This is a genomic window from Psychroserpens sp. NJDZ02 (assembly GCF_004843725.1).
Classification (GTDB): Bacteria; Bacteroidota; Bacteroidia; order Flavobacteriales; family Flavobacteriaceae; genus Olleya.
The window spans coordinates 3,705,761-3,763,431 of record NZ_CP039451.1 but is presented as its reverse complement, the minus strand read 5'-3'; the positions used below and the strand labels follow the sequence as shown (position 1 = coordinate 3,763,431).

Annotated in this window: 34 protein-coding genes (2 of these 34 running past the window's edge); 22 read left to right on the top strand and 12 right to left on the bottom strand. The window is 33.2% G+C overall.

The features are described from left to right. Positions 1 to 278: the end of a HesA/MoeB/ThiF family protein gene (gene moeB / locus E9099_RS16580; RefSeq protein ID WP_136584629.1), read on the top strand. The gene continues 778 nt to the left of window position 1, outside the view; the window shows 278 of its 1,056 coding nt (coding positions 779-1,056); its start codon lies beyond the left edge, outside the window; the stop codon is at positions 276 to 278. Positions 279 to 648: 370 nt separating this feature from the next. Further along, a complete protein-coding gene (locus E9099_RS19560) occupies positions 649 to 2,838 on the top strand; it encodes a collagen-binding domain-containing protein (RefSeq protein ID WP_136584628.1) in 2,190 nt (729 codons plus the stop codon). 360 nt (positions 2,839 to 3,198) lie between these two features. Here E9099_RS19560 and E9099_RS16570 read toward each other — a convergent pair whose 3' ends face one another. Further along, positions 3,199 to 4,143 carry a hypothetical protein gene (locus E9099_RS16570; RefSeq protein WP_136584627.1) on the bottom strand — a complete coding sequence of 315 codons (945 nt, stop codon included), beginning with the start codon at positions 4,141 to 4,143 and terminating at the stop codon, positions 3,199 to 3,201. A 549-nt stretch (positions 4,144 to 4,692) separates the two neighbouring features. Between E9099_RS16570 and E9099_RS16565 the strand changes: the two genes are divergently transcribed. Next, the gene (locus tag E9099_RS16565) at positions 4,693 to 5,553 is read left to right on the top strand and encodes an outer membrane beta-barrel protein (RefSeq protein WP_136584626.1); all 861 of its coding nucleotides are present in this window, start codon (positions 4,693 to 4,695) and stop codon (positions 5,551 to 5,553) included. 427 nt (positions 5,554 to 5,980) lie between these two features. On the opposite strand, the gene E9099_RS16560 is transcribed toward E9099_RS16565, so the two are convergent. Continuing rightward, positions 5,981 to 6,988, bottom strand: a complete 1,008-nt coding sequence (locus E9099_RS16560; RefSeq protein WP_136584625.1) for an LLM class flavin-dependent oxidoreductase — start codon at positions 6,986 to 6,988, stop codon at positions 5,981 to 5,983. Positions 6,989 to 8,202: 1,214 nt separating this feature from the next. Between E9099_RS16560 and E9099_RS16555 the strand changes: the two genes are divergently transcribed. From E9099_RS16555 to E9099_RS19305, 15 genes are all read left to right on the top strand, one after another. Further along, on the top strand, positions 8,203 to 8,655 hold the full coding sequence (locus tag E9099_RS16555) for a hypothetical protein (RefSeq protein ID WP_136584624.1): 453 nt from the start codon (positions 8,203 to 8,205) through the stop codon (positions 8,653 to 8,655). Positions 8,656 to 8,856: 201 nt separating this feature from the next. Next, complete coding sequence (locus E9099_RS16550; protein WP_136584623.1) at positions 8,857 to 10,155, top strand: hypothetical protein; 1,299 nt, start codon at positions 8,857 to 8,859, stop codon at positions 10,153 to 10,155. A gap of 131 nt (positions 10,156 to 10,286) precedes the next feature. Continuing rightward, positions 10,287 to 11,678: a gliding motility-associated C-terminal domain-containing protein gene (locus tag E9099_RS16545; protein ID WP_240788915.1), complete on the top strand. Its 1,392-nt coding sequence runs from the start codon at positions 10,287 to 10,289 to the stop codon at positions 11,676 to 11,678. A 1-nt stretch (position 11,679) separates the two neighbouring features. Then, positions 11,680 to 14,586 (top strand): PorP/SprF family type IX secretion system membrane protein, encoded by a 2,907-nt coding sequence (locus E9099_RS16540; RefSeq protein ID WP_136584621.1) that lies wholly within the window; start codon positions 11,680 to 11,682, stop codon positions 14,584 to 14,586. 67 nt (positions 14,587 to 14,653) lie between these two features. Beyond that, positions 14,654 to 28,534 (top strand): T9SS type B sorting domain-containing protein, encoded by a 13,881-nt coding sequence (locus E9099_RS16535; protein ID WP_136584620.1) that lies wholly within the window; start codon positions 14,654 to 14,656, stop codon positions 28,532 to 28,534. A 22-nt stretch (positions 28,535 to 28,556) separates the two neighbouring features. Continuing rightward, positions 28,557 to 29,549 (top strand): type IX secretion system membrane protein PorP/SprF, encoded by a 993-nt coding sequence (locus E9099_RS16530; RefSeq protein WP_136584619.1) that lies wholly within the window; start codon positions 28,557 to 28,559, stop codon positions 29,547 to 29,549. A gap of 233 nt (positions 29,550 to 29,782) precedes the next feature. Continuing rightward, positions 29,783 to 30,217, top strand: coding sequence for a TlpA family protein disulfide reductase (locus E9099_RS16525; RefSeq protein WP_136584618.1), 435 nt, complete (start codon positions 29,783 to 29,785; stop codon positions 30,215 to 30,217). Between the two features lie 37 nt (positions 30,218 to 30,254). Beyond that, complete coding sequence (locus tag E9099_RS16520) at positions 30,255 to 30,899, top strand: thiamine phosphate synthase (RefSeq protein WP_136584617.1); 645 nt, start codon at positions 30,255 to 30,257, stop codon at positions 30,897 to 30,899. A gap of 81 nt (positions 30,900 to 30,980) precedes the next feature. Continuing rightward, positions 30,981 to 31,394, top strand: a complete 414-nt coding sequence (locus E9099_RS16515) for an HYC_CC_PP family protein (RefSeq protein WP_136584616.1) — start codon at positions 30,981 to 30,983, stop codon at positions 31,392 to 31,394. 117 nt (positions 31,395 to 31,511) lie between these two features. After that, positions 31,512 to 35,282 (top strand): efflux RND transporter permease subunit, encoded by a 3,771-nt coding sequence (locus tag E9099_RS16510; protein WP_136584615.1) that lies wholly within the window; start codon positions 31,512 to 31,514, stop codon positions 35,280 to 35,282. A gap of 89 nt (positions 35,283 to 35,371) precedes the next feature. Continuing rightward, on the top strand, positions 35,372 to 35,725 hold the full coding sequence (locus E9099_RS16505; protein WP_136584614.1) for a four helix bundle protein: 354 nt from the start codon (positions 35,372 to 35,374) through the stop codon (positions 35,723 to 35,725). Then, positions 35,725 to 36,963 (top strand): TolC family protein, encoded by a 1,239-nt coding sequence (locus E9099_RS16500; RefSeq protein WP_136584613.1) that lies wholly within the window; start codon positions 35,725 to 35,727, stop codon positions 36,961 to 36,963. The genes E9099_RS16505 and E9099_RS16500 overlap by 1 nt, the downstream gene beginning before the upstream one ends. Positions 36,964 to 36,965: 2 nt before the next feature. Then, complete coding sequence (locus E9099_RS16495) at positions 36,966 to 39,473, top strand: heavy metal translocating P-type ATPase (RefSeq protein ID WP_136584612.1); 2,508 nt, start codon at positions 36,966 to 36,968, stop codon at positions 39,471 to 39,473. A gap of 4 nt (positions 39,474 to 39,477) precedes the next feature. After that, on the top strand, positions 39,478 to 41,184 hold the full coding sequence (locus tag E9099_RS16490; RefSeq protein ID WP_136584611.1) for an efflux RND transporter periplasmic adaptor subunit: 1,707 nt from the start codon (positions 39,478 to 39,480) through the stop codon (positions 41,182 to 41,184). Positions 41,185 to 41,205: 21 nt separating this feature from the next. Continuing rightward, the gene (locus E9099_RS19305) at positions 41,206 to 41,361 is read left to right on the top strand and encodes a hypothetical protein (RefSeq protein WP_168800770.1); all 156 of its coding nucleotides are present in this window, start codon (positions 41,206 to 41,208) and stop codon (positions 41,359 to 41,361) included. Positions 41,362 to 41,437: 76 nt separating this feature from the next. On the opposite strand, the gene E9099_RS16485 is transcribed toward E9099_RS19305, so the two are convergent. Both E9099_RS16485 and E9099_RS16480 read right to left on the bottom strand, forming a co-directional pair. Then, complete coding sequence (locus E9099_RS16485; protein ID WP_136584610.1) at positions 41,438 to 42,013, bottom strand: porin family protein; 576 nt, start codon at positions 42,011 to 42,013, stop codon at positions 41,438 to 41,440. Positions 42,014 to 42,274: 261 nt separating this feature from the next. Beyond that, positions 42,275 to 44,131: an OmpA family protein gene (locus E9099_RS16480; RefSeq protein ID WP_136584609.1), complete on the bottom strand. Its 1,857-nt coding sequence runs from the start codon at positions 44,129 to 44,131 to the stop codon at positions 42,275 to 42,277. Between the two features lie 442 nt (positions 44,132 to 44,573). Between E9099_RS16480 and E9099_RS16475 the strand changes: the two genes are divergently transcribed. Further along, entirely contained in the window at positions 44,574 to 45,476 is a 903-nt protein-coding gene (locus E9099_RS16475; protein ID WP_136584608.1) for an EamA family transporter, read from the top strand. A gap of 88 nt (positions 45,477 to 45,564) precedes the next feature. On the opposite strand, the gene E9099_RS16470 is transcribed toward E9099_RS16475, so the two are convergent. Next, positions 45,565 to 46,449 carry an AraC family transcriptional regulator gene (locus E9099_RS16470; protein WP_136584607.1) on the bottom strand — a complete coding sequence of 295 codons (885 nt, stop codon included), beginning with the start codon at positions 46,447 to 46,449 and terminating at the stop codon, positions 45,565 to 45,567. A 199-nt stretch (positions 46,450 to 46,648) separates the two neighbouring features. Between E9099_RS16470 and E9099_RS16465 the strand changes: the two genes are divergently transcribed. Next, positions 46,649 to 47,047, top strand: coding sequence for a DUF983 domain-containing protein (locus E9099_RS16465; protein ID WP_136584606.1), 399 nt, complete (start codon positions 46,649 to 46,651; stop codon positions 47,045 to 47,047). 96 nt (positions 47,048 to 47,143) lie between these two features. Here E9099_RS16465 and E9099_RS16460 read toward each other — a convergent pair whose 3' ends face one another. Both E9099_RS16460 and E9099_RS16455 read right to left on the bottom strand, forming a co-directional pair. Continuing rightward, a complete protein-coding gene (locus E9099_RS16460) occupies positions 47,144 to 48,679 on the bottom strand; it encodes an SDR family NAD(P)-dependent oxidoreductase (RefSeq protein ID WP_136584605.1) in 1,536 nt (511 codons plus the stop codon). 119 nt (positions 48,680 to 48,798) lie between these two features. After that, positions 48,799 to 48,990: a cold-shock protein gene (locus E9099_RS16455; RefSeq protein WP_028282170.1), complete on the bottom strand. Its 192-nt coding sequence runs from the start codon at positions 48,988 to 48,990 to the stop codon at positions 48,799 to 48,801. Positions 48,991 to 49,377: 387 nt separating this feature from the next. Here E9099_RS16455 and E9099_RS16450 point away from each other — a divergent pair, with 387 nt between their 5' ends. Further along, positions 49,378 to 50,010: a hypothetical protein gene (locus tag E9099_RS16450; protein ID WP_136584604.1), complete on the top strand. Its 633-nt coding sequence runs from the start codon at positions 49,378 to 49,380 to the stop codon at positions 50,008 to 50,010. A gap of 380 nt (positions 50,011 to 50,390) precedes the next feature. Here the strand turns inward: E9099_RS16450 and E9099_RS16445 are convergent, their stop codons facing one another. Next, positions 50,391 to 51,014, bottom strand: coding sequence for a MarC family protein (locus tag E9099_RS16445; protein ID WP_101018636.1), 624 nt, complete (start codon positions 51,012 to 51,014; stop codon positions 50,391 to 50,393). 432 nt (positions 51,015 to 51,446) lie between these two features. Here E9099_RS16445 and E9099_RS16440 point away from each other — a divergent pair, with 432 nt between their 5' ends. Then, the gene (locus tag E9099_RS16440; protein ID WP_136584603.1) at positions 51,447 to 52,424 is read left to right on the top strand and encodes a sterol desaturase family protein; all 978 of its coding nucleotides are present in this window, start codon (positions 51,447 to 51,449) and stop codon (positions 52,422 to 52,424) included. A gap of 128 nt (positions 52,425 to 52,552) precedes the next feature. On the opposite strand, the gene E9099_RS16435 is transcribed toward E9099_RS16440, so the two are convergent. The 4 genes from E9099_RS16435 to E9099_RS16420 form a co-directional block, all read right to left on the bottom strand. Next, positions 52,553 to 54,148 carry a bifunctional aspartate transaminase/aspartate 4-decarboxylase gene (locus E9099_RS16435; protein ID WP_136584602.1) on the bottom strand — a complete coding sequence of 532 codons (1,596 nt, stop codon included), beginning with the start codon at positions 54,146 to 54,148 and terminating at the stop codon, positions 52,553 to 52,555. A gap of 18 nt (positions 54,149 to 54,166) precedes the next feature. Next, entirely contained in the window at positions 54,167 to 55,864 is a 1,698-nt protein-coding gene (aspT, locus tag E9099_RS16430) for an aspartate-alanine antiporter (RefSeq protein ID WP_136584601.1), read from the bottom strand. 36 nt (positions 55,865 to 55,900) lie between these two features. Further along, positions 55,901 to 57,157: a DcaP family trimeric outer membrane transporter gene (locus E9099_RS16425; RefSeq protein WP_136584600.1), complete on the bottom strand. Its 1,257-nt coding sequence runs from the start codon at positions 57,155 to 57,157 to the stop codon at positions 55,901 to 55,903. Between the two features lie 289 nt (positions 57,158 to 57,446). Further along, a protein-coding gene (locus E9099_RS16420; RefSeq protein ID WP_136584599.1) for an aldehyde dehydrogenase family protein crosses the window boundary here: on the bottom strand, positions 57,447 to 57,671 show its final stretch. It continues 1,266 nt past the right edge of the window; the window shows 225 of its 1,491 coding nt (coding positions 1,267-1,491); its start codon lies beyond the right edge, outside the window — the gene reads right to left on this strand; the stop codon is at positions 57,447 to 57,449.

Below are 57,671 nucleotides of genomic sequence, written 5' to 3'. Positions count from 1 at the left end.
CCACAAATCATTTAAAAATCACAATAGATCAATTAAATAAGGATTCAGAAAAGTATAATTTACTAGATGTCCGTGAACATGATGAAAGAGCATTGTATCATATCGGAGGACAACATATTCCGTTAGCAGAGTTAGTAAAAAGAACACATGAAGTATTTACAAATAAAGATTTGGTTGTGTATTGTAAATCAGGTCTTCGCAGTCAAAAAGCGATTCAAATTTTAAAAGAAAAAAAATTGGTTATAAATATATTGCAGTTAGAGTCATTAAAGATGTAATGTATTTAACTTCTTTTCCATCTATTCTTAAAATTTAAAACTTTAATCTGCTCACATAGGGGGAATTTTAAAAATGCGCTTGTTAAAATAACTACTAACACTTTGTCCCTGTGTGACGCTTCAACCTAAGTGTTTTGAGACATCTGACTAGAATAGTAGTGGCAAACCGAATGAAAACACATTCGGTAAATAAAATAATCGCATTCTATTATTGGGTGTAAACACAACACACTGAAAATCCTTCAACTATCTTAGAAATCCATAAAAATAGAAAAACATTCAATATTCTTAAAATTTGAAAATAATCTTGCTATGTATCTCTAATAAAGTTCCTATTTTTGCAAGAAATTAATCACAAATAAACCCTTGAATGAAAACAAAAGATTTACAATTTAATCGATTAAAAAACAAACTTTTTAAAGTCAGTTTGGTTTTAGCATGCACGACTGTTAGTGTAGTAGCACAAAATCAAGCTATTAGCCCTACAGAAGCTGCAAATAATTTTACTGTATTTACTTCTGGTGATGCTATCGCAATGGGTACAGAATCTGAAGGGTCTTGGGCAGTAGGTGGAAATCTAACCATAGACGGAACGTTTAATATCTTTGGAGGAGTAAACTATTTTAATAATGACCCCCAACCAACCGCTTTAATTGTAAATCAACAGGTAAATTATGTCGCTGGTGGATTACATATTTTAGAAAACAATTATATCAAAATAGGAGATTTATCTACAAGTTCTATTTTCAATTTAGATAATAACAACACACCTATAAATACTAGAATTACATACACAGGTGGTAACTTTAACAGTAATCCTAAAATAGAATTGTCAACAAATCAAGCGACGACTTCTATCTCTGCAGACCCACAAATAGATTTTGTTGAAGCATTTAGTCAATTCACGTCTATTTCAAATGTTATAGGTAGTCAAGACACAAACGTAACTTGGAATGAAAATGAGTTCAGTACTGGTAAACTATGGATTGATTTAATTCCAAATCAAACAAATGTTATTAATTTAACCGTTGCTGAGTTTAATGGATTGAATGAAATCAAATTTATTACAGAAGTACCATCAACAACAACCCCTTTTATTATAAATATTACTGACAGTAGTGATACCCCTGAGTTGGTTACAATTAATAGCTGGCCTAATATTGTGGGTAGTCCTTTAGACTATGCAGCTTATATCTTGTATAACTTTCCAAATGTAAACTCTACTATTGATTATACAGGTGGTGCACAAATTTACGGTACGATATACGCACCAAGCGCTCGTTTTAATAACAGAAGCAATTCCAATATTGACGGGCAAATTATTGCTGAAGTATTAGAGCAAAACTCAGGTGAAATTCACGCTTACCCATTTGATGCAATAATAGACATCGAAGACCCATTGCCTTCTGAAGAAATTTGCGACGGAGTAGATAACGATAACGACGGTCTTATCGATGAAGGTTTTGAAGATACTGACCAAGATGGTGTTGCAGATTGTATTGACAACTGTCCTTTAATTGCTAATCCAGATCAAGCAGATGCTGATGGTAATGGTATTGGTGATGTATGTGATTCAGACTTTTCTGAAGAAATTTGTGATGGCATTGATAACGATAACGACGGACTTATAGATGAAGGCTTCGCTGACACTGACCAAGATGGTGTTGCAGATTGTATTGACAATTGCCCTTTAATTGCTAATCCAGATCAAGCAGATTCTGATGGTAATGGCATTGGTGATGTATGTGATCCAGACTTTTCTGAAGAAATTTGCGATGGCATTGATAACGATAACGACGGACTTATAGATGAAGGCTTCGCTGACACTGACCAAGATGGTGTTGCAGATTGTATTGACAATTGCCCTTTAATTGCTAATCCAGATCAAGCAGATTCTGATGGTAATGGCATTGGTGATGTATGTGATCCAGACTTTTCTGAAGAAATTTGCGATGGCATTGATAACGATAACGACGGACTTATAGATGAAGGCTTCGCTGACACTGACCAAGATGGTGTTGCAGATTGTATTGACAATTGCCCTTTAATTGCTAATCCAGATCAAGCAGATTCTGATGGTAATGGCATTGGTGATGCTTGTGAACCAGCAAGTGATGAAGAAATTTGCGATGGCATTGATAATGATAACGACGGTCTTATCGATGAAGGTTTTGAGGATACTGATGAAGATGGTGTTGCAGATTGTATTGACAACTGTCCTTATATTCCAAATCCAGATCAACTAGATACTGATGGAGATGGATATGGTGATGCTTGCAATGTTAATCTAGCTAGGATAGCTTTAATAACACTAGATGCTTATCCTGTACCCTTCCATGGTGTTATTAATATAAAATATTCAACACCGTTTGACACTACTGGCAAAATAGAAATATTTGATGTTAGAGGAACCTTGATAAAAAGTGTTTCTAACTTAGTAAGTAAAGCATCTCAAAGTAAAACTATACAAGTAGATTTATCCGGTCTAGAAAATCAAATGTTATTTATAAGTTTAACAACTAGTAATGGAACAATTGTTAAACAAATAATATCTAATTAAAACGACAAAGTATTTTAATTAGACTAATAATAGCAAAAGCCAGTTTGAATGATTTCAAACTGGCTTTTTTGTTCTAACATTAGAATAAATAAATGATGTTATAAATTATTTATTTTAATTATTGTTTTATGCTTGCCTACTAATTTAGTTTGTAATAAAATACCTTAACAGAAAAAATTACACAATGGAAGCTATTTTAATAGTTTCTTCATAATTTCAATATTCCGTAATAGGATACGTTTATTTTCAAATACGCGATTCTCGTGCAACGCCAATTTTAGGAAAAACAAGACAGAATTCTTTTCAATTTAATATTTGCTAATAAAAAATTGAGAAGACGTCATATCAATAACGACATATTTATTCCAATACAATCACCTCATTCTTTAAAATCCATTTCCCATCTACTTGTTGACTATGCGACACTGTAATTTTATTAGGACCTGTCTTTTTAAAAACATCTATAAGGCTTAAGTTTTTATGGACAGTAGTGTTTATTACAATTGGTCCGCTTATCAGTTTATTATTAGCCGCGTCAAAAACATATAGACTCTTAGTCGTGGGTTTTATATCCCAAAAACCAATCTCATCCGCTCCGTCACTATTTAAGTCTTTAAGGTTTTCTAATTCCGATTGGTACGCTCCTTTTACTATTATGTCTTTTAAATCCGTATTACTAAAGGAGACTATACTATGACATACATCTTCACATTTTATGGTGGATGCAGATTTTTTCAATCCATCAAAAGACACTTCTGGAGAGATAACATAAGCATAGTCTGATAGATTATCTCCGTTAAAATCACCATATAATTTCCGTTTTTTAGAAAGATCCTCAAAGTTTTTACGGGCATTAGGAAAAATTGGAGCCTCAAGATTATTGTCCTTTTTAGTGACGCCTTCTCTTAATATTTTAAAAATATTGTTTTTATAGATTACGGACAGATACGAGTTGTAATCCGCTTCAATTCCGTTATAATTTACACGTTTTGTAAAAGTCACCAAATAGTTACCAGCCTCCTTAATGATGTCAACTTGATTATTTAAAATACGTTGCGTGTAATCTGGAAATTGATCAAAAAGTAAATTTTTATCTTCTTGCACCTGAGTTCTTGTAAATTCATTTCCATAATAAGTAACTACGTCCATATAATCTCGCTCTAGATAGGCGACCTTCAATGGTGTATGTGATGCATTCCATTGTTTAACAAAGTTACGCACCTCACTTTCATTATCAGACTTTTTCTCGTTACAACCAAATAAAATAAAAATAAGCAGGCTAGACAATAGTGAGAAATACTTCATAAATATAATAGGCTTTTTTTATCCAAAAATGAAAGGTGAAGATACATGAAATTTTTATTACATAAGCTTCAATATACTTTTAAAGACTTCACATACAATATGCGGAAGGCTTTCACTTTTAACCAGTACATTACTTTTTCTTTTGTTAAAAATAAAATTTGATTAATTAATTGTATACGCTTTATAATAGTATTTTTTGTTGTCACAATAGATTTAGTCGCAAATACAATCAAAAAAATGGTTCATATTAAAATGAAACAATTATTGATAAGTCAAAAAATAAAAACAGAATATTTCAAGTTTTTAACATGTATGCGCCATTAAAATTAAAACTTTTATTCTTTTCTTATAAATAACGCAAAACTAAACCAAGCTAATCCCATAAACACAAGTATATTTAATACCTTAGATTAATACTTTAACATAAGTATTCAAATAAATAGTAAATTAAATTCGCTAAAAAAAGTACATTTACGTTCATTTTATAGTTGTAAGTACAAAATTATACTATAAACATTTTTCTAAAATTAAAAATTCAAATTAAAAATTATGAAACAATTATTTATTGTGTTTGCAGCTTCTTTACTAAGTGCAACATCTTATGCTCAGTTTGAGGTTTCGGTAAGTACTGGATATGCTGTTAGTAGCGCCGGAATGAAATTAGGTGAATCAACTAATTCTGTTGAAACTGAAAATTCTTATGGTAGTTATGGAGAGGGTGCTAATGTACAAATTAGAGGGACTTATTTTTTTAACGAATCTGTCGGTGTAGATTTAGGTTTTGGTTATTTATATGGTACCGATCAAACCGTATCTGAAATTGATACACCTTCTAACACTGTTGATGCAGTAGCAAGAGCGCGTGCTTTTGGAGCATCTACAACTATAGTGTATAAGTTTACAAATAATTTTTATGGTCGCTTTGGTGCGTTATTAAAATTGGGAGGTAAAACTGAAGCTGTAGTATCTAGTAAATCTGTATTTACAGAAGACCAAGCTAATGCATTTGGTGTGCCTCAAGGATCTTATACGCAAACTAATTATGTAGAAGATTTTCATGGCCATTTCCCTTTAGGATTTGTAGGAGCTTTAGGATATAAATTTAATTTAAATGATAATTTAAATCTTTTTGTTGAAGCTGAATATTACGGTATCAGTTTAAAACGTAAAGATTCTGAAATCACAGAATTTAATACAGATATTGTTTTACCAGATGGTACTGTTGCTGTCAGTGGTTTTTACGATATAGATAATTTAGCCCCAGGGTATAATAAAAAAACAACTTACGTTGATAATTTAGCCCATAATGAAACAGATGAATCTAAAAAATTATCACAAAAAGTACCTTATTCATCTTTTGGAATTAACTTTGGTATAACTTACAAGTTTAAGAGTTCTTCTAAAAATTAAGACATGTAAAACTAGTTAATCTGGAAGCTTAATTATATCCAAAACAACTAAAACTTACATTTTAAAAGCCTATTAAAACAACTGTTTTTAATAGGCTTTTATTTTTTTAGTAAAGCATGACATTCTATTTTATAAAATTGGTTCGTAACAATCATATTATACGCTCCATTAATTTAACTTTCTAGAAATAGTGTAATTGCTTTAACGGTTTCCCTCTCCGTTTCACCAATATCATATATAATATCAGAAGTAAATTTTGTCCAATTTATATAACTGACCAAGGAGTAATTAGCTATTTAAAAGTCCGATTGCCAATTGTAGCGATTCGGTTATATTCAATTATACCTAAAGATATTAAGTGGTTTAAATTAGTTACACTTCTTCCTGTAAAAAATAACCGTGATAATTTTATTAGAAAAAACCTCCTTTACTGTAATTCTTTCATAATTTCAGCAAATAACTGATAGGATTTAATACGATCATCAATACCGTATATATTGTTAACTGCAATAAGTTCGTCTACTTTAGTTTTATCCAAAAATTCTTTAACCTGAGCTTTAACAGTGGCTTTGCTTCCAATAAAAGAATATTTAAGCATTTGATGTATCTGCGGGTTTTGCAAAATATCTCTAAACTCGTTAGTCATGCCTGTTGGCGGTTGCACAAAATCACGCTTTCCTGTAAAGATGCCGACAATCATTTTAATTAACGAAGTTGATAGTCGTTCTGCTTCCTCATCAGTATCAGCAATAATTATATTACATCCCACTATGGTGTATGGTTTCTGTAATACGTCTGACGGCTTAAATTCTTCGCGATAAATAGCCAAAGCCTCCCATAAATGGGTTGTAGCAAAATGACTAGCAAATGCATAAGGCAATCCTTTTTTAGCAGCTAAATGAGCACTATCTGTACTAGAACCCAAAATATAAATGGGCACATCAACACCCTCTGCAACAGTTGCACGTACTTTAGCTTTTGAATTTTCTGTAGAAAAATAGGTTTGTATTTTATCTAATTCATTAGGAAAAGAATGTGCCGCCTGCATAAAATCTGACCGAATAGCTTCTGCTGTTTCACGATCTGTACCTGGCGCCCTACCTAAACCTAAATCAATTCGGTGTGGATACAAAGCCCCCAAAGTTCCAAACTGTTCGGCTACTATTAATGGCGAATGGTTTGGCAGCATAATACCTCCAGAGCCAATACGTAAAGTTTGTGTCCCTTGAGCAACATAGCCAATTAATACTGACGTTGCACTACTACCAATATTTGATGAGTTATGGTGCTCTGCTAACCAATACCGGGTATAACCAAAAGCCTCTGCATTTTGTGCTAGTTTTAAAGCGTTATTATAAGTTTGTTTTAAAGTATGACCTTCTGAGACCAATGCAAGGTCTAAAATGGAATATAGAGTGTTATGTTGTGTTTTCATAAATAATATTAAGTAATTCTAATAATAGTATTGACATAGTCGCTATTATGTAAACAAAGTGACAAAAGCGATATACAGCCCTAATGCTAATTGTAATCTTTTAGCATAAAAGCTTAAACGTTATTTTTTCGAAAAGGTAATTAACTAGATCAAGGGGGCAGTCGTACATATATTAGTTACTCATCCCAACTAGATAAGTGATCGACTTATTTCTAAACCCTTCGACTGCCTTGTAATTTCCAAATAAATATAAAATTAAATCTTATATTTCACTTGGAAAATATTTTAACACCCAATTAAGGCCAGATTATAAAATTATTAACAAAAGATATCAGAGTACACATTACTTATATGGACTTACAATTGGTAATAATAAAATTAGAGTTACTATTTTTTTAATCCTTATTGCTAGTTATACATTTTGTATTTTCTTTAAATAGGAAGCTAAATTCTAGTATAACGTTATGTTTATCAATTATAGCGCATGCTTTTGTATCAAAGTCAAAAGAAACTTTTGAATGGCATACATTATCATTGATTGATGCGGGCCAATTGCAAATGTTTGCACGCTGTCATAAACACAATGATTATCAACGATTAGAACTTATTTAAGACTATTTACACACCATCCCCTAATAAACAAATTAACTATAATGTTTAATATTCCGTTTTTTTTAACCTTAATCTAAAAGATCGGTATAATAAGGTCGACCTCTACTGTATTATATTAATTTAAATTCTCTTAGTACTACTTTATAACGAGCACTTTATTGTTCTTATTAATTTTTGGCACGCTTATTGAAAACTACATAATAACAAATCATAAACAGCTAATATTTATAAAATTAAATGGTGCTTATTTATATGCGATGTTACAAATTAATATAAGAAATAAAGAATTATTGTTTAAGGGCCGAAACATAAAATTTTAAAGTTCCACATATTATATAACTAACACACTTATTTTAAACGACTAGCGTTTTTAGCAAAATCGTTCTATTTTAAAGAAAATTACTTTATTTTTGTCATTAATTAAAAAATAACAAAAAAGTAATTCATCGTAAAAATACGCTTTTAACCCAATGAATACGCCGTTTAACGGATAAATATACATTACATAGAGTAAATTAACATCAAAAAAAAATAAAATTGAGTTGTTTATTTTAATAATTTATATAGATTTGTTTTAATATTACACTAAAAACACTTTAAAAATGAAGACAAAGACTACTATTTTAACCCTATTTCTTTTAATGATATTTAGTATCAGTTTCGCTCAAACTAAAGACACAACACCGAGACTAATTACTGGAAAAGTAAGTATTAGGAAATACCACAATTTGGACGAACTAAATAAAATGCCAAAAGGGGAATTGTTAGACTTATATATACAACGAATCGAAGTTCTTGTAAATATACTTCCCAATATTGCTTTTGCAACTAAAACGAATGTTACTATGAAAACTTTAGGTATTCCTGTAACTAAGGAAAACAAAAAGACACTAGAAGCAAATCAAAAGGCATCTGTTGAATATTTTGATAGTACAGTAGATTTTCAAAGATCAATATTACCATACTCGGATACTGGAGATTTAATTGCTGCTATTTTGTTTTATGAGCAGACATTAAAATCACTATTCACTTATGATGACTTTAAAGTTGATTAGCACATCTCGTCAATTATTTGACGAAAAAGTTTTAAACAAAATAATTAATTTTAACCAATGCAGAAGTTTTTACACGGTAAACAGTAAGATCTCCGACTAAAAATAACACTTTATCGATATTATTTGCATTTCATATGAAATTTGTTTAGTTTTGTTCTATACATTATTTTTAATAATCTATTTCAATTAAATTTAACCCTCATGAAAAAATTTACTCACATCACTTTGTTAATATTGTTTTCGTTAAGCACTAGTTTTGCTCAACAGGAAAAAGGTGTCACAGGATATGACAACTGGTTAAACCCTTGGACTGATTTTAAACCGAATAAAACGCAATACGGTAAACCGACTCAAATACTCAGCGGTAATATTGATACAGACAAAAAACTAAACAAAAGAGATATCTATCTTTTAGTTGGTGACGTATTTGTCACAGATAGCACAACCTTAACAATAGAGCCTGGTACTATAATTGTAGGTGATTATAAATCTAAAGGATCACTAACCATCACTAATGGTTCTACTATTATAGCTGAAGGAGAAAATACCGATCCTATTATATTTACATCTAGCAGGGCCGTTAAACAACCTGGAGATTGGGGAGGGCTTTTCATTTTAGGTGATGCTCCAACTAATAGTATTAAAAACACCTCTTTACTAAATTACGGATTAGACGCTTCGGAAACTAAAAACATTACATACGGTGGAGAGAATATAGAAAGTAATTCAGGTGTTCTAAAATTTGTAAGAATTGAATACGCTGGTAAAAGAACTAAATCACATGGCTACTTTAGCGCACTTACTTTAGCTGGTGTCGGTACTGAAACGTTACTTGAAAATATAATGGTAAGTTTTTGCGACGGTGACTCTTTCAATGTTTTAGGTGGAGCAGTAAGTTTAGATAAATTTGTATCATATAAATCAAGTAGTAACGATTATAAATTAAATTATGGTGCACAATGTCATATAACTAATTCTTTAGCCATAAAGTCACCTTATGTTTCTGGTCCTGCACCTTCAAGATGTATGTATGCTTTAAATAATGATGATCAAGGTAATTCAGTAAGTGATAGACAAACATTAGTTCAAGCAAACAATCTGACCCTAATTAATTTAAGTAGAGATTTGGATTATGATATTGAGATTGGTTTAGTTAATGAAGCTATTTTTATAGGTAACGACGTGTCTTTTAAAATTAATGAAAGTGTAATATCTGGTTTTAAGCCTGCTGTAATCTTAGATGAAGCTATTAAAATTAATAGTGAAAACTTAGATAAAATAGAATTCACTAGTACTTATTTTAATAACTGTATTGGAAATATTTTTATTAAGGACAATATTAATAATGAAGATCTAGAAAATTGGTATGGTAGTAGAGCATTTAATAACGTATACTCTAAAGGCCCTGATTCGGAAACTTTTATAGATGCGTCTAGTACAACCCGTCCTGATTTTAGATTAATTATTAACAAAATTGCAGCTTCTAAAAGTCAAGACTAGTTTTAAAAAAAAAATAATTTTTCACCGCAATTTATAGCATAGAAGACTACACCAACCAGATGCAAACCAAAAAACAAAAATGCACACTAAGTATCTTAGTCTGTCTACTGCTTTTTACTGCCCTACAAACAGTGAATGCTCAGATAGTTATAGGTGCTCCAAATTTAGGTTTTACACAAGCCTGTGCTAACGAAAACTTTAATGAATACACTGTTTCTTTTCTTTTTAATCCAGAGAATGAATTAGAGGCTTCAAATGTGTTTTCTTTACAATTATCTGATGCTGATGGTGATTTTACAAATCCTATACCTTTAAATTTGCTTAGCTCAGGTGCAGCAACATCTTCACCTGCCACTTTAACTTTTGCTTTTCCGACTACACTTGCCGGAGAAAATTATAGAATTCGTGTAAAAAGTTCTGCACCTGCAGCAACCAGCGGTAGATCCGCTCCTTTTGCTGCTTATTATAAATTACAAGATGCGCCATTTACTATTAATAATTTAATAGAAACAGGAGTGTTTTGCTCTGGTGGTAGTTATTTATTAACAATAGATAATCCTGGGTCTGGAGATAACGACTCTCCCCTAGCCTACCCATCTCTTACATACAATTGGTACCGCGTCACAGGATTAACTACGTCAGAATTTGTCGCTACAGGTAATTCTCTTATGGTTACCGAAGCAGGTACTTATTTTGTCGAAACAGATTATGGGACCTGTACCTCTGATTCTTTTTCTAATCGTGTCACTATTTCTGAAGTAGGTGCTGGAGGTGCAGATGCTGGTATATCGGCAAGCCTAGGGACTTTATTTTGTCCTGACCAAGGTCCTAATGTCCTAAGTACTATTTCGGGAGATAGCTACCAATGGTTTGAAAACGGAAATAGTATCAGTGGCGCTACAACGCAAATGTATGAGACTACAGAATCTGGAACTTATAGTGTTCAAGTTGATTTGGGTGGTTGTGTTGCATCTGGAGAAATTACTATAGTCAGTCAGACTTTTGAGGCTTCAATCAATGTAGAAGATACCAATACGATAGAAGACGGTGAATCTTTATCGGTAGTGATCACTAACACTGCTATTTCACCGGAGTTTGAATGGTATTTGGATGACGTTTTAATATCTACTGCTACCACAGATAGTTTTGAAGCTACAGATTACGGAAATTACACCGTTATTGTTACACAAAATACAGGTTGTGAAGCGACTAAAATATTTTCATTTGAAGTTACAGAACCTTTTGATCCATTTCCAGAAGTCGATTTAATTCCTAATATGATTAGTCCTAATGGAGACGGCATTAATGATACTTGGATAATACCAACACAATATGTAGTAGGGTCAAATACTCAAGTAACAATACTTACAAATCGTGGTGAAGTTGTTGTAAATACAGATGCTTATCAAAACAACTGGCCTGAAAATGACTTAAATCTTACCAGTATAAATTTAGTATTTTACTACATAATAACAACCTCAGATAATGAAGTTAGAAAAGGCTCAATTACAATCATAAAATAATATGAAAACATACCTTCTAGTTTTAGTGTTATGTATCTGTTCTTTTCAGAGGTCTCTTTCTCAAGAAGGTGATGGCGTTGTTGCACTTAATATTCCAGTAAGAAACTCATTAACATTTAACCGTTTCGCTATTAATCCAACTTTTAGTTTTGTAAGAGAGCAAAATAAATATATTAGCTTTTCTAATAAAAGAGAATGGGTACAATTTGAGAACGCACCACTAACCTATTTAGGGAGTTATTCTGGTAGATTTGGTGAAAATATTGGAGCCGGTTTAGCTGTATTTCAGCAAAATTATGGTGTTTTAACGACTTTTGGAGGAATCTTAAATTTCGCTTACAACGTTAGATTAGATAGAGATAGTAATTTAACTTTCGGTTTAAACATAGGCGCTTATAAAAGTGGTTTAAATACAGGTAGTGTTGTTACAAACTTTGATGATCCATCTATAGAAAATGTTCCTGAAAACTTTTTATTAACTGTAAATCCTGGAATTAATTACGGAAATGGTTTTTTTGATTTTGGTTTATCAATTAATAATTTGGTAGCGTATAATTTAGAGTCCTCTTTAATATTAGAAGATAATCCAGAACAGGGTCTTCAAGCACATTTAATGTACACAGGGTATTTGGATACAAGAGGCTTTTTTGATGAAACTAAATTTTCAACTTTAATAAAATCCGAATTTAAAACAGACGAAACCATACTATCTGCTACGGCAATGTTCACTGTTCCTAAAGGAATTTGGGCGCAAGCAGGTTATAATTCCGTTTATGGTGTTTCTGGTGGTTTAGGTGTTAATATTTCTCCGCAAATAGCTGTTGAATATAATTTTGAAAAAGCGATTGGAGATTTAACAGATTTTGGTCCATCGCATGAGATCACATTAGCCTATAGATTCAAAAACACTGAAAATTATCAATATAGTGGTGATGATGAAGTTAGTGGATTACTTTCTGGTAAACCTAAAAGACGTAAAAAAATAGCTCCATCGAAGCCTAAAGTTGATAGAGAAGCTATTGCCGAACAAAAGGCTAAAGATAAAGAAAATGCAGATGCGAAACGATTAGCCGATCAAGAAGCTAGAGAAGAACTAAAAGCTAACCGATTAGCAGAACAAAAAGCTAAAGAAGAAGCTGAAGCAAAAGTACTAGCAGAGCAAGAAGCTACAAACGAAGTAGATGCCGAAGCTGACGCGAATGCTAAACGATTAGCAGAACAAAAAGCTAAAGAAGAAGCTGAAGCTAATGCTAAACGATTAGCAGAACAAAAAGCAAAAGAAGAAGCTGATGCCAATGCTAAACGATTAGCAGAACAAAAAGCTAAAGAGGAAGCTGATGCCAATGCTAAACGATTAGCGGAACAAAAAGCTAAAGAAGAAGCTGATGCAAACGCTAAACGATTAGCAGAACAAAAAGCTAAAGAAGAAGCTGATGCCAACGCTAAACGATTAGCGGAACAAAAAGCAAAAGAAGAAGCTGATGCAAACGCTAAACGATTAGCAGAACAAAAAGCGAAAGAAGAAGCTGATGCCAATGCTAAAGAAGAAGCTGATGCCAACGCTAAACGATTAGCAGAACAAAAAGCTAAAGAGGAAGCTGAAGCCAATGCTAAACGATTAGCAGAACAAAAAGCTAAAGAAGAAGCTGATGCAAACGCTAAACGATTAGCGGAACAAAAAGCTAAAGAAGAAGCTGATGCCAACGCTAAACGATTAGCAGAACAAAAAGCTAAAGAAGAAGCTGAAGCCAATGCTAAACGATTAGCAGAACAAAAAGCTAAAGAAGAAGCTGATGCAAACGCTAAACGATTAGCGGAACAAAAAGCTAAAGAAGAAGCTGATGCTAATGCTAAACGATTAGCAGAACAAAAAGCTAAAGAAGAAGCTGATGCAAAATTATTAGCAGAGCAACAAGCTAAAGAAGAAGCTGATGCAAACGCTAAACGATTAGCAGAACAAAAAGCTAAGGAAGAAGCTGATGCAAAATTATTAGCAGAGCAACAAGCTAAAGAAGTGGTTGAAGAAACGCCTGCTGAAGAGTTTACAGATGCAGTCGGACAAAAAATTCAAGCCATTTCTAATCAAACGGAAGCATCCAAAAAGACGCAGAGTGATTTACTTCAAAGATTTACTGATATCATTAATGTAAAAGATAGTGATCTTCAAGACTTAAAAGAAGAAAATGATTTAGGAGAACAAGGAATTGTAGTTAAACCAAAACCATTTAAAAGTATTACGGCGGAAAACAACGCATTAAATGCAATTAAATTGGATTTAGAAAAGAGTATTGAAGATAGAAATCAGCAGATTAAAAACTTGCAAAACTACTATGACAATAACTCTGATGGAAATTCACCTAACGTTGACAGGTATTACAATGAGACTATGGAGCGTCTAGTATTTGAACAAGAAGAGGCTATCGCCGCAAAATCTAAATTGGAACAAAAATTAGCCGATATTAAAATATCAACCGAGTACGAACGTAGAAGAAGAATTAAACGTGCTGTATTTGATAACGAAGACGAACGCTATAAGCAAGATAGAACAGCATTGAAAAACATAAAAGATTTTACTATGCCAAGTACTGAAACTCTTACAGCTTCTGATTTTGATTTCGGTGAGAAACAAAGTGATAATATTCAAATATTAGAAAATGTTAATAAAGAAGAAAGTGGTTATTATCTTGTGTTAGCTGTACATAAAGACATTAATAAAAGAAATGACTTTCTGACTAAAGCAGTAAAAGCAGGAGTTAATAATATTAATTTCTTTTATGATGTTAATACCAGTAAGTACTACATTTATTATCAAAAATTTGATTATTTACCAGAAGCTCAAAATGCAACTAAGAACAAAGGAAACAAGGCATACAATAGCAATATGTCTATATTAAATATAAAAAACTAAACACTAATTAATCCCTATTTTATTGATGGCACCTAACAGTGTTTTAAATAAACAAAACTAATAAAAAATGGAAAATCCTACTTTTTCTAAAGTTCTCATTACGGCATTTATACTGTTTTTAGGCTTTACATCTTATAGTCAAAATTATGTGCCTTTTGTTGATGCTAATCCGCCAACATTTGACATGGATGTAAAAGGAGATATTGTCCTTATTGGAAACAATATTCTTGGTCCTGGCAATTCTGCTTTTAATAACAATAATGCATATAATAACCAAGTCAATATGCGATATATTGACATTGATAGTGATGCTTCTACATTCAGTTCTTCTAGTGCAGACTTAACTATTCCAAACATAGACTGCTATCGTATAATTAGAGCAGATTTATATTGGGCAGCGGTTAATCCTGGTAGTCAATCAATTACAGACGTTAAATTAAAAGGTCCTACTGGGGGCTATAATGATATTACAGGTACTGTTATATACGATGCCGGTACTAATTCTGTTGATGGAGGGGATAGTTATTCTTATGCCTGTCACGCAAATGTTACAGACATTGTAACGGCCTTTGGGTCAGTATCTGATTTAGGAACTTATACTGTAGCTAATGTGTCTTCTGCTCAAGGTAGATCCCAAGATGATTCTAACGGTACAGGTCAATCAGCTGGTTGGTCTCTTTTTATTGTTTATGAAGATCCGACATTAACTGGTAAATCAATAACAAGTTTTGATGGTTTTAGTGCAATTAGTCTTTCAGAAAATCCGAACGCAGATATTCCAATTAGTGGTTTTAGAACAGTTCCTAATCCTACTCCAGTACGAGCAAATTTTGCGTTTGCAGCATTAGAAGGTGATAAACAAATTTTTGGTGACCGTTTAAGACTTAATGGTACTGCTTTAAGAAGTGATGATCGAGACCAAAATAACTTTTTTAACAGTTCTATTACTCAATTAAGTGGTTTACCTGTTGATGATAGAGTACCAAATAGTACAAATACTTTAGGTTTTGATACAGGTATTTTGGCTGTTGATAATCCTAGTAACTTAGTGATTGCTAATGATGCCACATCGGCAATCGTAAGTTTAGAAACGAATGGAGACACTTATTTTCCTTACTTTTTTGCATTAGCAGTAGATATAATTGAACCCAATATTGTATTGACAAAAACAGTAGAAGATGACGCAGGAAATGACATTTCAGGAACAACGATTGATTTAGGAGATGCGTTAAATTATGTTATTGGTTTTCAAAATACCGGAAATGATGATGCTACCAGTTTTCAAATTAAAGATATTTTACCCGTAAATATAACTTTTGATTATCCTTCAGGTTTAGTCCTTCCTGCTGGTGTTACAGTAGCAAGTTACGATCCTGGAACACGAACACTTTTATTGGATGTTGCAAATTATTTGGTTGAAGAAAATGATCCTGTCTATGAAATTAGAATAGAAGCCAGTGTTGTTGATGCTTGTAATCAATTAGCAGATGCTTGTTCAAATATAGTTACCAACCAAGCATATGCTACTTATTACGGAACTTTAAATTCTGAATTTGAACTAACAGATGATCCTAGTTTAAACAGTAACGTCGGTTGTTTATTTACACCTCAAGCGACTAACTTCTTAGCAGAATTAGACTGTACTTTTGTTCAAAATGAAGTATTATGTGGGGCAACTTTAGAATTGACCGCTGCTGATGGATACGATTCTTATTCTTGGTCTACTAGTGATACTGGATCGCCAGTAATTGGAACTGGTCAAAGTATAACTGTTGATCAAACAGGAACTTATTATGTATATAACACTGCTATAGCACCTTGTCAATCAATAACACAACAATTTAATGTAGACCTTTTTGGTGGTTCGTTGGAAAATCCTGTAATACCTTACGCTGATGAAGTCGTAACTTGTCCTAACAATGGGAAATTATTACCAAATATATTTTTATGTGGTATAAATGATTCAACACTTATTGAAACAAATATTACTGGAGCATCATCCATTATATGGGAACAACTAGACGAGTCTAGCTGTACGGCAGTCACCAATACAGATTGTGCAAATGAAGATAATTCATGTGTATGGAACGAAGTGGAAACTGGATCTGACTATTTAGCAAACACTTCTGGTCAATTCAGATTAACTATTAATTATGCTGGTGGTTGTTTTGTACAATTCTATTTTAATGTGTATCAAAACTTATTGGAAGCAACCGTTGTTTCTACAGATATCATTTGTACTACTGATGGAAGTATTACCGTTAATAATGTGCCTTCAGGTTACGAGTACAGTTTAGATGGTGTTACATATCAAGACAGTAACGTTTTTGCTATTGATACAGCAGGTCTTTATACGGTTTATATTGTGCAAACAGGTATCGATACAAACCCTTGTGTTTTTACAGTTCCCGACATTCAAATAAGAGAACGTAATTTTACAGTAACATCAACAATACTACAACCTTTGTGTAATGGCGATAAAGGAACCATTCAATTAGCGGCAAATGATGTTGATCCTCAATATTTCTACACGCTATCTATGGGTGGAACAGTAGTTAATAGTGTTGGTCCTATTTTAGAGAATACCTATGCTTTTGAAAACTTAAACCCTGGAACTTATACTGCTACAGTAACAACAGAAGATGGCTGTACTTACACAGAAGATGTAATTATTGTAGAGCCAGATTTATTAACTGCTACATCGGCTATTACAAGTCCTTTGACTTGTAATGATGGTGAAATTACAGTATATCCTCAAGGAGGAACAGCCCCTTATTTCTATTTTGTGAATAGTACAACAGACTTTCAAACAGTACCAGAAATAGTTGTTACATCTGCAGGGACTTACAATATTACTGTAGTAGATTCTAATAACTGTATTGCTACTACAAGTATTACATTAAATGATATACCTGATCCAGAATATAACATAACACAAACAGATGTTTTATGTTATAATGATACAACTGGTGAAATTCAAATTAATGTCACAAATGCTAATGGATACACTTTAGAATTTAGTATTAATAACGGCTCAACATATACTGCTAATCCTACATTTTCTAACTTAAGTGGTGGTGACTATCCTGTCATAATTAAATATACGCTTGATACATCAGAATGTTTTACAACAGTAGAAACAATTACTATAAATCAACCCGATGAAGCTTTAACTGCAACTGCAGGTATATCTGCACTTGCCGGTTGTGGACCATCTGGAGAAGGAACAATTAGAATTACCAACCCTCAAGGTGGAACACCATTTCCTGCACCTAATTTATATGAATATAGTTTTGATAACCAAGCAACATGGATAACATCAAATGAATCATTTGTAGATCCAGGAAGTTATACAGTATATATTCGTGATGCTAATGGTTGTGTGTTTTCTATGGACGATACTATATTAGACCAAGAGCCTCCTGCTCCAACTATTGAAATTGGTGATACTTTATTTAATTGTGATGGTTCTGGAAATGCTACCGTAACCATAACAAATAATGGGGGAACTAATTATACTTATGATTACTATATAGACGGGATACTTAACCCAAACACAGCAGATCCACAAACATTTACAAATGTGCCAACAGGATCTCATACGGTAAGTGTAGAATACAGTTTACTTGATGTCCCTACATTTAGTAATTTACTTTACGAAACTTTTGGTTATGGTCCAAATACTACATCTCCTGGAATAAATACAACTTATTATTGCTTTGAACATCAAATAGCACCTGGTGCTTGTAATGGAACTACGCATATTAATGATGGAGAATATTCTGTTACATCAGATATTATAAATCCGTTTGGTACATGGTTAGACCCTGTTGACCATACGCCTGCAACAACTCCTCCAACACAAGATGGAAGATTTTTAGTTGTAAATATTGGATCATCTATTCCTGTTACAGCTATCTTATATGAAAAACAAATTAATGATATCATTCCTAATCAACCAATACAAGTTGAATTTGCTGCTCTTAATTTACTTAGAGTTGGAACTGGTGGATTTGATCCTAATTTAGTAGTTGATTTAATAGATGCTGGTGGTAATGTAATTGATTCTTATAGTACAGGAGATATACCAAAAACAAATAATTGGATAGAATACCCTAGCACGCCTACAACATTAGACCCTGGTGCAAACACCAGTTTAACTTTTGTTTTAAGATCTAATGTACAGCAAAATGGTGGTAATGACGTCGCTATAGACGATATCAGAGTGTTTCAATTACCAGCTTCTTGTACTACAGTAGTAGATTTCCCTTTTATTATTGATTCCGGAAATGCTTTTACTGCAGATATTACAGGAACGTCAATGGTTACTTGCTCGGGAGATTCAGATGGTGAAATAACAATTGCTGCTCAAAATTTTGATACGACTTTAGGATTTCAGTATTCAATAGATAATGGAGCGACTTGGATTACACAAATGACGTCTCCATACACCATTACTGGATTAACGGATGACACCTATGAAGTTATAATACGTTACGATGATAGTGTTGATACTTGTGAGTTTCCATTTACAGAAACAATAACTGCACCAAATCCATTGACTATTGACCTTACTAATACGGAGGTGACTTGTTTAGACGGTGCTACAATTACAGTAAGCGCCACAGGAGGAACACCTGGTTATTCTTTTCAGTTAATTGACACAGTAACACCTTTTACTACAACAAATTTTGTAAATGGTGTATTAACTGATGTCGCTGCAGGAGCATATACAATTGAACTAACAGATGCTGCAGGTTGTACAGAATCGACAACACTAACTTTAGACGCTCCAATTGCTCCTACAGCTACAATAAGTACTGCTTCAGATTTTTGTTTTGATCCTGCTAGTGGTGCAACAATAGAAGTTACTGCTTCTGGAGGTGTAACACCATACCAATATAATATTAATGGTGGTGCCTTTCAAGATGAAAACGATTTCGCTAATTTAACTCCAGGTACTTATACAATAATAGTAAGAGATGCTTTTGGATGTGAGGTTACTTTAGCAGCTGAAACAATCCAACCAGAATTGGTTTTAAATGCTGTAATAACTAAAGATTTAGATTGTACTGCAACGCCTGATGCTGAAATCACCGGAACGATAACTGGCGGATTAGCACCATTTACATATGCCGTTTCTGAAAATGGAAGTCCTTACACTGACTTAGGTGCTACTGGATCACCATTTACATATGCAATACCAACAGCAGGAACTTACCAATTTCAGGTAACGGATGCACAAGGTTGTACTGCTGAATCAGGAATTAACACTATTGCTGCTATTTCTACACCAACAGGAACTGCAAATGGCATTGATCCTTTATGTTTTGATGATGCTAATGGTGAAATTCAATTGTTTGCAGCAGGTGGTGCTGGAGGGTATTCATTTAGTTTTAATGGTGGCGCATTTTCTTCGACGTCATTATTTACAGGACTAGATGCAAATACAACTACAGCTATAACTAGTGACTACACTTACCAAATACAAGATATTAATAGTTGTGTATCACCTATTTATACGATTACTTTAAATAATCCTACCGAAATTGTTGCTACTGCTACGCTATCTAATAATACAAATTGTAGTACTACAACGGATATTACGGTAGCGGCTTCTGGAGGTACTGGTACGTATACTTATAGTTTTAATGGAAGTACTGCATACACTGCTACAAACGTATTAACAGTAACTAATACAGCTACAGCGCAAACAATTACATATTCTGTAAGAGATGGCAATGGTTGTATTGATACCGAAACTATAGAAATTCCACCATACAATCCTTTAACAGGAATGACATTTGCGGATGCTAATGTAATTACGTGTAACGATGCAACAACATCAGTAACCGTTACACCAACAGATGGTATTGCGCCGTTTATATTTGAAATTACAGCACCTGCGTCTGAAACGTCTAATGTTTCTGGTGTTTCTACTGGAGTATTTACAAATTTAGCCCCAGGAAATTATACGTTCCAAATTACAGATGCTAATGGTTGTACAATTAGTGCTTCTCACAATATTGCTCCAAGCATTAACATTGCTGTAGCTAATACAAATACGGATCAAGTTTGTTTTGGTTCTGATGATGGGACAGCTATTTTCACAATGACCGATGTTAGCAGTTTAGGAAACTATACGTATACATTAACACCTAATGTAGGAACACAAACTCAAACAGATAACGAAGTTACCGTAACTGATTTACCAGCGGGTTCTTATACGTTTGATGTCATAGATACTGCAACAGGATGTTCTACTTCTGCTTCAATAACTATTGATCCAACGACACAAATAACCTTTACCGCTACCGGTAGTAACGTAAATTGTAATACAGACGATTCTAATATTACTTTCACTACATTATCAGGAGGAACAGGTATTTATACTTACGCCTACGTAACTTCAGGAGGTACTGCTCCAATCACTACTGATTATAGTACATCAACAACTGTAGACACTAGTGTTTTAGGGTTGGTAATTGATGTTTATGTCATGGATAGTAATAACTGTGTTGTTATGGATACAGTTACAATTATACGTGATGACTTACCTACTGTAACTGCAACTCTAGATAACCAATGTACTGGGACAGGTAATAATTTTACTATTACTGCAACAGCAACTGGTATTGCTACATTAATGTATAGCATTGATGGTACAAACTTCCAAACTGGAAATACATTTACAGTAACAGCCGGAACTTATACTATAACTGTAAGAGATGGTAATGGTTGTATAGTAACAGATACTGTTACAGTTAATCCTCAATTAACATTAGCAGCGGTATTAGATAAAGACATCACCTGTGTTTTACCACAAGAAGCGCAAATCACTTTAACAGCTACAGGTGGAGATACTATATATACTTATGAGTATTCTACTGATGGTGGAACGACTTATACCACTATGCCTACTAACGTGCTAAATACAACAACACCTGGAAGCTATATTTTTATGGTAACAGATGCTAGTTCTTGTACAGTAGTAACAACAACTCCTATAGAAATCACGCCAGCAGTTACTCCTGATATCACAGTTGCACAAACAGGTTTTATTAACTGTAGTGGTGAAGAAACCGGAGCAATTTCTATTACACCAGATACAACTTTAGGTCAAGCACCTTATGTATTTGAAGTATATAATACAACAACAAGTACGTCTTATGGTTCTCAAACTTCTGGTCTACCAGCTGGTGATTATACCGTAACTGTAACAGATGCTAGAGGTTGTACAGAAGTAGAACTAATTACAATATCTGAACCAAGTCCAATTGTTTTAGATTTTAATGTAACACCAATTACATGTAGTTCAACTGGTGTTTCTCTTGGTCAAATAATCATAAACTCAGTTATTGGTGGTACTGCAAATTATACGTATCATGTAACAGGTGTAAATGGTTATAATCAAGAAGTGCTTAACCAAGATGGTGCAACTCAAGTTTTTGAAGTTGTAGATTTTGGTATCTATGAAATAATAATTACAGATTCAAATGGGTGTACTTTTATAGAACAAAACATACTAGTAGCATCACCACCAGATGATTTAGATATCAATATCGACGCAACAATACTAGATTGTGGTCTTGGTGGACAAGCAGATGTAAGTATAGGTTCTAGTAGTTCTATAACAGGTGTTGGACCATTCTATTTTGCAATATACACAGGTCCAGGGATGACTTGGGATGGTATCCCTACAGGATCACCTACTTGGCAATTAGGTACAGGAGTACCAGTATCTACAACATTTTTAGGTTTAACTCCGGATGTTACTTATACCTTTGTAGTATATGATGATGATACCAAATGTTATTATTATGAAACAGCAACTACACCAATACCTACAAATTCAACATTAACTGTAGATAGTGTTGTTTCTAATAACATTACATGTACAGGAAGTGCTGATGGTAATGTGTCTTTTACAATAAATAATACACAAACTGCGCCTATTGATGTGACTTACGAGATATTTGATTCATTAACATTAGCACCAGTAACACCACCTGCAACAGGATCTGGAACGGTACCAGCAAATGGATCACTTTCTGTTAGTAATTTAGGACCGCTACCATTTGGTAACTATTTTGTGACTATTACAGAAACATCAGGTTCAAATATGGATTGTGGTATAACTACAGATCCGTTTAATATCACGGAGTCTGCTATACTTTTTAACTTAACAGCGTCTGTATCTTCTAACGAAAACTGTAATGATTTAGGTGTTATTACCGGAATTGCTAGCGATGGTACTGCGCCTTATCAATATCAAATTTTATTAGCGTCAGCTACTGCTCCTGATGCTACAAGTACAGCTTGGGCATCACCTAATACGTTTAACGAAGCAGCTGGTGATTATACTGTTTATGCTATTGATGCTTACGGTTGTATTAGAGACTTCGATGTTACGCTAGTTAAAGATTTAGAACCAACAATAGATCCACAAACATCACCGTGTTTTGTTGGTAACCCAATAAATATTACAATTACTGGTGCCGTTACTATAGGAAGTCCTTTATATAGTATGAATGGAACAACCTTTGTCTCAAGTCCAGATTTTACTGTGGCTTCTGCAGGAACCTATACCTTGTATATCCAAGATGGAAACGGTTGTGTGGCTTCAACACCATACATTGTTAACGATCAAGTATTATTAAGTGCTGATTTAACTAAAGCTTTAGATTGTACAACTAGTCCAAATGCTGAAATCACTTTAACCGCTTCTGGTGGTGATAGTGCATCATATACGTATCAAGTATCAACAGATGGTGGTGTTACATTTAGCCCTATGGCAACCAACGTTTATTCAGCTGCAACAGCAGGAACTTACGATTTTATAGTTACTGATGCTGCTGGTTGTGAATCGACAGCAAGTCAAGATGTAGATGCTATTATACCTACAACTTTTACAACAGCAGAAACTAATGTTAGTTGTAATGGTGGTAGTGATGGAACTATTACAGTAACAACAACATCTGCAACTGGTCCTTTTATGTACCAATTAGATGGTGGAACACCACAAAGTTCTAACGTATTTACTGGTTTATCTCAAGGGACATCTTACATCGTTACAGTTATAGATGCTAGTTCTTGTAGTTATGCTAGTGCTCCGATAACAATAACAGAGCCAATAGTTTTAACTGCAACCGAGTCTCTTTCTGCAATAACTAATTGTGATGTCGCAACAGTCATTACAGTATTAGGTCAAGATGGAACGCCAACAGGTTCTGGTGAGTACTATTACAGTTTTAATGGTTCTGGTTTCACAACAACTAATACGTTTACTGTTAACAACAATGGTACTGTACAAACTATTAATTACATCGTAAGAGATGCAAATGGTTGTGAGGTTACAGGTGCTATAGCAGTTGATCCTTTAGATCCTCCAACGGATTTAGATTTTAGCGCGACTCCAATAACATGTTTAGTTAGTACTAGTGATGTGACGTTAACTACTACAGGAGGTGTTACTGCTTTAAGTTTTGAAATTTTATCTCCTGCAAGTGCAACTACAAATACAACGGGAGCATCAACTGGTATCTTTACAGGATTATCTGTAGATAACTATACTTTTCAAGTTACCGACGGTAACGGTTGTTCTTATCAAGAATTATATATCGTACAAGATGTTGATAATATAGAAGTGATAGGACAATTAATAAGTGATGTCACTTGTAACCCAGGAACAGACGGAGAAGTAACATTTACAGTCTCTAATTTTACGGGAAGCTATAGTTATTCAATTAATGGTGCTCCAACGGTAACAGGACAAACTAGTGCTACAGTTTCTGTTACTGGTTTGACATCAGCAAGTACTCAAACTATTCTAATTACTGACGAAACGACAGGATGTACTGCAACGACCTCTATTGATGTAGCACAAGCTACTCCACTAAGTCTAGTGTTAGATACTAACATCAATGCAAATTGTAATGATGGTGCTCAAGTCAGTGTAACTGCTTCTGGAGGAAATGGATCTTACAGTTATTCATTTGTAGTAAGTGGTTTTCCTGCAGGAACGTATTCAAGTTCAAACTCTGCTGTATTAGACCCAGCAATCTCTACAGCTTGGGAGGTTTATGTTCAAGACACTAATAGTTGTGTTATCACTACACCTTTAGCTATCACTATTGATACAGATCCTATTCCAACAGGAATTACGATTGCTGGTTCTCAATGTTTAAGTGGAACAAATGATTATTCATTTACAGTCAGTGTCGCTTCAGGAATAGCACCTTATGAATATAGTATAGGTAGTGGATTCCAATCAAGTCCTGACTTTACAGTTAATGCAGCTGGAACGTATACCATTACAGTAAAAGATGCTAATGGATGTATTAATACAGCACCTTACACTATTGACGATCCTATCGCACTGACACTTGCAGCTATTTCGCCAAGTTGTTCTGATGACGATGGAGAAATCACAGTAACTGGTATTAATGGAACAGGTAGTTATACTTACGCTTTAAGTCCTAATCCTGCTTCAGTAACTTTAACAGGAAATGTATTCTCAGGAGTACCTTCAGGAACATATGTAGTAACAATTACGGATGCAGCAACATCATGTACTAATACTGCAAGTGTAACTTTAGATATAGCAACACCTGTTACATTTACAGCTACTGCTACCGATGTTACTTGTAATGGAGAAAGCAACGGTGTTATTACTGTAGATTTACCTGCAACTAACGATAACCCAGTATATACTTATGAGATCACAGCACCAATTGTTGTAGGACCTCAAAACTCGAATATCTTTACAGGATTAGCTGCTGGTACTTATACAGTACAAGTAAATTCAGGTAAAGGATGTTTCGAAACAGAAGATGTTATTGTTGCAGAACCAAATATAATTGTAGTCTCTGCTCCTACTGTTACTCAATATGAATGTACAACGGATACTAATACTATTAATTACGCTTCAATTACTGTAAGCTCAGTAACTGGTGGTTCTGGAACTTATACTATATACGAATTCGTAGAAAGTGGTACTGTAGTACAATCTGGTGCAAGTAATGTTTATACAGAATCAGATGCTTCTGGAGGAACTTATACTGTAAATGTTTATGATGATAAAGGTTGTTTAGGGACGACAACAACAACAGTTGTTATTAATCCTTACATCGACTTAGATACTATCACTGTAACAGTTGATAATCCAATTACATGTAATGATCTAGAAGATATTACGGTAACTGCATCAGGAAGTAATGGTACACCAACCAACTTAGAATATACAGTAGAAGATGTTACGGGATCAGTAACAGGAGGTGTTTATAGTCAAACAAATACAACAGGTGTTTTCACCGGATTGGATGTTGCCAACTATATTATTTCTGTTACAAATTTAGATTCTGGTTGTACACTACAAGATGTACATTATGTCAACAATCCAAACACTTTTGATCTTATTATAGATACAGTTGTTGATGTGACTTGTTTTAATGATAATGATGGTAGTGTTAATGTTACTTTTATAGATGATGTTGTTTCAGCGACTAACCCAGATCAATCAGGACAATTTAACTATACTGTTTTAGATAGCTCTGGAACAACTGTAGATTCTGGTACAAGCATCGATGCTGGACCAGAAACAATTACAGGTTTAGTTGGTGGGACATACACTATAAATGCAACGTTAACAGGAAATCCATTCTGTACAGTTACTAAAAACTTTACAATTACAAGACCAACAGCAGCTTTAGCGCTTACAACAACGCAAACGTCTGTAACTTGTCTTGATAATATGGGAACTATTTCAGCTGTTGGTACAGGTGGATGGGGTAATTTAGAATATGAATTAACAGGAGCATCAAATGTACCTTATTCAACTAACGGCGAATTTACAGACCTGTCAGCAGGAAGTTATACAGTAAACGTTAGAGACTTTCAAGGTTGTATTGTTTCAGAAAATATAATTCTAGCATTACCAACACCTATTGATGCGACTTTTACGCCAAATGCAACATTGCTTTCATGTTTTGGAGATCAAGATGCAAGTATAACAGTAACTAATGTTACTGGTGGACAAGGTGCTAATTACACATATACACTTAACAGTTCGGCACCTAGTGTAAGCAATTCGGGACCACAACTTTCTAATGTCTTTACAGACTTAGGCGCAGGAACATACTCTGTAACTATAGAGGATGGATTTAATTGTACAATGACATCAGTAGATATCGTTATAAATCAACCTACAGAAATTGACGCTAGTTTAGTAAACTCTAGTACACAACCTTGTCCTATTGCTTACCAATTAACTTTATCAGCAACTGGAGGAACAGGAATATATACTTATAGTGATACAAGTAACTTCTCTAATGTATTAGGAACATTTACTACCTCAGTAGTAATTCCTGTAACACCAGGAACATACCAATACTATGTTAGAGATGCTAATGGTTGTGTTTCTATTGTTTCAAATGAAATTACTATAGATGTACTTCCTGATTTAGAGCTGACTTTAACCAGTGATAATCCTACGATTAATTGTTTTGGAGATAATAGCGGAACCATTACAGCGTCTGCACAAGGTGGATTAGGAAACTACAGTTATACATTGGAAGACAGTTTAGGTAATACTATTGAAGTGACAACAGACAACCCTGCTACTTTTACCGATTTAATTGCTGGAACATATACAGTAACGGTTTCAAGTAATAACTGTATTATGGATTCGGATTCAATTACAATTACTGAACCTTCTTCAGCATTACAAGTTGATTTTGAAGCTACTGATATTACTTGTAGTGGAGAAGATGATGGTCGATTAGTGATTACAGCTAGTGGAGGAACTGGTATTATTAAATATGCGATTTCACCACAACTAAATCAATTTTTTGAAACTAATGTTTTTGAAAACTTAGAAGCTGGTACGTATACGTTTATTGCTCAAGATGTTTTAGGATGTTATTACACAGATACATTTACAATAACAGATCCAGAACCAGTCTTAATTCAGATTGTTTCAGGTTCTCTTCTACCAGAAAATTGTGAAGGCGATGCCAATGGTGCTTTTAGTATCGAAATATCTGGAGGAAGCTTACCTTACAGTGTGGTGTTAGATGACTATGATGGAACATATACTACTGGAACAGCAACTCAAACTGTTTTTGATTTTACTAATTTAAATGGTGGAGATCACCTATTATTTATTAGAGATGCTGTAGGTTGTGAATCAGAATGGAATATTACTTTCCCTGAAGCTGTAAGAATTGATCCTGTTGCTGTAGTAGACTACTTATGTGATAATAATGTACTTTCAAATACGGTTACGGTTAATGTAGATGAAAGTATCACAGATCTAAGTTTATTACAATTCTCTTTAGACGGTGTCGGTAGTCAAGCAAGTAACATCTTTACAAATGTAGACCATGCCAATGGTGTTGATCACTATATCGAAGTGACACATGCTAATGGTTGTGTACAATACACAGAGTTCTTTACTATTGAAGATTACCAACCATTAACTTTAGTTTTAGTTGAAGGAGATGAGCCAGGTGGTATCATAGCAGAAACAACAGGTGGTACAGGAGACTACAATTATACTTTAAACAATATCAATTATGGCAGTCAAAGTGAATATGTCGTAACAGAAGCTGGTTATTACACAGTAGTAGTTACAGATAGCGCAGGTTGTCAAGCGGAAGCAAGAATTAATATAGAACTAGTTGGACCATGTATTTCAAACTATTTTACACCAAATAATGATGGTGTTGTAGATACTTGGGCACCAGGTTGTGTAGAGGATTTCCCAGACTTAACTTTTGATATTTTCGATCGTTATGGTCGTAAAATAGCAACATACCGTGTTGGTCAATATTGGGATGGTACATACAACGGAACAGAATTGCCGACAGGAGATTACTGGTACGTAGTAAAAACTAATAGCACACTATTGGACAAGGAATATGTTGGACATTTTACACTTTACAGATAATAGAATCTAAATAAATAGTTAAATGAAAAAAATCACACTATATATCGTTCTTCTTTTCGCTTCTTACAGTTATGCGCAAGAATTAAATCTACCTGTATTTACACAATACTTGGCAGATAACGATTTTATTATTTCTCCAACATTCGCAGGTATTGGAGATAATTTAAGAATTAGAGCTAACGGGTTAACACAATGGGTAGGTATAAAAGATGCGCCAGATAACCAAGCTTTGTATGCCGATTTTAGAATTGGTAACCAAACAGGTGTTGGTGTTACTTTATACAATGATAAAAACGGAAACACGCTTCAAAAAGGTGCCAAGTTTTCTTTTGCTCATCATATTACTTTAGATTCCAAATCACAACAATATTTGTCCTTTGGTCTATCATACAATTTTAATAGCTTTAGAATTGATATCGATAATTTTGAAGGTAATGATGAAATGCCGATTGTAGATCCAAGTATCACAGACGATCGCTCTATTAACAACAGTAATTTTGATGTCGGTATTTTATACCGTTGGAAACTATTCTATGCTAGTTTTAATGCTAATAACATACTAGATAAGGATATTGATAACTTTACAGGAATAGAACCAAGTAAATTACTAAATTTTCAAGGTTATGCAGGATATATTTTTCAAACTGCTAAATATACAGAGATGGAACCATCTATTTTCTATCAGAGATATAACAACGATGGAAGATCTAGTACAGATATTAACTTTAAGTATAGAAAGTTTAATCGTAATGGAGATTATTATTGGGTTGGTGCATCTTATCGTTTTTTAAATGATCAAGCACTAAAACCACTTAACATTGGACCAATGGCGGGTGTTATGAAAAAAGGTTTTTATTTCGCATATTCTTACCAAATTACTATGAATGACTTATCAGCATATAATTCTGGTACACATGCCATTACTATAGGGATAGACTTTTTACAAGGTATGAGTGATTGCCAATGTACTCAAGGTACAAGTTGGAGAAAATATAGAGACGCAGGTCTAAATTAGAATGTAATAACACCTATAACATTATAATTTAAAAGTATTGTGATCCTAAAAAAATCACAATACTTTTTTGCATTAGTAACCTTTCGGTATTGCTCTTTAATGCCTAGTTGTGTATAATAATTGTATTTTTGTTTCTGAATGGAATACCATTAAAGCAATGTTGTTTACTATATTTCTTAATACCATGCCTTACACCTCAATTCAAAACGGTAATACAACGGAAAACTCTAAACATGACTAACACTATAAAAACAATATCAGTTGTAGATTTAGAAGGATTACCTTTAGATTTAATGGCACTTTATCAAAATAAAGTAATATTACTTATTATCTATAATAATGACTGTTTAGGATGCACGGGACGTGCTATTCCTTTAGCTTATCAATTTCAACAAGACTATCCATCCATTCAAGTGGTAGGTATTCATGCTGATTTTCCAAATAGAGAAGGCACAAAAGCATCAATAAAAAGTATTTTTACCAGTGGAGAGAATCCTTTTCCCATTTACATAGATAAAAACCACAGCGTTTTTGACCAATTTAAATCAGAAGGCACGCCACAATGGGTTTTAATTTCTGAAAAAGGCGCATTATTCCGTTCCATTTTTGGATCGCAAGATAATGCCCAAAACCGTTTATTTTATGCATTAGAAAGCCTTGTTAATTAAGCTTTCTTATAAGAAACAATACAAAGATACCGCTACCATGATTATACCTAAATTACATTATATCAGCCAAGGAAACTCGTCAAAAGACATTTTAGAGAACATTCAAAAAGCGTGTACTTCTGGAGCAGAATTAGTGCAATTACGTTATGACAATGTATCAGAAAAAAAATATTTAAAACTAGCTAAGGAGGTTATAAAAATAACCACGCACTATCAAACAAGATTAATCATTTGCGATTATTATAAAATAGCAAAGGCTATTAAAGCTGATGGCGTATTTTTAGATAAAATAGACGCGTCTCCTACTCTAGTCAAAACACATTTATATCCTTGGCAAAGTATTGGTGGCACAGCAAACACTATAGAAGACTGTGAAAAATTATTAGACGCTCAAATAGATTATATTTTTCTGGGGCCTTTTAAAGACAGTAGCGCAACCAATAATGCAGCTCCTATTCTAGGCATGGCTGGTTTAGCAGCCGTTACCACTATTTTAAAAACACCAATTCCAATAATTGCTTTTGGAGGTGTTACAACAGAAGACGTTACAGCGTTATTAAAAATAGAGATTTCTGGAATTGCGGTATCGGATGCTATCACTCAAAATTTTGATTCGATAAAAATGTTTAATCAATTATTAAGTGCCTCATCAACAGCAGAACAGCGTCATACTTTTGAGTAATTAATCTTGTAGTAAATAAAAGCTTTAATTAACACAACTTTAAATAGTTCCTCAATATATTTTATACCTTTGTAACTTCTTATGAAGCAAGTATTACATAAAATAATGTCTTTTGCAATGGCTTTGGTAGTGTTACTATCTACAATGTCATTTACATTTAACATGCATTATTGTGGTGATACTTTAGTAGAAACAGCGTTGTTCCAAAAAGCAAAAGGCTGCGGTATGGAAATGACACAACCGGCAAAAGAAGGTTGTGTTATTACAAAAAAAAGCTGTTGTAGTGACGAACAACTTGTTGTGGATGGTCAAAATGAGCTTAAGCTTAATTTAGATCAAGTGTCGTTGGAGCAACATTTTTTTATAGCTTCATTTGTTTACACGTATATCAATCTTTTTGAAGGTGTAAAAAATAACACCGTTTCTTTTGAAACGTATCAACCACCACTCGTCAGAACTCAAATCTTTAAGTTAGACGAAACGTATTTAATCTGATTTTAAAACAATAGACTGTAGTATCCAGTGATGTATATCATTAGGATACTGTACTGTATTTGGTGTTTTCCTATTTTGGATAACATCCTTTTCTAATTGTTTTAAACATCAAACCTTATGCTAAATAGAAGCATTAAATTTCTAATAGAAAACAAACTCGTAGCCGTATTATTGCTCGCCCTTTTTATTGGTTGGGGAACTGTAAACGCACCTTTTAATTGGGACAGTGGCTTTTTACCAAGCGATCCTGTTGCTGTAGATGCCATTCCTGATATTGGCGAAAACCAACAAATTGTATTCACAAAATGGGATGGTCGATCGCCTCAAGATATTGAGGATCAAATTACCTATCCATTAACCTCTTCCCTATTGGGTATTCCTGGAGTAAAAACCATTCGTAGTTCGTCTATGTTTGGATTCTCTAGTATCTACGTCATTTTTGAAGAAGATGTTGAGTTTTACTGGAGCCGTAGTCGTATTTTAGAAAAGTTAAATTCTTTACCAAGTAACTTATTGCCAGAAGATGTAAATCCTGCTTTAGGACCGGATGCTACAGGTTTAGGGCAAATATTTTGGTACACTTTAGAAGGTCGTGACGCAGACGGAAACGTCACTGGTGGTTGGGACCTACAAGAACTAAGAAGTATTCAAGATTACTATGTAAAATATGGTTTATCTTCTGCTAGTGGTGTTGCTGAAGTCGCTTCTATTGGTGGTTATGTTCAAGAATATCAAGTCGATGTTAATCCCGAATTAATGCGCCAATACAATATTGGTTTAAACCAAGTTGTAAAAGCGGTTAAAAATAGTAATCAAGACATTGGTGCACAGACCTTAGAAATTAATCAAGCCGAATATTTAGTACGTGGTTTAGGCTATGTAAAATCTGTTGAAGATATTGAAAACGCTGTGGTGACTTCCGCCGACTTTACGGCTATTAAAATTAAAGATATTGGTAAGGTTACCTTAGGTCCTGCTGCACGAAGAGGGATTTTAGACAAAGAAGGTGCAGAAGTTGTTGGTGGTGTTGTAGTGGCAAGATATGGCGCCAATCCGATGGAAGTCATTACCAATGTAAAAGCAAAAATTAACGAGCTTAAAGGCGGTTTACCATCTAAAGTGTTAGCAGATGGACGCACCTCTCAATTAACGGTGGTTCCTTTTTACGATCGCTCAGAACTAATTGTAGAAACCTTAGACACGCTTAATGAAGCATTGACGCTAGAGATATTAATTACCATTTTGGTGATTATAATAATGGTTTTTAATTTAAGAGCTTCTATTTTAATTTCAGGATTACTACCAGTTGCTGTTTTAATGGTTTTTGTTGCCATGAAACTGTTTAACGTAGATGCCAATATTGTGGCGCTTTCGGGTATTGCTATTGCTATTGGAACTATGGTTGATGTTGGTGTCATACTCGCCGAAAACATGATTCGACATCTGGACGACAATGAAAATGTCATTCCGACAGCGCGAGGCACGAGTAACGAGGAATCTCTTCAGAATAATCACAATGCTGTTGAAAATAATAAGTTGTCAATAAACGAAATCATATACAACGCTACTGCGGAAGTATCTGGTGCTATTTTAACTGCCGTTTTAACTACTATTATCAGTTTTGTACCCGTATTTACTATGATTGGTGCAGAAGGGAAATTGTTTAGACCTTTAGCCTTTACAAAAACGATGGCATTATCAGCCTCTTTGGTAATCGCCTTGTTTTTAATTCCCCCTTTTGCAGCGTATTTATTCAGAAAAACAACATTAAAAAATTCCTTTAGATATTTTTTAAATGGCGTTTTAATACTTGCGGGAATTGCAATTATTATTAACGGTTTTTGGTTAGGATTACTCTTAGTCGCTTTTGGTATCACTGGTTTACTAGGTGTTTTAAAGAGATTAGATAAGAAGAAAATAAATCTAATAAATATTATTATTTCTTCGATTGCAATTGTATGTCTACTTGCCGAATATTGGAGACCGTTAGGTTTTAACCGCAGTATCATTGTCAATCTTATTTTTGTTGCTATTATATGCTTCGGAATTTTAGGTGTGTTTTCTGTTTTTAGAAGGTATTATAGTCAGATTCTAAACTGGGCTCTAGCCAATAAAGTGTTGTTTTTAATAATTCCTGCGACCGTTCTTATATCTGGATTTTGGATTATGAAAAATACAGGAAAAGAGTTTATGCCTTCCTTAAATGAAGGGTCGTTTTTATTAATGCCAACCTCCTTGCCACATGCTGGTGTTGAAGAAAACAAACGTGTGCTTCAACAATTAGACATGGCGGTTGCGACTATTCCAGAAATTGAAACTGTAGTGGGAAAAGCTGGTAGAACAGATTCGCCTTTAGATCCTGCGCCTTTATCCATGTATGAAAACATGATTCAATATAAATCGGAATACATGCGCAATTCCGAAGGAAAAAGACAACGTTATAAAGTGAATGCTGATGGGATGTTTGAGTTGAAAAACGGAATGTCATTGCGAGCAGAACAAAGTGAAGCGTGGCAATCTCTTAATGCAAAAGAACAACTTATCGAAGATAACAACGGTGAATATTACAGAAACTGGCGACCAGAAATTAAAAGTCCTGATGATATTTGGAACGAAATTGTACGCGTCACCAAATTACCAGGCGTGACGTCTGCACCAAAATTACAACCTATTGAAACCAGATTGGTCATGTTACAAACCGGTATGCGTGCGCCAATGGGAATTAAAGTAAAAGGTCAAGATTTAAAACAAATTGAAGCCTTTGGCTTAGAATTGGAACGTCTACTAAAACAAGCGGAAGGTGTTAAAATAGAAGCTGTTTTTGCAGATAGAATTGTTGGTAAACCTTACTTACTAATTGATATCGATAGAGAAAAAATAGCACGCTATGGCATTTCAATAGCAGATGTACAAAGTGTTTTAAAAGTTGCTATTGGCGGTATGGCATTAACACAAACCGTTGAAGGACGAGAACGTTATGCTGTAAGAGTGCGGTACCCAAGAGAGTTACGTGGTAATCCGGAAGATATAAAAGATATTTATATTCCTGTAGAAACGGGTAGTCCTGTTCCTTTAAGTGAATTGGCAACCATTAAATACGAGCAAGGTCCACAAGTCATAAAAAGTGAAGACACTTTTTTAGTAGGTTATGTCTTGTTTGATAAATTGGATGGTTTTGCAGAAGTTGATGTTGTAGAAAATGCACAAGCCTTGTTTCAACAAAAAATAGAGTCCGGAGATCTAATTGTTCCAAAAGGGGTCAGTTATAAATTTACTGGAACTTATGAGAATCAATTACGAGCAGAAAAAACATTGTCTGTTGTTGTTCCGTTAGCATTGGCTATCATCTTTTTAATACTTTATTTTCAGTTTAAATCTGTTAGCACATCATTAATGGTATTTACCGGAATTACGGTTGCATTTGCTGGTGGTTTTATCATGATTTGGTTATACGGTCAAGATTGGTTTTTCAACTTTAGCTTGTTTGGCGAGAATATGCGAGACCTTTTTAATATGAAAACCATTAATTTAAGTGTCGCAGTTTGGGTCGGTTTTATTGCACTATTTGGTATTGCTACAGATGATGGTGTAGTTATGGCTACCTACTTAACACAAACTTTTGATCGCGAAAAACCGTCTGACAAAAAAAGTATTAGAGCTGCTGCTTTACATGCTGCCGAAAAACGTATTCGTCCGTGTTTAATGACTACAGTAACCACCATTTTAGCGTTGTTACCCGTTTTAACATCCACAGGTAAAGGAAGCGATATTATGATTCCGATGGCTATTCCAATATTCGGAGGGATGGTTATTGACATTACCTCCTATTTTATTGTCCCAGTTTTATATAGCTGGAGAGAAGAGATTAAAGTGAAAAGATTAAAGTGAAAAACTAAAAGTGAAAAACTAAAAGTTGAAAGTTGAAAGTTGAAAGTGAAAAGATTAAAGTAAAGAGTTCTAAGTGAAACACTAAAATTATGGGAAGAAGTATTTTAAAAGATAAAAGTTATGCCTTTGCTATTTTAATTGTGAAATTATCTCAATTACTAGTTACAGAACAAAAGGAATATGTTTTAAGTAAACAACTTTTAAGAAGTGGAACAGCTGTTGGAGCGTTAATTCGTGAAGCGGAATTTGCACAGAGTAAAGCAGATTTTATTCATAAAATGAGTATTGCTCTTAAAGAAGCCAATGAAACTTTGTATTGGATCGATTTATTAAAAGACACTAATTATATTAATAAACAGCAATATGAAAATCATTTCAATTTAAATAAAGAATTGGTAGCTATGTTGGTTAGTTCCATAAAAACATCAAAATCTAGATTATAATGACAAATTCTATTAAAAAAGTACTGCATTTCATTGTTTTTAGTTTTTCACTTTTCTTTGTTCACTCTGTAAATTCTCAAGAACTAGAAACATACATTACTACTGCTTTGGAAAACAATCCTGATATTCAGACATTTGAATTACAGTATAACATAGCTAATGAAAAAGTAAACGAAGTGAATGCACTTCCTAATACCGAATTTAGTGCTGGTTATTTTGTCAGTGAACCAGAAACACGCACAGGAGCGCAACGCTTTAAAGTATCTGCAAAACAGATGCTACCCTGGTTTGGCACTATTACTTCCCGTGAAAATTATGCGAGTGCACTGGCAGATGCCAAATATGAAGACATCGTAATTGCAAAACGAAAGTTAATCGTTTCTGTGTCTGAATCTTACTATAAATTGTATGTTAACAAAGCGAAACAGGCTGTCTTAACAGAAAATATTGAATTGTTAGATACTTATGAAACATTGGCTTTAACATCTGTTGAAGTTGGAAAAGCATCTGCAGTTGATGTCTTTAGGTTACAAATTCGTCAGAATGAATTAGAGCAATTACAACAGGTTTTAGAATACGATTTTTTAGCAGAGCAAACCGCTTTTAACAAGCTTTTGAATAGAGATAATACTATTGAAGTTTCTATTGTGGCGTCATTAACAATGCCTTCCGAACCACTTGAAATTACGTTTCAAAATTTAGCATTACATCCAGAACTATTGAAGTATGATAAATTATTTGCTTCCGTAGAAAAATCAGAACTACTAAACCAGAAAGAAAGTAGCCCAATGATAGGTTTTGGTTTAGATTATATCGCCATTTCAGAAAGACCAAATATGACTTTTAATGATAACGGAAAGGATATAGTTATGCCAATGGTTTCGGTGTCTATTCCTATATTCAATAAAAAATATAAATCGAAAACCAAGCAAAACAAATTACAACAGCAAGAAATCGAATTTCAAAAACAAGACCGTTTAAACACGCTAGAAACACTATTAGAAAAAGCCATAAACGACAGGAAATCAGCTAGAATCAGTTACAATACACAAGTAAAAAACTTAAAACAAGCTAAAGATGCCGAATCTATTTTGGTAAGAAGTTACGAAACTGGTACTATTGATTTTAATGATGTATTAGATATTCAGGAACTACAATTAAAGTTTCAAATTAATCAAATAGAATCTATTAAAAACTACTATTTACAAACTATAATTATTAATTATTTAACTAAGTAATAATGAAACACACATATCACATACACGGTATGACTTGCAACGGATGTCGCAGTCATGTTGAAGACACCCTTTTAAAAGTAAAAGGTGTTTTAAAAGCTACAGTAGATTTAGAAAAAGCGGAAGCTACGATAGAAATGGAATCACATATCGCCTTAGAAACCTTTCAGGAGGCTTTAAAAAACGATGGTGGTCGATACAGCATACATAATTTAGGAGACCATAATCATGCTAAGAACAATAGTACCACGTCCGTAAACATAAACAAAGGACAAGGTACCGGTACTTTTTACTGTCCGATGCATTGCGAAGGCGATAAAACCTATGACAAATCTGGCGATTGCCCAGTATGCGGAATGGATTTAGTCGAAGAACAAAACCTATCTACCAACACTACAGAGCAATGGACCTGCCCAATGCATCCAGAAATAGTAAAAGATGAAGCTGGAGCCTGCCCTATTTGCGGTATGGATTTAGTACCCATGAAACCAGATGTTTCCGCAGAAGAGAAAACCTATAATAAACTATTAAAAAAATTCTGGATTGCAGTGGTGTTTACCGTACCTGTATTTTTAATTGCCATGAGCGAAATGATTCCAAATAATCCATTATATACCATTTTGGAACAAAAACAGTGGAATTGGGTTCAGTTTACACTGTCTATCCCTGTGGTTTTTTATGCCACTTGGATGTTTTTTGAACGCGCATATAGAAGTATTAAAACATGGAATCTAAATATGTTTACACTTATCGGAATTGGGGCTGGTGTCTCTTGGCTTTTTTCGGTATTTGGACTATTTTTTCCAGATGTTTTCCCTGCTCAATTTAAAACAGAATCAGGCGCTGTACATGTTTATTTTGAAGCAGCAACCGTTATTCTAACGTTAGTGCTTTTAGGGCAATTATTAGAAGCCCGTGCGCATAGTAAAACCAATTCCGCAGTAAAAGAGTTACTAAAATTAGCCCCAAATAAAGCAACAAAAATAGTAAATGACGAAGCTATTGAAGTTAGTATTGATAAAATCATATTGCATGATATTCTTAAAGTAAAACCAGGTGACAAAATTCCTGTAGATGGTATTATAACTGAAGGAAATACAACTATTGACGAATCAATGATTTCTGGAGAACCGCTTCCTGTAGATAGATCTAAAGGTGATAAAGTAAGCGGAGGTACTATTAACGGGAATCAAACTTTTTTAATGAAAGCAGAAAAAATTGGGAGCGACACCCTACTCTCTCAAATTATAAAAATGGTGAATGATGCTAGTAGAAGTCGTGCGCCAATTCAAAACTTAGCAGATAAAGTATCTGGTTATTTTGTACCTGTAGTGGTAATTATTTCTTTAATAACATTCAGTATTTGGGCTATTTGGGGACCAGAACCAATATATGTGTATGCATTTGTAAATGCCATTGCAGTGTTAATTATTGCCTGTCCTTGTGCTCTAGGTTTAGCGACACCAATGTCTATAATGGTTGGTGTGGGTAAAGGTGCACAAAATGGTGTCCTAGTTAAAAACGCAGAAGCTTTAGAAAGAATGGCTAAAGTAGATACTTTAATTATTGATAAAACAGGAACCATTACCGAAGGAAAGCCAACCGTAGAAAAAGCAGCTACCTTTAATACGGTTTTAACGGATAAAGAAGTACTACAATACATAGTGTCTTTAAACAGTAATAGCGAACACCCTTTAGCTGAAGCCACAGTAAAATATGGTAAAGAGCAAAACACAAAAGTTTTAAAATCCGAGGGATTTAGTGCTGTTACCGGTAAAGGTGTTGAAGCGACTATAAATAATAAAAAAGTAGCCTTAGGAAATCCTAAAATGATGGATTACGTAAAGGCTGAAATCACTCCTGAAATGGAGGAAGAAGCTAAAACCTATCAACAACAAGGGAAGACTGTTTCTTATCTATCCATGGACAAAACAGTAGTAGGTTATGTAGTTATTGGAGATAAAATAAAAGCCACGAGTGCAAAAGCTATTAAAGATTTGCAAGATAGAGGTGTTGCAGTAATAATGTTAACTGGTGATAATTATGATACAGCACAAGCTGTGGCTTTGGAATTGAATCTGACCGATTTTAAAGCAAGCATGTTACCAGAAAATAAATTACAAGAAGTAACCAAATTACAAGAGCAAGGAAAAATAGTTGCAATGGCGGGAGATGGAATTAATGATGCACCTGCTTTGGCAAAAAGTGATGTTGGTATCGCCATGGGAACAGGAACAGATGTAGCTATAGAAAGTGCAATGATAACTTTAGTTAAAGGAGATTTACATGGTATTGTAAAGGCACAACACTTAAGCGAAGCGGTAATGACAAATATTAAGCAAAACTTGTTTTTTGCATTGATTTATAACACCATCGGAATACCAATTGCAGCAGGTGTTTTGTTTCCGTTTTTCGGAATTTTGTTATCACCAATGATTGCAGCATTAGCAATGAGTTTCAGTTCAGTATCAGTAATAGCCAATGCGTTACGTTTAAGAAATATTAAAATATAGTCCAATGAAAAAATATATAATTTACATAGCAATTTTAGCAGTTGGTTTACTATTGGGATGGTTTCTTTTTGGAGGCACTTCTAATAACATAACAGAGCATAAACATAATGCTGAAGCAGAAACTAGCCAAATGTGGACCTGCTCTATGCATCCGCAAATAATGCAACCAGAAGCTGGCTCCTGCCCTATTTGCGGTATGGATTTAATTCCTGCAGAAAGTAGCGCAAAAGGATTATTAGCCGATCAGTTTAAACTGACTGAAAACGCTATGGCATTAGCCAATATTCAAACGTCAATAGTTGGTAATGGTAATACAGAAGATAATGCTATAACATTATCAGGTAAAATTGTAGAAAACGAAGACAATACAGCCATACAACCTGCGCATTTTGACGGAAGAATAGAAAAACTATATGTCAAGTCATTAGGTGAAAAGGTTAATAAAGGTCAGGCTATTGCCAAAATTTATTCGGCAGCTTTAATTGCAGCACAGCAAGAATTGATAACCACTTATAGTATTCGAGAATCCCAGCCACAGTTATATAAAGCAGTACAAAATAAGTTTAAAAACTGGAAGATCCATGGCGCTCAATTAGACGATGTTTTAAAAACGGGTCAAGTAAAAACAAGTTTTACAATCTATTCTCACGTGTCTGGTGTTGTTACAGAGATTTCGGTTAGTGATGGCGCACATATTATGAATGGCAAACCCATTTTTAAAGTTTCTAATTTAGCAACAGTTTGGGCAAACTTTGATGTGTATGAAAACCAAATTAGTCAATTTAAAAAAGGACAAAATATTAACGTTGTGACTAACGCTTATCCTAATAAAGTATTTAAAGGCACTGTAGATTTTATAGATCCTATTTTAGATACTAGAACAAGAACCGTAAAATTAAGAGTAGTACTTAATAATAAAGATCAAATATTAAAACCTGGCCTTTTTGTTGAAGGAAAAATTAAAGGGATTACTGCTAGTAAATCAGATGCTTTGTCGATACCAACAACAGCTGTTTTATGGACAGGAAAACGCTCTGTAATCTATATTAAATCGAATCCAAACGACCCTATTTTTGAAATGCGTGAAATTACATTAGGTACTCAAATTGGTGATAATTATCAAGTTTTAGAAGGTTTAAACACTGGCGATGAAGTGGTAACCAATGGTACTTTTACCGTAGATGCTGCTGCACAATTACAGGGCAAAAAATCTATGATGAATAAATCCGTTAAATCAGAACCAATAGCGCCTTCTGGAAACATGAAGATGACATTTCCTCTAATTTTTAAAAATGAATTTAAAACAACACTACCGCTTTACTTTTCTATTAAAGATGCGCTTGTTGCAAGTGATTTCAATAAGGCTTCTGAATTTGCAAAGACAATGCTTCAAAAAGCACAAAAAATTAATCTAAAAGGCTTAAACCAAATGGAATTAGTTCATTTTAATAAAACGTTATCCATGTTAAAAGCTATTTCTGAAAACAGTACTATTGAAAAGCAACGTGCTCATTTTGTAATACTCAATGAAAATTTAGTTGCCATAGCAATGAATATAGATGATTTAAAAACAACATTATATATTCAAAAATGCCCGATGGCAAACAATAATAAAGGTGCGATGTGGCTAAGTACTGAGAAAGATATTAAAAATCCGTATTATGGAGAAGCCATGATGACTTGTGGTAGTATCATTGAAGAAATTAATTAATAATATTAAAACTAATGCTATATGACTAGAATAAAAAAATTAAATTTAATAAGCATTCTGCTGGCAATAACAGCAATAGCCATGCTAAGTATTGGTCTTATATTAAAAATTCCTGCGCCAGCTTTAACCGGCATTGGATTTTTATTAATCGTGTGGGCTATACAAGTAATTAAATAATTGATACAATACAGAAAAGGCTACACAGTATAGTAATTGTATAGCCTTTTTTTATTTATAGTAGTTTTCAGTTTTTCTAGAACAAAGAATAACCAATAGTAAATTGTGCAACCCCATTTCTAAATTTATCTGATGACCCTTCAATATCATTAATATTTAATAAGCCAAAATTATATCGTGCTCCAAAATTCAATCCGTTTTCTAATTTATATTCCAATCCTAAATTAACGCCAAAATCTATAGATTTAAAAGTGTCTTTTACATCTATATCCTCATTTTTAGCAGACAACAAAAATCCTATTTGTGGCCCTGCTTCAAGACTCAGTCCTTTAGTAACGTGATATTTTCCCATTAAAGGCACATTTAAGTAATTTAATGATACAATATTGTCTGTCCCCGTAAGATCGTCAGTAAGACTAAAACCTTGAATAGAGTACATGATTTCAGGTTGAAAAGATAATTTTTCTGATAATGCAAACTCAGAATAAACACCAAAATTAATAACACTCGTTATAAGTTCTACATTGTCATTAGTATCTCCATAAATAGAAGAGAAATTTGCACCAATTTTAGCACCAAACTCCACTACTTGCGCTTGTGCATTTGTAAAACCAAAAATGGTAATTGCCGTAATACATAATAATTTTTTCATTGTAAATTGTTTAAGTTGATTACAACAAATAAATACTTTTAAACCTGCTTAAATTTACTTGTTATAATACTTTTAACTTTTTTAACCAATTTTAACAACGTGTTAAAAGACAGAGTAATACACACAATTGAATACTAATTATCATCTTAATTGTTACTGTTTTTATAACGCATAATAATTACTTTTTTCAAAATAAGACACAAAAAAAAGTGCTATCATATTACTATGATAGCACAATTAATAATTAACAATAAATTAAATTTACTTAGCAGTAATGTTTACAGTTAACTCTACTCTTCTATTTAAAGCTCTTCCCGCATCAGTATCATTAGTACTTATTGGTTGAGACTCTCCTTTACCAGAAATAGTAATATCACTATCTGCAATGTTTTTAGAAGTCAGGTAATTTTTAATTTCTTGAGCTCTAACTACAGAAAGGTTATAATTATACTTATCACTTCCTCTACTATCTGCATGACCTTCAATAGAAATGTTATAATTAGCATCGTCTCCAATACTAGCAGCGATTTCATCTAAAATTACTTTAGCATTTTGATCTAGTTTAGAACTATTGTAATTAAAATACACTTTTCTTAATCCAGTAACTGGCACAACAGGTGTTTCAACTATTTTTAATGGACATCCATTATCAGTTCCTTTAACCTCTGGACAGTTATCTTTATTATCAGGAAAACCATCTCCATCTGTATCAGGACATCCACCAAATTCAATTAAACCTTTTACTTTAGGACATAAATCATCTTTATCAGCAACACCGTCACCATCAGTATCAGGACAACCACCAAATGCAGCTAAACCAAAAGTATCAGGACATAAATCATTATCATTAAGTACACCATCTTCATCTCTATCATTAGATACTACTGGCTCTGCTACTTTCTCTGTTGATAATTTATAAACTAAACCTAAATTATGATTCCAATGTTTAGGTAAATAATCTTCGAAAGAATGTTTGTAAGTTGTTTGTAAATTAATACCTATATCCTCACTAATCCAATACTTAACACCAACAGATCCATTTGCTGTTCCTGCGCCAATTAAGCTATCAGAACCATCAACAGTAGAAGTGTTAAAAGGACCTTCTTCAATCCAAGTGTAACCACCTCCAACAGCAATAAATGGCTGAAGTCTACCTTGTCCAAAGCTATAGTTTACCATACCATCAAGTCCATAATATTTTAAATTATCAACTAAAACACTTTCATCTGCTGCTCCAAAATCACCCCATTTGCTTAATTCACTAGCTGTTCCTTTTGCAGTAATAGATAAATTATTAGTGAAATTTCTTGTAACCGCCGCATAAACACCTAAATTATAGTGATCGTTAAGGTTAAAAAATTCGTCAAAATAATCTCCTTGTGGTGCATCTTCTCCAACAGGATAAAGATCTATAACAGCAGCACCTGCTTCAAAAGACCAACGTTTGCTATTTGGTACAAAAGCACGTCTTGTAATTGAATGGTCTTCACCTTTTTCAAGCGTGTAAACAATACCAAAATTATGATCCCAATGTTTAGGTAAATAATCTTCAAACGAATGCTTGTAAGTTGTTTGTAATTTTAATGCAAACATATCGCTTATTCTATACTTTAGTCCAACAGTACCGTTAGCTGTTCCTGCACCTACTAAATTATCAGAACCTCCGGCAGTAGAAAACGTGTTAAACGTCCCTTCTTCAATCCAAGTGTAACCACCACCAATACCAACAAATGGCTTTAGTTTACCTTGTCCAAAAGAATAATTTAACATACCGTCTAAACCATAATATTTAAGGTTATCAACTAGTACACTTTCATCAGCTTGTCCGAAATCTCCCCATTTAGTTATTTCGTTTACTGTTCCTTTTGCTGTTATAGATAAATTTTTTGTTAAGCTTCTTGTTGCTCCAACGTAAAACCCTAAGTTGTAGTGATCATTAAGGTTAAAAAATTCGTCAAAATAATCTCCTTGTGGTGCATTTTCTCCTACAGGATAAAGGTCAACAGTACTTAAACCGACCTCAAAAGACCAAGGATTAAGTGTGTTTTGTGCAAAAGTTAATTGCCCGAAAAATGTTAATATTAATGTGAATGTAAAAATCTTGTAATACCGTTTCATAAATTTAATTTTTTTAAATTATATCTTCTTTAAATCATCTTTTGTAAGAATTTTCTAAAAAGGTTTGCAAAGAAACAACATACCATATTAGTAAAATATTTTTATTTTAAATATTTTAAAATCAACGTTGTAAGGTCAAAATATCCGTTTTAACAATCCATTAAAAGAAATAGGTGCTATTTATATAATTTGTGATTATTTAAGCTAATACTCTCCTAATAATTTAGTTTTTTATCAACTTAAATAGGACTCTGATATTTTCTGAGCTATTAATGTTTTTGAAATTTTTAACGGCACAAATTATATTCGATTAAAAAAGTACTGTTAAAAATAAATTTACATCGTTTTCGTAAAAACAAGGTCAGTCTTTGTATCGCTCTAAAATCTTAAAAAACCGAAACTATTCTCTTCAGAACATTTACGAAACAACTATATTCGCACCATGTGGATGTATTTAGGTTTATTAGCAGCACTCTTTTTGGGTTTACACAATTTGTGCAAAAAACATGCGGTACAAGGTAACGAAGTGTTTCCTGTACTTTTAGGAACCGTTTCTAGTGGTTTTATATTTGTAGCTACCTTTTATGTGTTATCCTTTATTTATCCAGATTATGCCTTAGCACATGGTTACCAATTTCAAGAAATAGCTTGGAAAATACATGGTTTTATTTTTATAAAATCCATTATAATGGCCAGTTCTTGGGTACTAGCCTATCAAGCTTTAAAATATTTACCTATAACTATTGTTACACCAATACGATCTGCTGGGCCCTTTTTTACGTTTATTGGCGCTATAGTTATTTATAAAGAAAGTCCTAATCCATACCAATGGATAGGTTTCTTTCTTATTATTTTTTCTGTATTACTTTATTCTAGAATTGGAAAAAAGGAAGGTATTAATTTTAAGAGTAATAAATGGATATTTGCTATAATTGGTGCTACCTTTTTAGGCGCTTCTAGTGGATTATATGATAAGTTCCTGATTCAAACCTTAAACTTAAACCCTCAAACCTTACAATTTTGGTTTTGTCTTTATACCATACTTATTTTACTGGTCATCTTGACTATTACTTGGTTTCCTTATGCTAAAAAAAGACAAGCTTTCAAGTTTAGATGGTCTATTATTGCAGTCGGAATTTTGTTACAAGCAGCAGATTATTTCTATTTTAAAGCACTACAAGATCCTGATGCCTTAATTATGTTATTGTCCGCAATAAAACGAAGTCAAATTATAATTGCTGTTGTTATTGGCGGGGTAGTTTTTAAAGAAAAAAATAAACGACAAAAACTGATTCCTTTAGCTGGTATTATGCTTGGTGTTTTTCTGATTTTATATTCAAATTAATTCCATTGCTTTTAAGACACTCTGACAATGCTACCTTTGTAGGTACTACTACTCTACTCTATCGTATTTGTTCTTTTAAATCAAATCATTAATTGTCATCAATTTTATACCGTTTTTTAAAATCTAAAGGACTCAGACCTGCTTTCATTTTAAATAATTTAGAAAAATGCGCATAATCATTATAGCCTAAGGTTTCTGCTGTTCTAGAAAACGAATTATTAGAATGTACTAATAATCGTTTGGCTTCCAATAGTACGCGTTCTGTAATAAGTTGGGTTGTGGTTTTATTAATCGTTGATTTGGTAATCCTATTTAAATGTTTAACTGTAATATTTAATTTGTTTGCATAAAACTTAGCAGATTTCTCTTTTTTATAAAAGGTTTCAATGGTATGCTCTAAAACACTTAAAGCTTTTAAATAGGATGATGACAGGACTTCATGCTTAGCATCTATAGTTGTATAAATACGAGACAAATCAATATAAGTTAGATTAATAAGGCTTGCTAGTTTTTGCTTTTTATAAATATTAGTTTGATGAAACTCCGTATTTATGTCTTCAAATCTAGAAGAAATGCCCTTAATTTCCGTTTCACTTAAACCCAAATAAGGTGGGTTTTCATAAGAATAGTAAAATGGAAATTGAGTTATGGTTTTATTCAAAAAATAAAATTCGTAAAATTCCTGAGTATGAAAAAATATATAACCTTTTGGTGCACTAGTAAAAGACCAACTATGCGTTTGACCAGGCCTTAGAAAAAAGACACTGCCTTTACTAACATCATAACTATTAAAATCGATTTCGTGTGTTCCCGTTCCTTCTAAAAAAAACACACATAAAAAAAAGTTATGACTATGCGGTTTATGCACCATTAGTGCGTTATTTTTTAAGTGCGTACTTAAATCATTACTATAAAAATTTGAAAAAGAATCCTCTTCAAACTGTTCAATATTTAAAATAGGTATCGTATTCATACATCTTCAATATGTCCTAAATATACAAATATTAGCGACAATATTACAACAATCCAATTTTAGATATAGCTTATATTTGTAATATAAAATTAAAGTTTTTTATCAAAATATATGTTTAGCAGTATACGACATTTTAACATACAGCTACTTGCATATATAAATTACAAAGTATTATCATTAATTGATATAAGTCAAAATTATGGAATTTTTAAAAGGCACAAAAATTAATAGCATTTTAACTGGAAATTGTCCTGTCTGTCAAAACGAAAGCATGTACACCGTAAAAAACCCATATAAGGTTACAAGGACATTAACTATGAAAGAGCGTTGCAGCCACTGTAACACCAAGTATAAAATTGAACCGTCTTTCTTTTTTGGGGCGATGTACGTTAGTTACCCTGTCGGTATCTTTTTTGGTGCCATTTCATTTTTTCTAACCTTCTATGTCTTAAATCTTTCTTTTATGACGTCTTACATTATATTAATAATTGTTATGTTACTGTTGCTTCCTATAATTTTAAGGATTTCAAGAAATATATGGATTAACATCTTTATGACATTTGATAAAACAAAAGCATTAGCAATAAAGGAAAACTAGTAACTATAAGGATTTACACTTAAAATATTAATAATACAAAAACGCCCATCAATAATTTGATGGGCGTTTTTGTAAAAGAGAAAAAGGGATGACTGTCTACCAATCTATAGGAAAATAGTCTTTTAAAAATTTACCACACCAATGTTTTCCTGTGTTAATACCATCAATTAACGGATCCATAACACGGGCTGCACCATCTACAATATCCAAAGGCGGTTGAAAATCGTGTACTTCTACCTTTTGTTTAGATAATGCTGCAGGATCTTCATCTGTAACCCAACCTGTATCAACAGCATTCATATAAATACCAGATTTAGCAAAAGTTGTAGCAGAGGTATGCGTTAACATATTCAAGGCTGCTTTTGCCATATTAGTATGTGGGTGTCGGTCTTCCTTCTTAAAACGATGAAACTTCCCTTCCATTGCGGACACATTAATAATATGTTTTTTACCTGTGTTTTCTTTCATCATTATATTAGACAAACGATTACATAGTACAAATGGAGCTACAGCATTTACCAACTGTACTTCTACCATTTCTGTAGTTTCAATTTCACCTAATTTTAAACGCCAACTATTTGTTTTACGCAAATCGACTTGTTGTAAATCGGCATCTAATTGTCCTTCAGGAAAAACCTCTTCCGTTTGTAACGAATTGTCAAAACTGTATGGTATTTGAGATAATTCTGCAGAGCTACGTAAACCAATACCAGGTTCTGGACCATGCCAAGTTACCGGTAATACATTATTTTTATCTGTTTTAGAAGGGCCAACACTTAAGCTTGATAATTCTTCCAAACAACTTTCGTGATCCTGTAGTAACGTTTGTGCTAGTTTAGGCAATTGGTCTATTGGAAGTTTTTCATTCTCCATTAAATGGAAATAAAAACCAGACGGACGCCTTACTGTTTGTGCTGCATTATTAATTAAAATATCTAAGCGATCGTATTTTTGTTCGATGTAATTACAAAATATTTCTACACTTGGAATATGTCTTAAATCTAAGCCATGTATGTGTAAACGATCACTCCAATCTTTATAATCATCCTCTTTAGAAAAACGAATAGCAGAATCGGCAGGGAAACGCGTTGTTGCTACAACTGTCGCCCCTGAGCGTAATAGCATTAATGTAATATGGTATCCGATTTTTAATCTAGACCCTGTAATTACGGCCACTTGATCTTTTAAATCTGTTGTTTGAAAACGCTTAGCATAATTTAAATCGCCACAATCTGTACACATCGTATCATAAAAATGATGCAATTTTGTGTACACTGTTTTACATACATAACAATTTCTTGGTGATTCTAACTCCGGCGTATCTTCAGGGATTACAGCTGCAGCCAATAATTTTGGCGCCACAAATAAAGTCGCTTCTCTTGCAGATCGTATTCCTGTTGTTTTTCTAGCGTGCTTATCGCTCTCAATCATTTTACGTTTTGCTGCTTTTTTAGCATCCTTACGTCTACGTTGAAACTCGTCACGATTTGGTCTAGATAATTCTCCTGCTACTTTATATAATGCAACGCGTTGTTCTTCTGGCATATCAAACAGTTGATTAGTATCGTCTACTAAACGTTGTAATGTCAAAATACAATTTTGTATGTCTTGATTTGTGTTATTATCACTCATAAATTACTAAAACTACTTCGTGCAAATATAATCACTCTTTTTTGGAGTGCAACATTGGTATATTAAAAAAGCCCATCTAAAACTAGATGGGCTTTTTTTTGAAAATATATAGATATATCTTAGATAACTTTTACGTTAACCGCGTTTAATCCTTTGTTTCCTTCTTGTAAGTCAAATTCAACTTCGTCACCTTCTCTAATCTCATCGATTAATCCAGAAATGTGTACAAAGTGGTCTTTATCAACTCCTTCTTCAGTGATGAATCCAAAACCTTTAGTGTCGTTGAAAAATTTTACTGTTCCTTTACTCATTGTAATGTAATTTTATTATTAATACTTTATTAAGTTACAAAGATAGTGCCAATAATTAAATAATACCTAATAAATTAATCTTTTTGTACAACTGTCGCTTACACCCTCTAATTATTTTTCCATACCTTTTATCCATAGCTAACTGTGGGATGAAATTTTACTACGAAACAAACGTTAAATTTTATATTTTAGTTATTAATATAATTGAATTAGCGCCTTTTTCTAATACTATTAATTAAATTTGAATCTATCAACCTTATATTATAAGACTTTACTGTTTAAATGAATCTTAAAACGTTGTTTTCTTTTAACGTACTCAAACAAAAAAGCCGCTTCGACTTTTTATTTTATATCTGCTTTCTTGCTACGGTTATAGTTAGTATTACTATGGACAGTCGAGTATTGAGATACTTTATGCCAACATTAGTGTTTACCATTTTATTAAAATATATTAATCGTACAAGACATAAATCAAAAGCACTTTTTATAGTTGCTCTATTAGCAATAGTCCTCTCTGATTTTCTGACTTTTTATGATTACGACGCCTATTTTATGTGGATTACAATTTTAACCTCCACATATTTAATCTGTTCTACTTTAATTATTAGAAAGTATCTCAATAAAGGAAAACTAAAAGCTGTTTTGTTTTTATCAGTTTTTATTGGTTTTTTATTGGCAAGTTATATTCTCTATTCTGTTTTAGATTTAATAATTAATTACCTGCCTGAGGGTATGCTCCTTTTTGTTTTATTCACTGCTTTATGCCTATTATGTTTTGTTATCATTTGTGCCATGATTTATGTCAATGATAATTATGACCATGCTACATTTTTATTAGGTTCAGTACTATTTAATATGTTTCATATGGGACTATCACCTATAAACGAATTTATATCTTACAACTCTACCTTCACTGTACTAATAGTAATCTCCCATATTTTAGCCATTTATCTTTTCATGAAATTTATTTCAGAAACTAAAGTAATTAAAGCTGAGGACGTCAAAGAAAAATTCTTTTAATTAGACAGCATTTACCTAATCTAAACCTAGTTACCTTGTCGAGCTACGTTTTAGTTGTTTGATAAGCTCTAACGTCGGCTTATGTGCTCGTCCAGCTGCTTTTATTAAATCGGACGTTACATTATAAGCACCATTTAAAATTCCTTCATAAATTCCCGTTATTACAGTCCCTATAAATGCTCCTAATTCAACTATTCTTTCCTGTTTATATGCTTCTACACTAATTGCATTACAGTCTGTGAAATTAATTATAGTAATAAAAATGGTTAATGTTGAAACTTAAAGACTTTATGTATTCTATTTAGGAGAATAGATAATGCCTAATAATAACATCACATTTATCTAATTAAGTAATCAATACTTATTACTCTTTAATTAATTTATTTAGCGATTAAGTCAAATGAAATCTTGATTCCCTGAATAATCATACCTGTACCAATAATAGCGATAATTAATCCCATTATCTTACCTATTACAGAAATTACATTATGCCCAACCATTTTTACAATAAGATCACTTAATTTGAAAGTAAAAAAAGTTAATAAGCTCATTGATCCAAAAATAGCAATGACTAAAAACATCTGTAAAGGAGCTGCATTAGATACAAAATTCATAGCCGTTACAATAGTTCCGGGACCTGCTAAAATTGGTATAGCTAGCGGTGATACTGCAATATCTTCATCAATATGCACATCATTTAAACTTTTCACATTGGATTGTTTTGACTGTAACATATCAAAACCAATAAAAAAGATTAAAATACCCCCCGTTATTTTAAACGCAGGAATACTAATATTAAATAACTCGAAGATATACTTACCTAATAAAATAAAAACCGTTACAATTATAAAAGCTATAATATTTGCTTTTTTATTAATAGCTCTTTTTGTATCTCTATTAGCGCCTTTGGTTAAAGAAACAAAGACAGTCATATTTGATATCGGGTTGGTTATAGCAAAAAAACCTGTAAATACGGTAATTGAAAATGTAATTAAGTTATCCATTATAGTGAAATTATAGTCTGCAAAAAAATCGAATTACTTCTGTTCCACCAAAGCAATTACCACTTATTTTCAAATAATTATCCTACTTAAAAAGCAAATCAAATTATTTGAATTCATAATATAATAAATGCTGAGACGAATAAAAATTAATCCAGCATTTATCTGAGCCAGATAATTTTATCCATTTAAAATAGAAGTCCATACCTCCGTTTCTTTAAGAATAGTATTACAGAATCGCTTTACAATACTTGTTTTAATTATTGTTTATCCGAATATAAATTTTCTAAAAACATTCAACATAAGGCTTCAGTATAATTTCTAAAGATTTTATAATCAAGGCTAAATTGTAATAAATTGAAGTATATTGCTCAAATATGAAATGTATAGTGGAAATTCCGTTATACTAATGCTTACCCCTAAATTATATATTAAATGGATTTTACAAACCCGTTAGTCTATGGAGTCCCTTGTTTTTTGGGCTTTATCGCAATAGAGCTTACCTACAGCAAAACTCATGACAACAACGAATTATACAAATGGAAAGATTTTTTTTCAAGTCTATCGCTTGGAATAGGATCGGCAGTAATTGGCGCACTGGTAAAAACAGTTGCCGTGATATTAGTCTTTAATTTTGCTTATGAACTCTTTAATCCTATTGTGGATGGTGTACGAACAAACATTATGGGATGGCAATCTTTTGGATATGCTTGGTACGTTTGGATTATCTGTATGCTGTTAGACGATTATTCTTATTACTGGTTTCATAGACAAAATCATATGGTTCGTTTTTTATGGGCTGCACATATTGTACATCATTCCTCAGACAACTTTAATTTAGGAACAGCTGTACGTAATGGTTGGTTTACTATTTTTTACAAGCCTTTTTTTTATGTTTGGATTGTAATTATAGGTTTCCCGCCAGAAATGTTGGTCGTTTGTATGGGTATTGAAGCGCTATGGCAATTTCAACTCCATACGCAATATGTCAAAAATTTAGGGTTTTTAGAGACCTTTTTAAATACACATACCATGCACCAAGTACATCACGCCCAAAATATTGAATATATGGACAAAAATCATGGTGGGATCCTAAATGTATTTGATCGTATTTTTGGAACCTGGAAAAAAATAGACCATTCTATTGATATAAAGTATGGTGTTTCTGTTCCTCCTGAATCTTATAACTTGTTTATTATTTTAACGCACGAGTATAAAAACATTTGGGATGATATGAAAAAATCTAGCAATTGGTATCATAAATTTAAGTATGCCTTTGCTGCGCCTGGCTGGAGTCATGACGGAAGTACATTAACTATAAAGCAAATTAGAAAAGAAATGGCAGAAGATTCTAATAACAATTTAGAAATATCAAATCCTAAGCCCATTTTTATAAAGAGTGATGTAAAATAAAGACACCTTTTTAGTGTTAAATAACAAATGCACCCATTAGTCACGTGATTAATGGGTGCATTTTAGTATAACCTTTTTTCTATTGAAAGAAAATTTCATACTTTAAAAGGATATTTTCTTAATCCTATTTAAATTTTTTGAAATTCATTATAATATTCATCTAGAATATCATTTATGAGGATGCTTATTTTTTCAAAATCTTCAGAATAAGAATTTGCTAGTGAAAATCTAATAGTCCAATCGGGACCGTCAAAACCACCACCTGGCATAGCTACAATAGATTCTTCTTCAGCCAAGCGAATTACTGGATCTAGAGCGTTATAATTCTCGCCAACCCATTTACTAAATGCTTCATTGTATTTATCTCTAGCTAAATTCAGGAAATCTACCAAGGTGTAATAATATGCTGCATTCTTATTATCTTCAGATATTAATGGTTTACCAGGTAAGTCTTTATAAAGTTTATCATATCTATTTCTAACCAATTTTTTTACATCTTTTTTATACTTGTTTTCAGTATCAATTAAAGTTGCTAAAGAGAATAGAGACATTTGAATTTGTTGTGGTGTAGATAAACCAGCAGTATGGTTTAAAGCTACACTACGACTATCGGCAACAAAACGATCTATCATTTTTATACCATCTGGATTTAATGAAATAGTTCCATAACGCTCTCGCAATTCTACTTTATCTTCCTCAGGAAGTTTGGCTAACATTTTATCAAAATTATTATTTTCATTCAATGCTATTACACCAAGTCTCCAACCTGTAGCTCCAAAATATTTTGAATAAGAATACACTAGAATGGTACTCTCAGGAGCTTTAATTGCTAGTGATGTAAAGTTTTCTGTAAACGATCCATAAACATCATCAGTCAATAAAATCAAGTCTTCTCTATCTTTTGCTATTTTGGCAATTTTATCTAACGTAGTCTCACTTAATTTTACTGAGGGCGGATTACTTGGATTCACTAAAAAGAATGCTTTTACTTTGGTATCCTTTAGTTTATCGATTTCAGAATCTGGAATTTGCCAGTTATCGTTTTCGTCTGAATTAATCAAGACCATTTTTAAATCGTAATCTTTTAACGCTGGCATTTCAAAATAAGGCGTAAAAATAGGCGTCCCAATAGCAATGGTATCTCCTGCTTTTAAAAACTTGTTTGCTTTTAAAGAATTGAATATGTAAACCATAGCAGCTGTACCACCTTCTGTAGCAAATACATCATATTTTGATTCTGGAGGCGTTGCTCCTGCGCTCATTTCTTTCATTAAATAAGCATGAGCAATAGTTTCAGAATGCTTTAACATGCGCCCTGGTTCTGGATAATTATTTCCAATAATACCATTAACCCATTCAAACATTAAATCGTCTGAATCTATACCATAATTAGCCACAGCAAATTGAAATAAGTCATTTAAATAACGTAATCCAATAACATTTTTATTTAAAGCTAAATATGCTTGAAATCTTTTTGTAATACCATCTTTATCTGTGATTCCACCAAAACCATCTAGTTCCTGAAATTGTCTTTTGCTTTCTTCTAAACCAAATAAACCAAGTTGAAAAAAGGCATCTCTAGGCTTTGTTGCAATCCAGTTTGGATTACCTCTACCCGCATTAATCATGGAATGCTGATGATTTGATTTTGCTAGTTTTATTAGTGTATCTTTTACTTCAAACGGACTTAACGTATTAAGTTCTACTTCTTCTTGTTTTTTCATTATAATGTGTTTTATAATTTAAGGCATCAATGCAATAATTATTGGTCCCCAAAGTGTTAAAAATATATTTGCAACCGCGTATGTCATTGTAAATGTTGGCGTTGGTGTTGCGTTTTGTGTTTTATCTAATAGAGATGAGAATGCTGGATTGGCACTTTTACTACCTGTAAGAACTCCTAGAGCTTCTACAGGATTTTTTATTTTTAAAATATAGAAGTTGATAACAAACTGAACAATCATAGGAATCATTGTTACTAAAATCCCTAAAAGGAATAAGGTAATACCGCTTTTTAGAATAGCTTGAAAAGCAGGTGCACCAGCATTTAAACCAACGATACCTACAAAAACAGCAAGTCCAAAAGTTTGAATAAAACTAGCAGCACCAACGTTTATACCTCCCATTTTCGGGTGTTTTGTTCTCAAAAAACCAATGATTAATCCAGAAACTAAACATCCTAATCCTGAGCCTAACGCAACGTTTGTTCCATTGATATCAAAATTAATTTCGCCTATTAAATAACCAACGACCATCCCTAAACCAAAGACTATAAAATCTGTACTATTGATTGACGTTGGCTTGTATCCTATTTCTTTTTCTATTCTATCTAAGTCTTTGGTCTTACCTACCAATGTAATTTCGTCACCAGCATGAATTTCGGTATTATCTAAAACCGCTAATTCATGAGACATTCTAACAATGCTATTTATATAAACACCGTGTGTTTTAGTTAAACCTAATTGCTTACGAATTTCAGCTAATGTCTTGCCTTTTAGTTTTTTGTTTGAAATGATAACGTGTCTTTGCTCTTCTGTAAAATCAATATTTCCTCCAAATTCTGAAATCTCTTCACCTAAAGTATTACTAGCATTAGAAAAGGCAGTTATTAATCCTGTTACAAATAAAATATCGCCTTCTTTAATTTGAAAATCTACAGTAGGCTCTATGTTTTTACCATCGCTAATAACAAGTTCTACGGTTAAATTAGAATCAAAATCAGCTTCAAAATCTTGAACTGTTTTACTCAAATACTTTGATGTTTTTGAAGTTTTGAATACTCTAGTATCTACCCTTTTGATCGGATCAAATTCGCCTTCAACCATTTCTTTACTACCACCAAGTTTTGCTGCTAGTTTCTTAGCCTCTGCTCTAATATCCCATTTCATTACTATAGGAATAAAAGAGACCATTAAAATTGGACCAATAGAACCAAAGATGTAAGTAATAGAATAACCAACAGCTACGTTTGTTTTCATAATTTTAGCTGCTTCTGTGGCTAATCCTAATTTATCTATCGCTTCTCCTGCTGTACCAATTATTGCAGATTGCGTTAATCCTCCGGCAGCCAATCCGGCTGCCATACCTTTGTCAAGCCCCATCCACATTGAAAGACCGACTACAGCTAATAATCCTAAAACGGTCATTGAAAATGCGGCTACTAAAAACTTTAAGGAGGATAATTTTAATGAAGCAAAAAATTGCGGACCACCTAAATAACCTACCATAAAAATAAACAAAGCAAAGAAGAGGCTTTTAACTTCTCCACTAATTTCAAACCCACCAACTTGACCAATAACAACAGCCATAATTAATGTACCTGCTACACCACCAAGGGTGAATTTTCCAATTTTAAACTTCCCTACAAAATACCCAATAGCAATTGCTAAAAACAAGGTGAGATAAGGGAAATTTCTGAGTGTATCGTAAATAATTTCCATAATTTATTTTAATTTTAGTTCTGATTTGTAGTTAGATTATAGGTGGTAGATTGCCATGAATTGTGCCCGGTATCCTACGCCGTTATCACCTAATTTATTTTGATTTTTTCCATAAATAAGTTCTATTCCATAATCCAATCTATCTACAGGAGACCACATATAATTTACTGCGCCATACGTAGAAAAATCATACATATTATCTTCTGTATAATCAGAATTATCAATACTCGTAAAGCTAAAAACAGCACTAGAAGTTGCTGTTTTACTCCATGCATGCTTGTAGGCTACAAAACCGCCCATAACAGGTATTGGTGACATATCGCCTATATTATCTGGTGCGGCATCTAAACCTTGACCTCTTAAATCGTTTATGTAATGTGCAATGCCAACTCCATACGTGTAGCTAAACCGAATGTCATCATTAATTTCTTTTCTATTAAAAAATTTAACGATACCAGAAACCGCTGCACCTCCACTAGTTATGCTTTTAATAGCATCTGAGCTGGTATTTGTATATGACATGTTTTTAAGAATCCCTGTTAGTCTAAGGTTTCCCCAGTTACCGTTCTTTTGTATATATCCTATTAAATCTGGAACATATAAAAAAGCCATACTGTCATCTATATTAGCATCAAAAGGGGTATAATCTTCGCTATGCGTTTCTAAAGCTACAGCATAAGAATATTTGTTATTGATGGACTGCGTATATCTAATCATTGGATTTCTAGGTCCTGTAATACTATTAGGTCCTTCGAAATCTACTTGTACAGGAAAAGCTGACGTGTTTTTCATGGTACTCCACGTTTGACCAATTAAAAACCCTTTATATTCTCCGTAAGCATGGCGTAAATGTGGTACAAAGCTGGTAGCCGCTTCTGTGTTGAAAAAATCCATTTCCACATAAATGTGTACTTTATCGGTACTAGACACCTCATACTCACCATCTACAGCAAGTCGTGTTTGTCTAGCATCTAAAAAACTACGAGGTTTTTCTTCACGCAAGGTTGGATAAATGGGAATTTTACTGGGATAAAACTCGCTAGTATTTTGAATATTCCCTAAATCGACTCCGCCAATCAGTTTAATATAACCAATGAAATCGAGAGATATTTTCTTCGATTTCCGATTCTCATTATAACGACTCCTTTTTTCTCGAACCGGAAGCGGATCCTGATTGTCTTTTGTATTATTTTGTTGTTTTACTGATAGTGTATCTATGCTATCTTGTGCAAAGGCATAAGCACCTAGCATTGTAAAGCAAAAAGCTACTACTATTTTAAAGTTGGTTGTCATTTTTTTTGGTTTTCGTCTTAGAAAATCTTAACGATTTTAAATTATACTATTATCATCTGTACTACTCTTAAGCCATATTAATGACTGTCTTTAATTACTAAACTAGGTCATCTATTTAAAAGCTTATATTGGCGAAACTACTCCTCAATAAAAGCCCTACAAATGACCTAGATCAGTTTAGTTAAAAAAGAATTTATACTAAATGATTAATAGTGTTTAAGCTCGCTTATTTGATGTAGATATTCAAGAATAGAGCTATCTAATGTTACAAATAAAACTTTACCTGTTTCTATTGAAAATCTGATGCTTTAAACGGATATTTTCTTGGTGTTTTCTGAATGGTAATCCAATGTGCTACGGTAAACGATTTAACTCCCCATTGTCCATTAAAACGACCTAAACCTGAGTTTTTAACACCTCCAAATGGTGCATAAGCACTATCATTTACCGGTTGGTCATTAATATGCGTCATACCAGCTTCAATACCTTGTGCAAATGCCATTCCTTTAGCTTC

What these genes read in the sequence shown, in the direction of transcription:
- E9099_RS19560 (WP_136584628.1), top strand. Translation starts at nt 649, where the DNA reads ATGAAAACAAAAGATTTACAATTTAATCGATTAAAAAACAAACTTTTT.
- E9099_RS16570 (WP_136584627.1), bottom strand. Translation starts at nt 4,143, where the DNA reads ATGAAGTATTTCTCACTATTGTCTAGCCTGCTTATTTTTATTTTATTT.
- E9099_RS16565 (WP_136584626.1), top strand. Translation starts at nt 4,693, where the DNA reads ATGAAACAATTATTTATTGTGTTTGCAGCTTCTTTACTAAGTGCAACA.
- E9099_RS16560 (WP_136584625.1), bottom strand. Translation starts at nt 6,988, where the DNA reads ATGAAAACACAACATAACACTCTATATTCCATTTTAGACCTTGCATTG.
- E9099_RS16555 (WP_136584624.1), top strand. Translation starts at nt 8,203, where the DNA reads ATGAAGACAAAGACTACTATTTTAACCCTATTTCTTTTAATGATATTT.
- E9099_RS16550 (WP_136584623.1), top strand. Translation starts at nt 8,857, where the DNA reads ATGAAAAAATTTACTCACATCACTTTGTTAATATTGTTTTCGTTAAGC.
- E9099_RS16540 (WP_136584621.1), top strand. Translation starts at nt 11,680, where the DNA reads ATGAAAACATACCTTCTAGTTTTAGTGTTATGTATCTGTTCTTTTCAG.
- E9099_RS16535 (WP_136584620.1), top strand. Translation starts at nt 14,654, where the DNA reads ATGGAAAATCCTACTTTTTCTAAAGTTCTCATTACGGCATTTATACTG.
- E9099_RS16530 (WP_136584619.1), top strand. Translation starts at nt 28,557, where the DNA reads ATGAAAAAAATCACACTATATATCGTTCTTCTTTTCGCTTCTTACAGT.
- E9099_RS16525 (WP_136584618.1), top strand. Translation starts at nt 29,783, where the DNA reads ATGACTAACACTATAAAAACAATATCAGTTGTAGATTTAGAAGGATTA.
- E9099_RS16520 (WP_136584617.1), top strand. Translation starts at nt 30,255, where the DNA reads ATGATTATACCTAAATTACATTATATCAGCCAAGGAAACTCGTCAAAA.
- E9099_RS16515 (WP_136584616.1), top strand. Translation starts at nt 30,981, where the DNA reads ATGAAGCAAGTATTACATAAAATAATGTCTTTTGCAATGGCTTTGGTA.
- E9099_RS16510 (WP_136584615.1), top strand. Translation starts at nt 31,512, where the DNA reads ATGCTAAATAGAAGCATTAAATTTCTAATAGAAAACAAACTCGTAGCC.
- E9099_RS16505 (WP_136584614.1), top strand. Translation starts at nt 35,372, where the DNA reads ATGGGAAGAAGTATTTTAAAAGATAAAAGTTATGCCTTTGCTATTTTA.
- E9099_RS16500 (WP_136584613.1), top strand. Translation starts at nt 35,725, where the DNA reads ATGACAAATTCTATTAAAAAAGTACTGCATTTCATTGTTTTTAGTTTT.
- E9099_RS16495 (WP_136584612.1), top strand. Translation starts at nt 36,966, where the DNA reads ATGAAACACACATATCACATACACGGTATGACTTGCAACGGATGTCGC.
- E9099_RS16490 (WP_136584611.1), top strand. Translation starts at nt 39,478, where the DNA reads ATGAAAAAATATATAATTTACATAGCAATTTTAGCAGTTGGTTTACTA.
- E9099_RS19305 (WP_168800770.1), top strand. Translation starts at nt 41,206, where the DNA reads ATGACTAGAATAAAAAAATTAAATTTAATAAGCATTCTGCTGGCAATA.
- E9099_RS16485 (WP_136584610.1), bottom strand. Translation starts at nt 42,013, where the DNA reads ATGAAAAAATTATTATGTATTACGGCAATTACCATTTTTGGTTTTACA.
- E9099_RS16480 (WP_136584609.1), bottom strand. Translation starts at nt 44,131, where the DNA reads ATGAAACGGTATTACAAGATTTTTACATTCACATTAATATTAACATTT.
- E9099_RS16475 (WP_136584608.1), top strand. Translation starts at nt 44,574, where the DNA reads ATGTGGATGTATTTAGGTTTATTAGCAGCACTCTTTTTGGGTTTACAC.
- E9099_RS16470 (WP_136584607.1), bottom strand. Translation starts at nt 46,449, where the DNA reads ATGAATACGATACCTATTTTAAATATTGAACAGTTTGAAGAGGATTCT.
- E9099_RS16465 (WP_136584606.1), top strand. Translation starts at nt 46,649, where the DNA reads ATGGAATTTTTAAAAGGCACAAAAATTAATAGCATTTTAACTGGAAAT.
- E9099_RS16460 (WP_136584605.1), bottom strand. Translation starts at nt 48,679, where the DNA reads ATGAGTGATAATAACACAAATCAAGACATACAAAATTGTATTTTGACA.
- E9099_RS16455 (WP_028282170.1), bottom strand. Translation starts at nt 48,990, where the DNA reads ATGAGTAAAGGAACAGTAAAATTTTTCAACGACACTAAAGGTTTTGGA.
- E9099_RS16450 (WP_136584604.1), top strand. Translation starts at nt 49,378, where the DNA reads ATGGACAGTCGAGTATTGAGATACTTTATGCCAACATTAGTGTTTACC.
- E9099_RS16445 (WP_101018636.1), bottom strand. Translation starts at nt 51,014, where the DNA reads ATGGATAACTTAATTACATTTTCAATTACCGTATTTACAGGTTTTTTT.
- E9099_RS16440 (WP_136584603.1), top strand. Translation starts at nt 51,447, where the DNA reads ATGGATTTTACAAACCCGTTAGTCTATGGAGTCCCTTGTTTTTTGGGC.
- E9099_RS16435 (WP_136584602.1), bottom strand. Translation starts at nt 54,148, where the DNA reads ATGAAAAAACAAGAAGAAGTAGAACTTAATACGTTAAGTCCGTTTGAA.
- aspT (WP_136584601.1), bottom strand. Translation starts at nt 55,864, where the DNA reads ATGGAAATTATTTACGATACACTCAGAAATTTCCCTTATCTCACCTTG.
- E9099_RS16425 (WP_136584600.1), bottom strand. Translation starts at nt 57,157, where the DNA reads ATGACAACCAACTTTAAAATAGTAGTAGCTTTTTGCTTTACAATGCTA.